This window comes from Enterobacter sp. Res13-Sevr-PEC09-46 (genome assembly GCF_015672585.1).
Lineage (GTDB): Bacteria > Pseudomonadota > Gammaproteobacteria > Enterobacterales > Enterobacteriaceae > Enterobacter > Enterobacter hormaechei_C.
The window spans coordinates 56578-113914 of the sequence record NZ_JADABR010000012.1 but is presented as its reverse complement, the minus strand read 5'-3'; the positions used below and the strand labels follow the sequence as shown (position 1 = coordinate 113914).

The following is a 57337-nucleotide window of genomic DNA, read 5'->3' as shown; positions in this document are numbered from 1 at the left end:
GCATGTCGGGAAGCCTGCGCATCCTCACCGAAGAGTTGCCTGCGGAAAAGCACGACCACGTTGATCTGGTGATGAGTAACGGCAAAGTACTGCGTTACACCGACCCGCGTCGCTTTGGCGCATGGCTGTGGACCAAAGAGCTGGAAGGACACAACGTGCTGGCGCATCTCGGACCTGAGCCGCTGTCAGAGGCGTTTAACGCGGATTATCTCAAAGAGAAGTGCGCGAAAAAGAAAACCCCGATTAAACCCTGGCTGATGGATAACAAGCTGGTGGTGGGCGTGGGAAATATCTATGCCAGCGAATCGTTGTTTGCCGCCGGGATCCATCCCGATCGGCTGGCCTCCTCGCTGTCGGCGCAGGAGTGCGAGCTGCTGGTCAGAGTAATTAAAGCGGTACTGCTGCGCTCAATTGAGCAGGGCGGGACGACGCTGAAGGATTTCCTGCAAAGCGACGGGAAGCCGGGCTATTTTGCGCAGGAGTTGCAGGTTTATGGCCGTAAGGGTGAGCCGTGCAGAGCCTGCGGGACGCCGATTATTGCCACGAAGCACGCTCAGCGCGCCACGTTTTACTGCCGTCAGTGCCAGAAGTAGGGTTACTTTAGCTTTTCCATCAACGCCTGGTGGACGTTAACCGGCAGGAAGTGGGTAACGTCCCCGTGATGGCGCGCCACCTCTTTCACCAGTGAGGAAGAGATGAAGGACCACTCTTTGGAGGGCATCAGGAATACGCTCTCCAGCTCCGGCATCAGATGGCGGTTCATGTGTGCCAGCTGCATCTCATATTCGAAGTCTGCTACCGCGCGAAGACCGCGGATCAGGATATTGGCCTGCCGGTCACGGGCAAAATTTGCCATCAAGTCGCTGAATCCGACGACCTCAACATTCGACAGATGCGAAATCGCATCGGTGGCAAGCTGCACGCGTTCGTTCAGGTCGAACATCGGCTTTTTGCTCGGGCTGGCGGCAATGGCCAGAATCACCTTGTCGAACATACACGCCGCACGGGTGATGATATCAAGATGACCGTTAGTGATCGGATCGAAGGTACCCGGATAAATCGCTTTTGTGCTCATGGCTCACGTTTTCTCTGAGTAGCCGCGGTTCAGCGCCCACAGCTCGGTGTATTTGTTGAAAGTATACTGGGCATTCACTACGGCCAGTAACCAGCCCTGTTTGCCGTCCAGCACGCCGCCACGCAGCAGCAGCGTTTTCAGAAACGCGCCCAGCGTGTGGGTGAAGATGCCGGTCAGCGTGGCCTTCTTGCCGCGCGTATGCCGCTCCTGTGCCCAGGCGGTGGCATAGTTCAGCTGTTTGAGCTGGAAGCTGGCGAAATCGCGGCAGGTCAGATGAAGCAGATCGCCCGTCAGAGGGATGACCTGAGCGCTATCGCAGGCCAGAGATTCATGGACCAGGTTGTCGTTGTACTGATAACGCTCGCGCGCATAGAGGCGCATCACGCGGTCGGGGTACCAGCCGCTGTGGCGCATAAAGCGGCCCAGGAAATAGTTACGACGCGCGATACTGTAGACCGCGCCGGGCTGTGGCGCGGCAAGCACCGTTTGAATGGCCTGTCGGAGTTCCGGGGTGACGCGCTCATCGGTATCGATCATCAACACGTAATCACCCGTGGCGTAACCCTGCGCACGCTGGCGCTGAATACCGTAGCCCTGCCAGTCGGTGTCGGTAAAGACTTTTGCCCCGGCTGCACGGGCAACGTCCGCCGTATTGTCCGTACTTCCGGAGTCGAGAATGACGATTTCGTCAGCCCAGGCAACAGAGGCCAGGCAATCCGGAAGCAGGTCGGCGGCGTTTTTGGCGATCATCACGACCGACAGACGCGTTGACATTAGTGGCTCCGCTGCGGCAGGTAAGGTTGCAGAAGTTGCAGCAGACGGGTCAGTGCGCCCTGGTTCTGATGCAGGACTTCAACGGCGTGACGACCGTACCACAGGCGGTAATCTTCGTCAGTCAGAAGGGTTGAGACCTCTTTGACCACCGAATCCGCGTCGGTCACGGTGATTAAGCCATCGGCTTGCTGCAATTTCGCGCAGATATCTTTGAAGTTAAACGTGTGTGGCCCCATCAGTACGGGGATGGCGTGGGCTGCTGGCTCCAGCGGGTTATGACCACCGCGCTCCACCAGGCTTCCGCCAACGAAAGCAAGATCGGCGATCCCGTACAGCAGCATCAGTTCGCCCATCGTATCGCCAATCACCACCTGCGTGCTGCCAGAGGGGATTTCGCCGCTGCTGCGCAGGGTGAAGCTGAAACCGCCTTTTTGCACCATCTCGCGGGCATCTTTAAAACGCTCAGGATGGCGAGGAACCAGAATCAGCAGTAAATCAGGGAATTTTTCCAGCAGCTGGCGGTGAGCCTGAAGAATAATGGCTTCTTCGCCATCATGGGTGCTGGTGGCAATCCAGACCTGGCGACGCGGCGCCCACTGACGACGCAGTGTTACCGCACGGGCGGCGAGTTCAGGGGTGACGGAAATATCGAACTTCAGGCTACCCGTGACCGCAAGCTGGTTGCGCTTCAGGCCGAGGGCGATAAAGCGCGCGGCATCTTCTTCGTTCTGCGCGGCGATCAGCGTGATTTTGCTGAGCAGGCGACGCATAAATTTACCCAGCTTGCCGTACCCTTTCGCCGAGCGTTCCGACAGACGCGCGTTGGCGATAACCAAAGGAATTTTACGGGCATGCAGGGCGGAAATCATATTCGGCCAGAGTTCGGTTTCCATGACGATCACCAGTTTAGGGCGCACGGTATTCAGGAAACGGTTCATGGCGCAGGGGAGATCGTACGGCAGGTAGACGTGATGCACGTCTTTACCGAAGGCAGACATCACGCGCTCTGAGCCGGTTGGCGTCATCGTGGTGACGGTGATGGGCAGTGACGGATAACGGTGGCGCAGGGCACGCACCAGTGGAATGGCGGCCAGCGTTTCCCCGACTGACACGGAATGCAGCAGAATACCGTCCGGCGCCACTTTATTGCGGCAGTAGCCATAACGTTCGGCCCAGCGTTTACGGTACGCAGGCGCTTTACGGCTACGAAGCAACAGTCGCAGCCACACCAGTGGCTGAATGATGTAGAGCAGGGCGGTATACAACAATTCCAAGCGATTATCCGTTTTTTTAGTTTCGGCCGGGAAATTCTAAGCATTTAAGCGTGCTAAAGCTATCTCTTATGCCAGATACCGTTTTAAACGGAAGTAGCGCCGGCCCAGGCGCCAGCGCAAACGCGGGCTTTTGGCACTTTTCCAGATGAGCTTCCAGATCCCGGTGTCGAAGAACTCTTTGATTATCATTGATTTCTTCGCCTCATCCTTCATGTTGTCGAAGGTATGAATAATTCCCAGACCCTCTTTAGCGATTTGCCAGTAACAGGCCGGGATATTTTTCACTTTATCCGGGTAGCGCTGGTTAATGGCATCAAGCATCTTCAGGATCTTCATATAATGGCGCGCAGAGCGAATCAGCGTGTCGTCATTATCCGGGGTGTGCGATACCGAGGCGGAGTGAATGTAGTAGTCGTAAAAGCGTTCGCTGGTGTACTGAACGCGTTCCGCGGCAAGCAGTACCTCAGTCGTCCACGGGATATCCTGATGGCGCAGGCCTGGCTCGAAACGAAAGCCGTGCTGACGAATAAAATCGTGACGATAGATATTCAGCCAGGTCACATGCAGGAACTTACGTGAATCCAGCGCCTTTTTTAACCATGCCGCGCCATTCATGACGCCCGTTGAGGCGAGCTTATCTTCAGGGAAGATAGGGCGAGACGGTTTTTTGTTATTTTCCCAGACGTAGTTGCCATTGCAGGTGGCGACATCCAGGTTCTGCGTGACGGCCATATCCAGCAGACGCTGGTACATGCCGGGTTTGAAGACATCATCAATATCCGGGAAAGAGAGATACTGCCCGGTCGCAACGGCCAGGCCAGTATTACGCGCGATGGACACGCCCTGATTAGGTTGTTCAATAACCTGCATCTGTGGCAGCTTTTCGCGCCATTTTTCGACAATCTGCATCGAGCGGTCAGTGGAACCGTCATTCACGATGATGACTTCCATACTGTCGATGTGTTGATTTACAAGGCAGGTAAAGAACTGATCGAGAAAAGCTTCACCGTTATAAACGGCCACCACCACGCTTAATAAAGGCGCTGAATTTTGCATATGAAACCTGATTATTTTTGGTTGTCGACCAAAGCAATGTATTGCTGGCAAATGGCGTTGATACCGAACGATGCGATCGTTTCGCGATCAACAACCGGCGGAGAGGCATACAGTTCTGCCAGTGTTTTCGCCAGTGATTCGTCGGTTAACGCTGTCAGACCACGCGCCAGGGGGCCAGTAAGGATCTCAGCAGGGCCGCCAGGGCAGTTTGTACTCACCGGTGGGGTCTGACAGATAATGGACTCTACCAGTACATTACCAAAACCTTCGCAGTCGGAACTTAACACTAAAAGGCGTGCCCCTTTGATCCACGGGTAGGGGTTGGTTTCGAACGGGCGGAAGACGATCTTGTTTTCAATTCCCAGCTTAGCGGCAAGCTGTTTGAGCTGATTTATTTTCGCGTCAGAACCTTTGCCCATCAACACCAGCGATGCGTCGATCTTGCTCAGCGCGAACGCCCGCAGCAGCCTGTCGTGACGTTTGTGTTCATGAAAACGGCCAACGTGGATAATGTAATCCTGCCCCTGCATCTCAAAGGACGCTTCCGCCAGACGCTGAATTTCAGGGATATCAAAGGGGTTATGGATAACTGCTTTGCGCCGCAGGGGGATCGCGAGTACTTCAGACAGATCGTGCAGCACGGCGCCGGATACCGCCACCACGTTGCGGTTTTCATAGGTATGACGGATTTTATAATGCTTAAACCAGCGAGAAAGCCCGCTGCGATGGCGCAAATAGGAGAAGGAGAACATCCCGTGTACGCAGAACCAGACCTTATCCCGATCCAGCACGCGGCTGTGCGCCACGATACGGTCGGTTTTATGCAGATGTGAGAACACGACGTCAAATTTACCGCTGCGTTCTGCCTGCTCGATGGCGCGATCCAGCAAACGGGCGCGACGCGGGATCTCGGTCAGCTTCCGCCAAGGTTTTTTACAGGTATCCTGCACAACCTGAAAATCGATGCCTTCCGGAATGGCGTAGTCGCACACCTTCCGTAAGGAGAAAAGGGTGACCTGATGCCCCAGTTCTGTCAGTCCGCTGGAGAGGGTGAGAACCGTTTTTTCGGCTCCTCCACCGGGTAAACCATCAATAATCATTAGGATGCGCATTATTAATCCAGTAATTTTTGATAAAGCGAAATAAGCTGACTTGATAGTTTTTCAGGGGTTGCTTCTCTGACGCGTTCACGCGCCGCAAGCCCCATATTGTTATTTTTTTCCAGTGAAGGGATGGACATGACGGCCTCCTTCAATGTGTGGATATCAAGTGCATCACAGTAAAACCCGTTCTGGCCTTGCTCAATAAATTCTGAACCACCGCAACTCTCTGACGTAATGACGGGCAATCCACAGGCCATTGCTTCAAGTATGACGTTAGGGAAAGGATCATACAGCGTCGGCAGCAGTAAACCATCAGAAAGCTGATAAAACGGCAGCGTCTCTTTTTGCATCCCCAGGAAACGGATTTGCCCCTCACAGCCTAATGAACGGGCGAGGTCGCGATAACGGCTTTCCGCTTTATCCTGACCGACCACAACCAGCCACGCCGAGGTTCCTGCTATAGCCCGAATAGCGCTTGCCAGCCCCTTGCGTTCAAACCCTGAACCCACGAAGCAGAAAATGACGGCATCAGCGGGTAAGCCAAATTGCTGACGCAGTACAGCGCGTTGCCTCTCTTCTGCCGGAACGAAGCGGCTGGAATCTATTGAATTATAAATCACATGTATCTTTTTTGCGTCAATATCAAAGTCTTCGACGATTTCGCGCTTGATCATCTCCGCATTACAGATAACGGCTTTCAACTCGGGAGCCTGGTACATTTCACGTTCTGCGTGCATCACGTAGCGGTGATAGCGATCGTGCATAAGCAGCTTCGCGCGCCAGGCGGGGAGAATACGCGTACGCTGTAGCAGCCAGCGTCGATGTACACCATCCCCGGCGCGGTAAATATCGCAGCCCGGAATACGTTCGTGGCTCTGGACAATATCAAACTGCTGTTGCTGCCACAGCGCGCGCGCGGCGTGTGCAAAGCCGCGCTCACGGCTGATGCGGCCCCACTTTCGTGGATCGCAAATATGAATATGCCAGTCGTCCTGCTTTTCGCCCTGCCACTCGCGGGTGATGACGTTGAGCTCAAGATTTTGATTGCTCAGCGCGGTAAGTGCCCTGGAGACAAAACGTTCTGCTCCTCCATCCGGACGATATTTTTGGCGCACAATGGCCAGACGATGAAGCTTCATTGCAGGTATCTCCTTGCGGCGGAGACGACAGCATCAACGGGGATGGCGTCGAGATAACGTTCCGTCGTTTTTGTATCAATGGCGTCAGGGTTGGGAAGCGGGCCGTAGTTACCTGCCCAGATGACCTCTCCGTTAACCTGCCATGGCGACCAGAACGTCAATTTTGACGGGCCAAACAGCGCCACGCAGGGCGTCTGAAGGGCGGCGGCCATGTGCATGGGTACGGAGTCAACGCCAATGAACAGGATCGCGTGATCGATTAGCGAGGCCAGCTGGCGCAGGGTTAACTGCCCTGCCAGCGATACAACACCCGTCTGCGGGGAGGCTGCAAGAATGCGGTCAATCATCGCCAGCTCTTTCTTGTCCGGTCCCGCCGTAAGGACGATAGTGTGGCCGTCCTGCTGCAACGCGGCGATAGTTTGCGCCATTTTGCCTTCGTCCCAGCACTTAAAGAACCAGCGTGAAGTGGGTTGAATAACGATGTAGCGGTCTCCCACGCCCTTTTGCGACAGCTTTTGGTGAGCATGGCGCCAGTCATCCGCGCTGTAAGCCATGGTCACGGTAGGGTTGGCCATTACCGGCAGCGCTGACAGTATGGAGAGATTTTGTTCAACGGTGTGCAACGACTGATGGCTGGCGACCGAGACCAGTTCACTGTGACAAAAACGCCAGAAGGCATTATTGCGCTTGTTAAAAGCGAACCCGAGCCGAACCGGTGCACCGGTGAAGCGGGTAACAATCGCGCTGCGCCACTGATCGGCAAGATTGATCACCAGATGATAATGCTGAGCGCGTAAAGCACGAAGCAACTGCCACTCTTTTTGCAGGTGCTTCAGCGTCCCCAGCTGCTTCCATTTACGATCGATACCATAGATCGTCCCGATTGCCGGATGCGCGGCGAGCATGTCTCGCGTCTCTTCATAGAGAAGCACGTCGATTTGGGCGTCAGGCCATTTCTGGCGTAATGAATTGATGACGGGGGTGGTGAGTAACATGTCACCATGATGGCGAAGTTTGATCAGTAAAATGCGCAAATCAGGCGTGTCAGGTAAGTTATTCATCATCATCTTATCGGCGTTGTACTATTGGCAATTCTAATAGACCTGGTAACGACTTGCACTCTTTCTCCATAATGTCAGGAATTTCCCTGGAAGGGTTTACTCCTGCTTTCGGGCGTGCGTAACATAGCGCTAACTACTTTGTCTTGCGGGCTCATTATGAAAAAACCAGCGTTTATCATCACGATCGATACCGAAGGGGATAATCTCTGGCAGAACCACCGGGTGATCAAAACGGAAAACGCGCGCTACCTGGCGCGGTTTCAGGCGCTTTGTGAACGTTTCGGCTTTAAGCCCGTCTGGCTGACCAACTACGAGATGGCAGTCGAACCGGTATTCATTGAGTTCGCGAAAGAGGTCATAGCCCGCGGCCAGGGTGAGGTGGGAATGCATCTCCATGCCTGGAATAGCCCTCCGGAACACGATCTGACCGGTGATGACTGGCGCTGGCAGCCTTATCTGATTGAGTTTTCAGACGAGGTCATGCGTGAGAAAGTGCTCTTCATGACCCGCTTACTGGAAGAGACTTTCCAGACAAAAATGCTCAGCCATCGCGCCGGGCGCTGGGCATTCGACAGCCGTTACGCCCAGTTGCTGATTGAGCTGGGGTATCAGGTAGATTGTTCCGTTACGCCGCGCGTGAACTGGCGCAACGCGAAAGGTGCCCCGCAGGGTAATGGCGGAACGAATTACCAGCATTTTCCCGATCGTGCCTACTTTTTGGACGTAGACGACATTTCCCGGCCGGGAAACAGCCCTCTCCTCGAAGTGCCGATGAGCATCCAGTATAAATACCCGGCATGGCTGAATTCCCTGAAGCAGGGTTATGATCGTCTGCGCGGTAAATACCGTTCTCCGTCAGTTAACTGGTTACGTCCGTCCGGAGGAAATGCGGCGGAGATGATTAAGGTTGCGCAGCAGTGCCTGGCTCAGGGGAATGACTACGTGGAATTCATGCTGCATTCGTCGGAATTTATGCCTGGCGGGAGCCCTACTTTTAAAGACGAGGCCGCGATTGAGGGGCTGTATCAGGATCTGGAGCAGCTCTTTACTTGGTTATCAGATAAGACCGTGGGGATGACGCTGGCGGAGTTTTACCAGTACAAAAAATAGTTATGCCCGCCAGGCGGGCATATTTGTTATTGCTGTTTTGTTTGTGAGAAAGGTGTACTTAGCGCAAACAAAATCATAAAGAAGATTAAGGCTTCTGAACTGAGCAGTATGACATCTGTCAGTCCATACAAAAGCAAAAGAAGCATCGACGTCAGCAGCAGTGCGTTTCTGTTTCGTAGGGCATACACAATCATCGAAACGAAGAAAAAGAGCATTACCGCTACGCCGGGGATCCCCTGCAAAGAGTATTTCTCAATAAATTCATTATGCAGGTGGACTTTGATGTATTCGAGTGCACTGCCAAGGTGAGGATGGCCGTCTTTAATGTAGTGTCGGGTCCACGCTTCACGCTCTTCCAGCGATTGCCCTAACGGATGGGCAAGACCATTCTCGATCCCGATAGTCCACATCGAAAAACGTGCGCCGAGTGAGGTGCGGTCAAAACCTTGTTGATAACGTTCAACCTCACGTTGGGTTTGTTGTATTTTTGGCGAAATCAATGGTTTGTAGCTAACGATTACAACGCCTGCAACAATGCATAAAAAGATGAGGGCTGATTTAAGATGAATCTTTCTGAAATGATAAAGCGTGAGCACAATTGCCAGAAGCAGATATAAACCCATCGCAGCGCGGGTCCCCGTCAACAGTATGACGAAGTAAGAGATTAATATAGTGAAGCCCGCAACAACATACAGCTTCACGTTCTGTTGAAGGTAAAGACTGTATACGAAAGCCAGTGACAGGACAGAATAAACATAGGCTGAAACGGTGGCACGGTTAATTGCCATCTCAACGCGAGTCATACCTTGCGAGGCCTGCCACAAGCCATACCCTGTGGCGAGCACAAACCCCAGGGCCGTTGCGAAGAAGAAGAATTTCCTGAAGGTATCCTTATCGATATAAAACTTAAAGCGGTCGATATAGAAAATCAGGACACTCGCTAAAATTAACTTTTTGCTGGCACCGAGGTAGTCGCTGTAAAGGTTGAGGCCCTCGTTATGATACTCATAGAGTAAGTACCAGCCGAGGTTAAGTAACCCAATCAGCAGAATGGGCAGCGCTATAGTAAAAGGTCGCAAAGTGATTTTTTTATATTCGAAAGCCAGGCCAATAATACTGACGTAAATAGCGATATAGAAAAACTCTCTTTGCTTCCCAGAACTGACTAAAGCCAGTATCAAGGAGATGAGGCTTAAAGCGATCGTCAGTTGATATAGCCGTGGTTTTATTTTTTCCATAACGCCTCAATAACCCTTTTTTTGTAGCTAAAACGAACATCGGTGGACATGAAAAAAGACAATGTATACATGGTCTTTACGCGTTGTTTCACGAGCTGCAATTGTTGGTCTGTCAGACAGGACCGATGGTTGCTGTAAATATCAAACCAGTGGCAATTGACGAGATGTTTGTAGCGTGACGGAAATGTTCTTTCCATCTGTAACGTGCATTCGACAAGCGTTGAAATTTTGCTGGCGTCCAGACTGCTCGACAAACTGTCGCGACGCTTGATGTAATAATAATGCCCCTGGCGTTGATAGGCTATTTTGCTCGATTGCATCAACATTCCCGGGAAGACAGCGAAATCCTCATAACATAACATCGGAGGTATGGGATTTTTCTCGTAAAGACTACGATGAATAAACTGGCCAATGAGATGTGCCTGAAAGTCTTTATGACGTAAGAAACGAGCAATTGCTTCATGTTGTGACAATGGCACAGGATTAAATCCCTGCCAGTCTGAAGTCATTCTCCGGGGATCGCGAATCTCAAGCAAACGTGTCAGTAACATATCCGGACGTTGCGCTTTCAGGTAGGCCATTGCGTCCCTGAGGCTGCCCGGCTTTAAGCAATCGTCACTGTCGAGCATCGTAATATACTCACCCGATGCCAGCGCGACAGCGCTGTTTCTTACCCGGCCTACGTTACGAAAGTTCACGGTGCGCGTTATGATCTGAGGAAATTTCGGCGACCACTCTTCAATTATTGCCTGCGTGGCATCCTCAGAACTGTCATTGAAAATAATGACTTCAGTATCCTGATCGGTTGCTGCCAGCAGGCTTGAAAGCGTGGCGTGCAGCGTAGCTTCAGCGTTATGCGCAGCAATAATGACGCTTAAAAAAGCCATAAAAATTAGTTTCCTTGAGCGTCGGTAGCGCTAGCCAGTGAGCGGGCTTTTGGTAATGTACGGATAAACTGCTGAAGATCGTGTAACGCGGAGTCAGTGACAGAGAATAGCGCTTCCCGTTCTTGCGGGAAGTAATAGCGCGTTTCAAACACATAAGAACAAATGTTATCGTCATTCCCGATCAGCATCACATTGCCAAGCGGACGCTGTTCATAGTGACAACACGGTCCAAACAGCAGGACCACCGGCACGCCGACGGCGTCTGCGATGTAGACATTCCCCGAGTCAGACGCGATATAGCAGTCCATCTTAGAAATGGCCCAGGGAAGCTCTTCCAGCGAAATTTTGCCAATAAGATTGATAAAATTGGGGATGTCACCGTAAAGACGGGTGATATCGTCCATCCACGACTGTTCGTTTGGCGCGCCGAAGACATAAAACTCGCAGGGTAAATCAGCAAGTTGATCAACAATCCGCTTCCAGATAACCGGAGGGACGGTTTTGGCTTTATTGCCCGCCGCAATACTGATGCCGATGCGGATAACGCCAGGTTTATCAAGAATGGCCGGCCAGGTCGTCGGCTTGAAGAGTGGCTTTGTGGCGTGCTTGGGAGAGTCTTGCCACGTGAGCGAGCGGTCGGCCAGTTTCAGGTAGTTCGTCACCGAAAGCGTTTTTTTGCCATGCTCAACGGTGCCGTCGGCTGCGAGATAGAAAATCCCGTGATACCACCTGCGCGTGTAAATGCTTAAAAATTGTTTGTTTTTGGCATTGCAGACGGCGGCAAAAAAGAGGTTCACGCTGTTGGGCTGTAGCAGGTAGACGTTGTCGTAGCGGTTCATGATCCTGCACGCGAAGCACAGTTTACGCCACAGGTTGCGCTTATGCTGCTCAATAAAATAGATCTGCTCAATAGTCTCATCATGCTTCGCCAGCGCGCCAACGCTGCGACTGATCAACACATCGCTTTTTTGCAGATATGCCAGAAGAGGCGTCGCATTAATAAAGTCACCGATTTTGGCTGTCTGAATGACAAGGTTCTTGCCCGTGTCTTTTCGAAACAGCTTCCGGATGAGTTTCACCGGAAAGAGTAAAATCAGCAGAAATACATAACTCATGGGTTAAATATCCCTGTTGGAAAGCCGATGGCTGCCCTGTAAAAATGAAAAAATAGCATCTGCGCTAATATCCTTCGTTTGTTGCGTAGGGCTAACCATCTGATGCTGGTTTTTACCGTAACCCCCGATCAACCCCGGATCGGTCGGGCCGAAAATCGTGATATTAGGACGATCCAGTGCGGCGGTTAAATGGCTTAACCCTGTATCCACAGAAACGACGGCGTTAGCGCCCGCCAGCTGTGCGGCAACCTGCGCCAGCGTGAGTTTGGGTAACACCTCGACGTGGGAAAAACCTGCTGCCAGACGTTCCGCTCGCTGCCGCTCATGTTCAGCGCCCCACGGGAGTTTAATATGGATACCGCAAGGTTGCATTAGTTCAATCAGCCTTCTCCAGTGCGTTTCCGGCCAGTGCTTATCGTCGCGCGTTGTGGCATGCAGGAAGACCAGATAGGGCACGCTATCCTTGTCCGTTTCGCGCAGAAAATGCTGTGCGATGGCGTAGTCACCCTGGAGGTCGGGTTTTGCATAGCCGAGACTCTTAGCGAACAGCTCGCGGGTACGTTCCACGGCGTGCTGCTGCTTCGCAATATGGTGGCGACGATTATAGAACAGGCTCGCCAGCGGTTCGCGGGCGGTTTGCCAGTCCATGCCGTGCTTTACGCCGTGCGCCAGACGCGTGACCAGCGCGGCGCTTTTCACCAGCCCCTGGGCGTCGACGATCGCGTCGTAACGCCGGACCTGCACCGCTTCGCGGAAGGCTTTGCGTTCGGCTTTAATCGGTGCGGAGAACCACGCTTTGCGCCAGCGGCGAATGGCCACCGGGATCACGCGATCAACCGCTTCATGCCAGGTGGGGATCTGCGCGAAGCCTTCTTCCACCACCCAGTCAAAACGGATGCCGGGAATGGCCCGCATGGCGTCCGTCAGCGACGGCAGCGTATGCAGAACATCACCCATTGAGGAGGTTTTAACGATCAATACCCGCATCCGTTATCCTTCTTCACTCAACAGCAGTGCGTTGAGTTCTTCGAGAACACGCTGCGGGGTAATGTCGATCAGGCTCTGATGGTAACCTTCTGCGGCATCGCCTTTGCGCACCTTGTGGTAGCCGGTGATCAAACGGATCACGCGCGCCTTGTGCGACAGCGGCGGCGTGAAGTCCGGGCTGCTTGGGCCATACAGCGCGACCAGCGGGCGGTCCAGCGCGGCGGCGACGTGCATCAGGCCAGAGTCGTTACTGACCACGGCCTTACAGGCGGCAATGAGGATAACCGCCTGCTCGAGCTGCGTTTCCCCGGCCAGGTTGCGGCACCATGCCTGTTGCTCGGTGCTCAGCGTGGCGAGAATTTCATTGCCCGCCTCATGATCTTTCGCCGAGCCAAACAGCACAATCTGATAGCCTTCATCGATAAGCTGTTTCGCCAGCTCTGCATAGTGATAGTGCGGCCAGCGTTTTGCCGGACCGAATTCTGCGCCAGGGCAGAACCCAATCATCGGGCGTTCGGACGAAATGCCAAATGCGTTGCAGGTGTGGGATTTCTCCCCATCGCTTACCTGGAGTTGCGGCCACAGCAGCGGCTGCGGCAGATCTTTCGCGCTGCGCATTACGCCTTTGTCGTAGGCCAGCGCCACGTAGCGCTCCACCATCAGCGGCCAGGCCTCTTTATCCAGCACCCGGGCGTCGTTCAGCAGGCCGTAGCGCATTTCACCGCGCCAGCCGGTACGGTGCGGGATGCCCGCAAAGAAGGGCACAAGGGCGGATTTGAAGGAGTTAGGCAGCACGTACGCGCGGTCATAGCGTTTCTCGCGCAGGCTGTGGCCGAGTTTGCGGCGTTCACCGATTTCCAGCGCGCCGTGTCCGAGCGGCATCGGGATCGCCTCGTTCACTTCCGGCATACGCGATAACAGCGGACGGCACCATGCGGGTGCCATCACGTCGATTATCGCCTGGGGATAACGCGCCTTGAGCGTGCGATAGAGACTTTGCGACATCATCATGTCGCCCACCCATGACGGGCCGATCACCAGAATTTTCATGCTTATGCGTCGCGGTTCAGCCAGGCCATATATTCCGTTACGCCTTCGGCAACGGTCTTGAACGGCTTGTCGTAGCCTGCGGCGCGCAGGTTAGTCAGGTCCGCCTGGGTGAATGCCTGGTAGCGGCCTTTCAGCTTATCCGGGAACGGAATGTACTCGATGCTGCCTTTCTTATGGTACGCCAGCGTCGCGTCTGCCACCGCCTGGAAGGATTCCGCGCGGCCAGTGCCCAGGTTGAAAATGCCGGACACGCCATTTTCCAGGAACCACAGGTTTACTGCCGCCACATCGCCCACGTAGACGAAGTCACGCTTGAAGCCGTCGCTGCCTTCGAACAGTTTCGGGCTTTCGCCGTTATTTAATTGGGTGTTCAGGTGGAACGCCACGCTCGCCATGCTGCCTTTGTGGCCTTCGCGCGGCCCGTAGACGTTGAAGTAGCGGAAGCCGACAATCTGCGAGTTCGCTTCTGGCAGGATCTGACGTACGTACTCATCAAACAGGAATTTGGAGTAACCGTAAACGTTCAGCGGCTGCTCATATTCGCGGGATTCGATGAAATCTGAAGTGCGCCCACCGTAAGTTGCCGCGGAAGAGGCGTACAGGAACGGAATTTCACGCTCCAGGCAGTAGTGCAGGAGCTCTTTGGAGTACTGATAGTTGTTATCCATCATGTACTTGCCGTCCCACTCGGTGGTGGAGGAGCAAGCACCTTCGTGGAAGATGGCTTCGATCTCGCCGAACTCTTCACCCGCCATAATCTGGATAAGGAAGTCTTCTTTATCCATGTAGTCAGCGATGTTCAGATCCACCAGGTTCACGAACTTGGTGCCGTCTTTCAGGTTGTCCACCACCAGAATGTCGGTGATGCCTTTGTCATTGAGGGCCTTAACAATATTGCTGCCGATAAAGCCCGCGCCGCCAGTAACGATGATCATAACTGTAACCTTTGAAGTATGAGTCGGGGAATATCCCGAACGCTAATCTCTTTATCATATCATCACAATGCTCAGGCTTCAGCCATTCACCGATATGCAGCAGGGGTACGCGTGATTTATGCTGCAAAAACGAGAAGAGATACTGCGTCATCTCGTCATGAACTATTGGTTTGGGTAATATGTGCCAAAATTTGCCGAGTCTGGAGAATTGCAATGCGTGGTGATTTTTACAAACAGTTAAACAGCGACCTCGACACCGCACGTGCGGAAGGGTTGTTCAAAGAAGAGCGTATTATCACGTCTGCCCAGCAGGCGGACATCACCGTTGCCGACGGCAGCCATGTGATCAACTTTTGCGCGAACAACTATTTAGGTCTTGCGAATCACCCTGAGCTAATTGCCGCGGCGAAAAACGGCATGGACACCCACGGTTTCGGTATGGCCTCCGTTCGCTTTATCTGCGGTACGCAGGACAGCCACAAGCAGCTTGAGCAAAAGCTGGCGAACTTCCTCGGAATGGAAGACGCGATTCTGTACTCCTCCTGCTTCGACGCCAACGGCGGTCTGTTTGAGACCTTGCTCGGCGCAGAAGACGCGATTATCTCCGACGCCCTGAACCACGCCTCCATCATCGACGGCGTACGCCTGTGCAAAGCGAAGCGTTTCCGCTACGCCAACAACGACATGGTGGAGCTGGAAGCGCGCCTGAAAGAGGCCCGTGAAGCGGGGGCTCGCCACGTCCTGATCGCCACCGACGGCGTGTTCTCCATGGACGGTGTGATCGCCAACCTGAAGGGCGTGTGCGATCTGGCGGATAAATACGACGCGCTGGTGATGGTGGATGACTCTCACGCGGTCGGTTTTGTCGGCGAAAACGGTCGTGGCTCCCACGAATACTGCGACGTAATGGGCCGCGTGGATATCATCACCGGTACGCTGGGCAAAGCGCTCGGCGGCGCGTCTGGCGGCTACACTGCCGCGCGTAAAGAGGTGGTCGAGTGGCTGCGCCAGCGCTCCCGCCCGTATTTGTTCTCCAACTCCCTGGCGCCGGCGATTGTGGCTGCCTCCATTAAAGTGCTGGAGATGGTGGAATCCGGGGCTGAGCTGCGCGACCGCCTGTGGGCTAACGCCCGCCTGTTCCGTGAAAAAATGAGTGCCGCAGGATTCACCCTGGCCGGTGCCGATCACGCGATCATTCCGGTGATGCTGGGCGACGCGGTTGTCGCGCAGAAATTTGCTCGTGAGCTTCAGAAAGAAGGGATTTACGTGACCGGGTTCTTCTTCCCGGTGGTACCAAAAGGTCAGGCGCGTATCCGCACCCAGATGTCTGCGGCGCACTCGCCTGAACAAATTGAACGTGCGGTGGAAGCCTTTACCCGCATCGGCAAACAGCTGGGCGTCATTGCCTGAGGACGTATGATGAAAGCGTTATCCAAACTGAAAGCGGAAGAAGGGATTTGGATGACCGACGTGCCGGAGCCGGAAGTCGGTCATAACGATCTGCTGATCAAAATTCGTAAAACCGCCATCTGCGGTACTGACGTTCACATCTACAACTGGGACCAGTGGTCACAGAAAACCATTCCGGTACCGATGGTTGTCGGTCACGAATATGTCGGCGAAGTGGTGGGTATCGGCCAGGAAGTAAAAGGCTTCAACATTGGCGATCGCGTCTCCGGTGAAGGCCACATTACCTGCGGTCACTGCCGTAACTGTCGCGGTGGGCGTACCCACCTGTGCCGCAACACCGTCGGCGTGGGCGTGAACCGTCCGGGCTGTTTCGCGGAATATCTGGTGATCCCGGCGTTTAACGCCTTCAAAATCCCGGACAATATCTCTGACGATCTGGCCTCCATTTTCGACCCGTTCGGCAACGCGGTACACACGGCGCTCTCCTTCGACCTGGTGGGTGAAGACGTGCTGGTTTCCGGCGCGGGCCCCATCGGCATTATGGCGGCAGCCGTGGCGAAGCATGTGGGTGCGCGCAACGTGGTGATCACCGACGTGAACGAATACCGCCTGTCGTTGGCGCGCAAAATGGGCGTCACCCGCGCGGTGGATGTCTCGAAAGAGAGCCTGACCGATGTGATGGAAGAGCTGGGCATGACCGAAGGCTTTGACGTGGGTCTGGAGATGTCCGGCGCGCCACCGGCGTTCCGCACCATGCTCGACACCATGAACCACGGTGGCCGTATCGCGATGCTGGGTATTCCACCGTCAGATATGTCCATTGACTGGAACAAAGTCATCTTCAAGGGGCTGTTCATTAAGGGCATCTATGGCCGTGAGATGTTCGAAACCTGGTACAAGATGGCCGCGCTGATCCAGTCCGGTCTGGATCTGTCCCCGATTATCACTCACCGTTTCTCCATCGATGAGTTCCAGCAGGGCTTTGACGCAATGCGGTCCGGCCAGTCAGGGAAAGTGATCCTGAGCTGGGATAAGTAATTAAAAAGGGGCCAGCGGCCCCTTTTTTTACTGATTCTTTTTCTCTTCGTCCGTCAGGTAACGCACCTTGCGGGTGTAATCCTGGCCTTTGAACAGCAGCCTGTTATCCGGCGATTCCAGATACTTCTGCCATTCGGAAAGCGGGAAACCACCGTGCGCGCCAATCACCTCTTTCGGCACAACGGCTTCCTGACCGCCGATCTTCTTGGAGACCGGCCAGTTCATCCAGTCGCCCAGGTTAACCGTTTTTACATCCAGCATGTCCAGCAGCGCAGCGAGCGGCAGCTGATCGGTCGGCGGCTGCGTGTCGTCCATCAGCTCCCAGGTATCCTGGAACAGCGTCAGCCACAGCGGGCAGATACGGCGCCAGGTCTTTTTGGTGGCGGCAAGAAACGCGCCGTTAACGTGATCGACCAGATACGGACGCACCGTTTCTTTGTAATATGCCGGCACTTTCTCCGCTGGCGCGCCGTCCAGCTTGGCAATCATTTTGCCCTGACGGAAGCTGGAGTAGATGTGCATATCCGCCATGTTGATCTCTGGCATTTTAAGCAGGTTGAGATCGGAGTCGATCATCAGCACACCTTCACCGCGCGCCTGCAACGGAGCGTTAAGCTTCACCAGACGACTGAGGTAGATCTGCTTATAGCGGTAACCTTCTTCACGTTTTGGAAGCGTGAGGGTAACAACGCGGGTTTTTGGCGGCAGCTCGCCGAAAGCGGATTCAGGCTGATCGCTGACGATAACAATCTCGCTGACGTCGGTGGCATAACGCTCTGCAAAGGTCGCTGACAATAACGCCTCTTCGACGAAATCCGCGCCCGTACACGGGATCACAATGGAATCCACCGCAACGAGATCGCGCGTGACCGGAAGGGAAGCGTAAGGAATGTTATGACGCCCGGTAATGTGGCGGTAGCGAGCATTCAGGAATTTAAACATGTTCTTCTCGTTTGGTTATTGCGCGCCAAGAACGGCCTCGACACCGTTAACATAGCTTTCAATGGCATACATGTTGCAGACATTCTGGTGTGCGGCAGCGGCGAGCCGGGCGCGCAGAGCAGGATCCTGCCAGATATTATCCAGATGTTGAGCAAGTTGCGACACGTCGCTCCAGGGAAACAGCAGGCCGGTCGACTCATGATCGATCAATTCTGCCGTGCCGGTCACCTTTGAACCAATCACGGGAATATTCAGCAGCATTGCCTCCAGCACGACGCGCGGCAGGCCTTCGCTCTTCGAGGCCAGAATAAATGCGTCAAAGGTGGCGAGATAGTCAAAAGGCGTGTTCTGGAAACCGGTAAAAATGACGTGCTCAGCAATACCCAGCGCGTCAGCCTGTGCCGCCAGTGCGCCGCGCTCCGCCCCTTCACCGACCAGCACCATCTTCCATTTTGCCTGCGGGTGCCTCTGGCTGAACTGTGCCAGCGCCTCCAGCGTATGGTGGTTGGCTTTGCGAGGGATTAGCGAGCCAATGCTGCCGAACACAAACGTGTCGTCATCAATGTTCAGGCGCTGGCGCATCGCGCGTCGGTCGGGCAAAGGCTGGTGGATGTCGATAGCATTGTTGACCGTGGTACACAGCGCTGGCCGGACGCCATGCTGAAGTAACACGCGTTCAACGCCGTGCGAGACGGCGATGATTTTTGTGGCATGCGCATTGACCAACTTCACCAGCGGCGGGGTCAGCACCGGTTCAATCCGGCAGTGCTGGATTATCCGCGCATGCAGGTTTGCGCCCGCCAGATACCCTTCTTCGTTAGAGCCTGGCTGGTTGTTCATATACAGCGTATCGAATCCACCTTCCCTGAAAATGGTCTCGATCTTGCTGACGTTGGGGCGAATGCGCCACAGGGTATCGATATGCCGCGTAAAAGCTTTGCGCGCTGAACGCGAGAAAAACAGCAGACCACGTCCCGCTTCTTTCAGTAGTTTTGCCCATGCCGGTTGCTTACGTTGAGGGATAACGAGTAGCGGGATCCCAATGCTATTGAGCACCTGGCCAATCGTTTGACCTTCAGCACGACTATAATCCCTGTAAAAACAACAGGTAATGTCGAATTTGTCGCGGTTGATTCGCTTCAGAAGCTCAAGCATACTGTTGGTACCTCCCCCCCATTCTTTGCCCGTGTCCAGGAGGAGGATTTTACGTTTTTGCGGCATGTCTGAATCCGTATGCTACCCTTCATCTAACCGCATTATAAAGAATTTACTGAAATAAAATAGATTTTTTGTATTCATTTGCCTTTTTATAAGCAAAGGTTTTAAACACGCTTATTTTAAAAGTGCGTTTTAAGACTTTAATCGCCTCTTCTCAATTCGATAGTATGAGTGCAAAAATTTTATGTTGTTATTGAGAGAGTGAAAATATGTTTAAAATAACGGTCTGCTTATTAACGTTTAACTCCGAAAGAACGTTGCACGATGTTATTCCTCCTCTTTTAAAAATAGCAGATGAATTCGTTATAGTGGATTCCGGAAGTACAGACTCGACGATATATATTTGCCAGAGTTATGGATTGTCGCCCATATTCAAAAAATATAGCTGGCACGGCGAGCAGATGAACCATGCCGTATCCCATGCGCACAACGACTGGGTGCTGTGCATGGACAGTGACGAAATACTCGATCAAGAAACCGTTGATGCTATTTTAAAATTAAAAAGGGGCGATGAACCCGAACCGGATATGGCGTGGCGGATATGTCGTCACTGGTTTGTTTTGGGAGAAAATGTCCGAACGATTTATCCCGTCTCATCACCGGATTATCCGGTGCGTCTTTTTAACCGTACGCAGTCGCGATTTAATAACCGGCCAGTAGACGATCAGGTTGAAGGTTTTCTCCGTTCTGAACGTATTCCAGGTTATGTCAGACATGATACGTTTTATTCGCTGCATGAACTTTTTAATAAATTAAACGGATATACCACTCGCCTGGTTCAATATCAGACGATACGTCCCTCTCTTGGTCGCGGCGCGATCAGCGCTATTGGCGCATTTTTCAAATGGTATCTGTTTAGCGGTGCGTGGCGTCAGGGCAAAGTAGGTGTGGTGACAGGGTTTTATGCCACGGCGTACAGTTTTTTGAAGTATTTCAAGGCCTGGTATCAGGATCGGGAAAAGAGAGAGTCCGTTGCAAAAGAGCAGTCGGACTCTTATCTGGCAGAATAGGCGTTAGCCGATCAGGCTTTTTTTCCCCAACCCTGCCACTGTTGCTGGACGTATTTAACCAGTGTACTGCTGCTGATGCTTTCGCCAATCACCGAGAAGAAGCGGGTTGCATAGACCGGTTCAGGCGGCTGTTTCAGCGTGCAGTTCTTCACGCCGCGGAATGGATTACGCGGCTGCGTTGCGGGTGGTTGCGCGCTACCCGGACGAGAAGTATCCACCTGAGGTTCATTGAGCAGATCGCTCGGACGCACCAGCGTAATATCGGCGGGTAAGCCCGGCAACATTTGCTGCAAAACGCGAACAGTAGACGGATGCGGATGCCCAATGGCAATCGCCGAACCGTTACGGCGCGCCAGCTGTACCGCGCGGTTGAACTGCACGCGGATATCCGCTTCGTTCTGGGAGTCGTCCAGGAATACTTTGCGCTTGATGACTTTTACACCCGTCCCCTGAGCGGCACGCATCGCCTGGCTGTTGCCGATGGTCATGCTGTCGAGGAAATAGAGATTGTAACGCTCCAGCGCCTGCATCACTTTCAGCATACCGTACAGGCTGGAGGTCATCGCGCTGCCCATATGGTTATTCAGACCCACGGCATACGGCACTTTATTGTACGCATCGCGGATGATGCGATCGATCTCGTCGCTGCTCATGTCCGGGCGCAGGGTATCTTTTTCCAACGGCTGCTTGCTGAGGGGGGCCATCGGCAGATGGATGAGGACCTGATGGCCGCCATTGTGCGCTTTGGTCGCCATTTCATGCGCGTGAGGCGCATTAGGCAGGACGGCGACAGAGATGGCTGGCGGCATCGCCAGCACCTGATTTTCATAGTGTGGTCGATAACCGAAGTCATCAATCACAATCGCGAGTTTGCCTGCATAAACCGGTGCAGCCAGCGCCAGTGCGCTGACTACGGAAACAACAATTCGACGAAATTGAAGCAAAACCTATCTTCCCAACCACGGCTGTGGATTGACCGCCTGACCCTGACGACGAATTTCGAAATAGAGTGACGGGCGGCCCTGACCGCCACTGCTGCCCACAAGGGCAATGGGTTGACCCGCGCGCACCTGGGTGCCAACGCTGACCAGCGCGCTCTGGTTGTAGCCGTAAAGACTCATGTCGCCTTTACCGTGTTCAACCACCACCACGAGCCCATAACCCTGTAGCCAGTCGGCCAGGATCACGCGGCCATCGGCGATGGCTTTCACTTCGCTACCTTCAGACGCACCGATAACGATCCCCTTCCAACGTAGCTCACCCTGCAACTGTTCGCCATAGCGATGCAGGATCGTACCGCGAACGGGCCAGTAAGCCTGACCACGCGGGGAGCCGAGGCCGCCGGTACGCGACATCAGGGAACGTTCATTTTCAGTCGGTTTGTAGGTGGTGCCTTTCCGGGAGGCTTCCTGCTGCTTATTACGCACCGCCTGCGCTTCACGCGCTTCTTTTTCGGCGCGCGCTTTGGCCGCGGCTTCTGCCCGGGCAATGCTGTTACGCAGTCTGGATTCGTTGGCGCGCATTTCGCTCAGCTGGCTTTGTCCTGCCTGGATAGAGGACTCCAGCCCGGCGAGCGTCTTCTTACGCTCATTGCGCGCCTGCTCAAGCTTCTCCTGCTGCGCCTGCTGATCGTAGAGCAGCGTTTGCTGCTGGCTCTGCTTCTCTTCCAGCTCGGCTTTTTGCGTGGTGACTTCTTCGCGCGTCTGTTTCAGCTGCGCAATGGTCTCCTGACGCGCCTGGTTTAGATAGCCGAAATAGGCCTGTAAACGCTGACCACGCTGGCTCTCTTCACCGCTGAGGATCAGCTGAAGGCCTGTGTGCTCACCCTGACGGAAAGCAGCATCAAGCTGTGCAGCAAGGTTCCGCTCCTGGGCATCGCGCTGACGCTCCAGTTTCGCAATCGACGCGTTCATTTCATCGATTTGCTTATTGAGCTGGGCAAGGGTGTTTTGTGTTTCACGCAGCTTACGCGCGGCGGCGGAAATGGCCTCTTCCTGCTTTTTAAGCTGGGCGAGCAGGGTGGCGCGCTGCTGTTGCTGCTGACGTACCGCACGCTCTTTGGCGGCGATATCGGCCTGAATGGATTTAAGCTGATCGCGGTCATCCGCGTGGGCGGATGCGGCGCACAGCAATACGCCAGCGCTGAGTGCGCTGGCGCAAAGCAGAGGTCTGACTGATAACCGAAGCGGCTTCACGACCCATGTGATTGAAAAAATCGCCTTTCCCCTCATGGGGAGCGATTATTCCACGATGAACAGCGGCTTGCCAGTCATCTCTTCAGGGATTTCCATACCCATCAGCGACAACATGGTTGGCGCGATGTCGGAAAGCTTGCCGCCTTCCACAGCTTTCACTGATTTATCACCTACATAAATCAGTGGAACAGGCAGGTTGGTATGGGCGGTATGCGCCTGACCGGTTGCCGGATCACGCATCTGTTCTGCGTTACCGTGGTCAGCGGTGATCAGCAGCTGGCCGCCCACGGATTCAACCGCTTTTGCGACCTGCTCAACGCAGTGGTCCAGCGCTTCAACAGCTTTAACGGCTGCTTCCATCACGCCGGTGTGGCCCACCATGTCGCCATTCGGATAGTTACAGATGATGGTGTCGTATTTACCGCTTTCGATCGCGGCCACCAGTTTTTCGGTCAGCTCCGCAGAGCTCATTTCTGGCTGGAGATCGTAAGTGGCGACTTTCGGCGAGTTAATCAGGATGCGGTCTTCGCCTTTAAACGGCTCTTCTACGCCGCCGTTAAAGAAGAAGGTCACGTGCGCATACTTCTCAGTTTCGGAGATGCGCAACTGCGTTTTATCGTTTTTCGCCATCCACTCGCCGAAGGTATTTTCCAGGGAAGCGGGTGGATACGCGCATGGGGCTTTGATATCCGCTGCATACTCAGTCAACTGGATGAAATCGATCTTCGCCACTTTCTTACGGGCGAAACCGTCGAAATCGCTGTTGACGAAGGCGCGGGTGATTTCGCGCGCGCGGTCAGCACGGAAGTTCATGAAGATCAGCGCATCGCCATCTTCCATGGCGGCATCGGCCTGGCCTTCAGCGCGGATCACGGTTGCCTTCACAAATTCGTCGTTTTCATCACGCGCGTAAGCCGCTTCCAGGCCTTCAACGGCGGTCGGGAACTGGAACTCACCTTTTGCCAGGGTCAGCAGATCATAGGCTTGCTCAACGCGGTCCCAGCGGTTGTCACGGTCCATGGCATAGTAACGGCCAACGATGGACGCCACGCGGCCTTTGCCCAGTGCGGCAAATTTATTTTCAAACGCTTTAAGAGAACCTTTTGCGCTGCGTGGCGGCGTATCGCGACCATCCAGGAAGGCGTGCAGATAGATTTTTTCCGCACCGCGCTCGGCGGCCAGTTCTACCATCGCCATGATGTGATCTTCGTGGCTGTGAACGCCGCCCGCAGAGAGCAGACCCATAATGTGAACGGCCTTGCCTGCGGCAACGGCTTTATCAACCGCTCCGGTGAGCGTTGGGTTGGCAAAGAATGTACGTTCTTTGATTTCAACGTCCAGGCGCGTCAGGTCCTGATAAACGATACGGCCCGCACCCAGGTTAACGTGACCCACTTCAGAGTTGCCCATCTGACGATCCGGCAGACCCACTTCCAGGCCAGACGCATCAATCAGGGTGTGGGGACGTTTTGCCCATAGCGCATCCATAACCGGGGTTTTGGCGTTGAAAATGGCGTTATCCTGTTGATCTTCACGGTAGCCATAGCCATCCAGAATCACCAGTACCATAGGTTTTTTAGAAACCGACATTGCGACAACCTCATGCTCAAGAGACAAAAAATTTGCGTAATTTTACTACAGCTGAATCGATAAAATAGCCGCAGAAGATCAAAGAAAGCGCGGGGGCAAGGCTGTTCTCAGGCCATTTTGAGGCTTTTTTTACGTGGCATGCCGCAGAAAATAGATTAGCTTTATGTCGCTGGCTGTATTTGCCACAGCGCACAGGTATACTCCTGTCCTGGTTTTTTTAATCACTTAGTCGGGAGTTGTTACCCCCCATGCAAGAAATTATGCAATTCGTTAGCCGCCACCCGGTTCTGAGCATCGCGTGGATTGGCCTGCTGGTCGCTGTACTGTTCACCACATTTAAGGGACTGACGTCTAAAATTAAGGTGATCACCCGCGGTGAAGCGACACGTCTGATCAACAAAGAGGACGCCGTGGTTGTCGATCTGCGTCAGCGCGACGATTTCCGCAAGGGCCACATCGCAGGTGCTATCAACCTGCTGCCCGCGGAAATTAAAGCGAACAACATTGGTGAGCTGGAGAAGCATAAAGCCCAGCCGATTATTGTTGTTGACGGCACTGGCATGCAGGCGCAGGAATCTGCCAGCGCACTGCATAAAGCAGGCTTTGAAAACGTAACGGTGCTGAAAGAAGGCATCTCCGGCTGGAGCGGGGAGAATCTTCCTTTAGTGCGCGGTAAATAAGGAGTTAAGTGATGGCCAATATTGAGATCTACACCAAAGCAACGTGCCCGTTCTGCCACCGAGCGAAAGCGCTGCTGTCCAGCAAAGGCGTAACGTTCAAGGAACTGCCGATCGATGGTGACGCGATTAAACGCGAAGAGATGATCCAACGCAGTGGTCGCACAACGGTTCCACAGATTTTTATTGATGCGCAGCACATTGGCGGCTGTGATGACTTGTATGCGCTCGACGCCCGTGGTGGACTCGATCCGCTGCTGAGCTAGAGACTTTAGGACAATTAAAAAGGGTTTTTCCATGTCAGAACAAAACAACACCGAGATGACTTTCCAGATCCAGCGCATCTACACCAAGGATGTCTCTTTCGAAGCGCCAAATGCGCCGCACGTTTTCCAGAAAGACTGGCAGCCAGAGGTTAAACTTGATCTGGATACCGCATCCACCCAGCTGGCGGATGATGTGTATGAAGTCGTATTGCGTGTCACCGTGACCGCCTCTCTGGGCGAAGAAACCGCATTCCTGTGCGAAGTTCAGCAGGGCGGTATCTTCTCCATCGGCGGCATCGAAGGCAACCAGATGGCGCATTGCCTGGGTGCATACTGCCCGAACATCCTGTTCCCGTATGCCCGTGAATGCATCACCAGCCTGGTTTCTCGCGGTACATTCCCGCAACTGAACCTTGCGCCAGTAAACTTTGATGCGCTGTTCATGAACTATCTACAGCAGCAGGCTGGCGAAGGTACCGAACAACATCAGGATGCCTGATGAGCACTGTTAATGCGTCAATGACTGTGATCGGTGCCGGCTCTTACGGCACCGCTCTTGCCATCACCCTGGCAAGAAATGGTCACGACGTGGTCCTGTGGGGCCACGATCCAAAACATATCGCGACGTTGCAACACGACCGCTGCAATGTGGCGTTTCTCCCGGACGTTCCGTTCCCTGACTCCCTGTATCTGGAAAGCGACCTCGCGACCGCGCTGGCGGCCAGCCGCAATATTTTGATTGTGGTGCCAAGCCATGTGTTTGGCGAAGTCCTGCGTCAGATTAAGCCGCTGATGCGTGCGGATGCGCGTATTGTGTGGGCGACGAAGGGGCTGGAAGCGGAAACCGGACGTCTGTTGCAGGACGTTGCCCGCGAAGCGCTGGGAACAGCGATCCCGCTGGCGGTGATCTCCGGGCCGACGTTTGCCAAAGAGCTGGCTGCGGGCTTGCCGACGGCGATTTCGCTGGCGTCCACCGACCAGGCATTTTCCGACGATCTTCAGCAACTGCTGCACTGCGGCAAAAGCTTCCGCGTGTACAGCAACCCCGATTTTATCGGCGTGCAGCTGGGCGGCGCGGTGAAGAACGTCATTGCCATCGGGGCCGGGATGTCTGACGGCATCGGTTTCGGCGCGAATGCGCGTACTGCGCTGATCACCCGTGGCCTGACCGAAATGTCCCGCCTGGGCGAAGCGCTGGGTGCCGATCCGGCCACCTTTATGGGAATGGCAGGGCTGGGCGACCTGGTGCTGACCTGCACCGATAACCAGTCGCGTAACCGCCGCTTTGGCATGATGCTCGGACAGGGCAGCGATGTAAAAAGCGCGCAGGAGAAGATTGGTCAGGTGGTTGAAGGCTATCGCAATACCAAGGAAGTTCGCGAACTGGCGCACCGTTTCGGTGTTGAAATGCCAATAACCGAGGAAATTTATCAGGTATTGTATTGCGGAAAAAATGCGCGCGAGGCAGCATTGACCTTATTAGGTCGTGCGCGCAAGGAGGAGCGCAGCAGCAATTAGCCGGGAAGTATCGTCACCTGAATGACCCAGCCAGCGCAGAACTGGCTGGTCATTAACTATCGTCTGGAGCAAGCAATGCCGTGTGAAGAACTGGATATCGTCTGGAATAATATTAAAGCCGAAGCCCGAGCGTTGGCCGACTGTGAGCCCATGCTGGCCAGTTTCTATCACGCGACGCTACTTAAGCACGAAAATCTCGGCAGCGCCCTGAGCTATATGCTCGCCAATAAACTGGCTTCCCCTATCATGCCTGCTATTGCGATTCGCGAGGTGGTGGAAGAGGCCTACGCCGCAGATCCGGAGATGATTGCTTCTGCCGCCTGCGACATCCAGGCTGTGCGCACGCGAGACCCGGCGGTGGATAAATACTCCACGCCGCTGCTGTATCTCAAAGGCTTCCACGCCTTACAGGCGTACCGCATCGGCCACTGGTTATGGAATGAGGGACGCCGCGCGCTGGCCATCTTCCTGCAAAACCAGGTTTCCGTGACCTTCCAGGTCGATATTCACCCGGCGGCGAAAATTGGCCGCGGGATCATGCTCGATCACGCCACCGGCATTGTTGTTGGTGAAACGGCGGTGATCGAAGATGACGTGTCGATCCTGCAATCCGTTACGCTGGGCGGTACCGGTAAAACCAGCGGCGATCGCCATCCGAAAATTCGTGAAGGGGTGATGATTGGCGCGGGCGCTAAAATCCTCGGCAATATTGAAGTCGGACGCGGCGCGAAGATTGGCGCGGGGTCGGTTGTGCTCCAGCCTGTACCGCCGCACACCACCGCCGCTGGCGTCCCGGCGCGCATCGTCGGTAAGCCAGACAGCGATAAGCCGTCGATGGATATGGATCAGCACTTCAACGGTATTCATCACACCTTCGAATACGGCGACGGTATCTGAACGCCGGAACACCTAAATAAAAAAGCCCGGTGAGTCAATGCACCGGGCTTTTGATTAGTTGCGGTATAACACTTTGATAATGTGATAGCCGAATTGTGTGTGCAGAGGGCCAGTTGGCTCCAGCACCGGGCAGGAGAAGACCACTTTATCAAACGCCGGGACCATCTGGCCCTGGCGGAACTCGCCTAAGTCACCACCGCGTTTGCCTGACGGGCAAATCGAGTGTTTCTTCGCCAGTTTGCCGAAGTCGGCGCCGTTTTTAATCTGTTCGAGCAGATCCTGTGCCAGTTTCTCTTCTTTAACAAGGATATGCAGTGCTGCTGCTGTTTTTGCCATGATCGTGCCTTGAGTCGACTAGTTTACGGTCGGTATACTACCACGCGTTTTTCCTCCTCTCCCGACTTTCATTGAGTGACCATTTATGCGTTTAAACCCCGGACAACAACATGCTGTCGAATTCGTCACCGGACCCTGCCTGGTGCTGGCAGGAGCGGGATCCGGTAAAACACGCGTGATCACCAACAAAATCGCCCACTTAATTCGGGGTTGTGGATACCAGGCGCGCCATATCGCGGCGGTCACCTTTACCAACAAAGCGGCGCGTGAGATGAAAGAGCGCGTCGGCCAGACGCTGGGCCGTAAAGAGGCGCGCGGGCTGATGATCTCCACCTTCCACACGCTGGGTCTGGATATTATCAAGCGCGAATACGCGGCGCTGGGCATGAAGTCCAACTTTTCTCTCTTCGATGACACCGACCAGGTGGCGCTGCTTAAAGAGCTGACGGAAGGGCTGATCGAAGATGACAAAGTGCTGTTGCAACAGCTGATCTCGACGATCTCGAACTGGAAAAACGATCTGATGACGCCGGCCCAGGCAGCGGCAAGCGCCAAAGGCGAGCGCGACCGCATCTTTGCCCACTGCTACGGTCTGTACGACGCGCATATGAAAGCCTGTAACGTCCTGGATTTCGACGATCTGATCCTGCTGCCGACGCTGCTGCTTCAGCGGAATGAAGAGGTACGCGAGCGCTGGCAGAACAAAATCCGTTACCTGCTGGTGGATGAATACCAGGATACCAACACCAGCCAGTACGAGCTGGTGAAGCTGCTGGTAGGGCAGCGTGCACGCTTTACCGTCGTAGGCGATGACGATCAGTCGATTTATTCATGGCGTGGCGCGCGTCCGCAAAACCTGGTGCTACTGAGCAAAGACTTCCCGACGTTGCAGGTGATTAAACTGGAGCAGAACTACCGTTCTTCCGGGCGTATCCTGAAGGCGGCGAACATCCTGATTGCCAATAACCCGCACGTCTTTGAGAAGCGCCTGTTCTCCGAACTGGGTTACGGCACCGAGCTGAAAGTGCTAAGCGCCAACAACGAAGAGCACGAAGCGGAGCGCGTAACGGGCGAGCTGATTGCCCATCACTTCGTCAACAAAACTGAATACAAGGATTACGCGATCCTCTATCGCGGAAACCACCAGTCGCGCGTCTTTGAAAAGATGCTGATGCAGAACCGCATTCCCTACAAAATCTCCGGCGGTACGTCGTTCTTTTCGCGTCCCGAAATCAAGGATCTGCTGGCCTATCTGCGCGTGCTGACCAACCCGGATGACGACAGCGCTTTCCTGCGCATCGTGAACACGCCGAAACGCGAGATTGGCTCTGCGACGCTGCAAAAACTGGGTGAATGGGCGATGACCCGCAACAAAAGCCTGTTCACCGCCAGCTTCGATATGGGGCTGAGCCAGACCCTGACCGGGCGCGGCTATGACGCCTTAACCCGCTTTACCCACTGGCTGGGTGAGGTGCAGCGTCTGGCAGAGCGCGAGCCTGTGGCGGCAGTACGCGATCTGATCCACGGCATTGATTACGAATCCTGGTTGTATGAAACCTCTGCCAGCCCGAAAGCAGCCGAGATGCGGATGAAAAACGTTAACCAGCTCTTCAGCTGGATGACCGAAATGCTTGAAGGATCTGAGATTGACGAGCCCATGACCCTGACGCAGGTGGTCACCCGCTTCACGCTGCGCGATATGATGGAGCGCGGCGAAAGCGAAGAAGAGGCCGATCAGGTTCAGCTGATGACGTTACATGCCTCGAAAGGGCTGGAGTTCCCCTATGTCTATCTGGTGGGGATGGAAGAGGGCCTATTGCCGCACCAGAGCAGCATTGATGAAGATAACGTCGACGAAGAGCGCCGTCTGGCCTACGTGGGGATCACTCGTGCGCAGAAAGAGCTGACGTTTACGCTGTGCAAAGAGCGCCGCCAGTATGGTGAGCTGGTGCGCCCGGAGCCGAGCCGTTTTCTGCTGGAGTTGCCTCAGGACGATCTTATCTGGGAGCAGGAGCGTAAAGTCATTACCGCTGAAGAGCGTATGCACAAAGGGCAGGCAAACGTGGCAAACATTCGCGCGATGCTGGCAAAAGCCAAAGAGAAGGGATAACTATTTGCAGGCCGGGTAAGGCGAAGCCGCCACCCGGCACGCTTCAAAGGGTCACTTCACATCAAGCGCCCAGTGCACATAGCTCTGCCACTGGTACTCCTGCTCAATCAGTTCCGCCCCAAGCGGATGATCCTCAAGCCAGTTTTCCGGTAGCGTCAGCGTCAGTTTCTCATCGTCTGCCGCCAGCGTAATGGCTGGCAGCAAATCATCACGACGCCGACTGGCAAACAGGATCGCCAGGCGAAGCAGACGACACAGATGCTCCGCCACGCGCGGCGGTACAGCGTTCTGCTGGTGAAGGGAAGAGAGATCGACGGCGTTAGTCTGATTTAGCAGCAGGGTGGCCAGCAGCTTCTTCTGGGCGGGCGTATAGCCCGGTAAATCGAGATTACGCACCAGCCAGGCCGCGTGCAGCGGTGCCTGCTTGTACTCCACGCTGAGACCAATTTCATGTAGCGCACAGGCGCTTAGCAGCAGATCGCGGCTTAACGGTTCAATATCCCAGCTTTTTTTCACCTGATCGGCAAACAGTGACGCCAGTTGACTCACTCTGTGTGCCTGGTCGATATCAACAATAAAGCGGCGCTGAACGTTACGCAGCGTACGGCTACGGATGTCCTGATCGACCGACTGGTGCAGCATTCCGTAGACCAGACCTTCGCGCAGCGCACCGCCTGCCAGGGTCATACACTGGATATTGAGTTCAGTAAAAATGGCGATCAGAATGGCGAGCCCACTGGGGAAAACCAGCGCGCGTTCGAGCGTCAGCCCTTCTATTTCAAGCTCTTCCAGACGACCACACTGGATGGCGCGCTGTTTAAGCTGCTGGAGTTTGGCAAGCGTGATCCGCTCGTCCATTCCCTGTGCCATCATGATTTCCTGCAACGCCTGAACGGTTCCGGACGCGCCGACACACACTTTCCAGCCGTGATAGCGCAGTTCGTCCATGACCGGGCGCAGGACCGCACGCGCCGCGTTTTCCGCCTCGTCAAAATTCTCTTTGGCAAGGTTTCGATCGGTAAAGTAGCGTTCCAGCCAGGTCACACAGCCCATCGACAGGCTGAACAGTGACGTCGCCTGCGCGCCTGTGCCCGTGACCAGTTCAGTACTGGCACCACCGATATCGACCACCAGACGACGATCGTCGCCGCCGGTCGTATGCGCCACACCCTGATAAATCAGACGCGCTTCTTCTTCACCGCTGATGACCTGCACCGGGCAGCCCAGAATTTCCTGTGCTCTGGCAATGAAATCGCCAGCGTTAACCGCCAGACGAAGGGTCGCCGTGGCAACAACGCGAATTTGACTGAGCGGGATATCCTGCAAACGTTCTGCAAACAGACGCAGACACTGCCAGCCACGTTCCATGGCTTCCGGGGAGAGGTGATTATCGCTGCTCAGGCCCGCCGCGAGGCGGACCTTGCGCTTAATGCGCGTCAGCGTTTGTATGCTTCCCGCCACCTCGCGCACAACCAGCATATGAAAACTATTCGAACCGAGATCAATTGCCGCATAAAGCGAGGTGGAGCTGAGCATATTTTTTAACCTGAACGACGACGATTACGCGGTGCACCGCCGGAACGACGCGGACCATTGCCGGAGCGTGGACGGGTAAGGCGCTTAGGTGGCGGCAGCTCGCTCAACAGCGCGTCCGGATTGTATTTGCTCTGTGGAATAGAGTGACCGATGTAGGTCTCAATGGCCGGAAGATTCAGCGCATACTCTTCACACGCAAGGCTGATGGAGTGACCGCTTGCGCCGGCACGACCGGTACGTCCGATACGGTGTACATAGTCTTCACAGTCATCTGGCAGGTCATAGTTAAAGACGTGCGTCACGGCTGGAATGTGCAGGCCACGGGCCGCCACGTCGGTCGCGACCAGAATATCAAGGTCGCCACGAGTAAATTCGTCGAGAATGCGCAGGCGTTTTTTCTGCGCCACGTCGCCGGTCAGCAGGCCCACACGGTGCCCATCTGCCGCCAGGTGACCCCAGATATCTTCACAGCGGTGTTTGGTGTTCGCGAAGATAATCGCGCGATCCGGCCACTCTTCTTCGATCAGGGTTTGCAGCAGGCGCATTTTCTCTTCATTAGAAGGATAGAAGAGCTCTTCTTTAATGCGGTGCCCGGTTTTCTGCTCCGGTTCTACTTCCACATATTCCGCATTGTTCATCTGCTCGAATGCGAGTTCACGTACGCGGTATGACAGGGTAGCGGAGAACAGCATGTTCAGACGCTGGTTTGCCGCAGGCATACGGCGGAACAGCCAGCGGATGTCTTTAATGAAGCCCAGATCGTACATGCGGTCTGCTTCATCCAGCACCACGACCTGGATTGAGCCGAGGTTGATATGGTTCTGTTTGGCGTAGTCGATAAGACGGCCGGTGGTCCCAATCAGGATATCGACGCCGCTTTCCAGCACTTTCAGCTGTTTATCGTAGCCGTCGCCGCCATAGGCCAGGCCAAGTTTCAGGCCGGTGGCTTGCGCCAGGGGCTCAGCGTCTGCGTGGATCTGTACCGCCAGTTCTCGCGTCGGGGCCATAATTAGCGCGCGCGGCTGGTTAACTTTGCGGTCTGCAATCGCCGGGTGAGAAAGTAAATAATGAAACGTTGACGTTAAAAACGCCATCGTTTTGCCAGTACCGGTTTGCGCCTGCCCTGCAACGTCGCGACCGGCCAGCGTCAGCGGCAGGGCGAGAGCCTGAATGGGCGTGCAGTTATGAAACCCTTTAGTTTCAAGGGCTTCGATAACCTTTGGGTGCAGGGCGAAGTCGGAAAACTTCTGTTCTGTTAAATGTGTTTTGCTCATAGTGTGGTAGAATATCAGCTTACTATTGCTTTACGAAAGCGTATCCGGTGAAATAAAGTCAACCTTTAGTTGGTTAATGCGACATCAACACGTCGTTGGTGGAGACAAAACCAACGTACCAGGCTTATTCCTGTGGAGTTATATATGAGCGATAAAATTATTCACCTGACTGACGACAGTTTTGACACGGACGTACTTAAAGCTGACGGGCTGATCCTCGTTGATTTCTGGGCTGAATGGTGTGGTCCTTGCAAAATGATCGCTCCGATTCTGGATGAAATCGCTGACGAATATCAGGGCAAACTGACCGTTGCCAAGCTGAACATCGACCAGAACCCGGGCACCGCGCCAAAATACGGTATCCGTGGCATCCCGACCCTGCTGCTGTTCAAGAACGGTGACGTGGCGGCGACCAAAGTGGGCGCACTGTCCAAAGGTCAACTGAAAGAGTTCCTGGACGCTAACCTGGCGTAAGGTTTCTCAGCTGAGCGTCCAGAACGCCTAATTAACGGCGAGCTCTGGACGCCCGGCTTTAGTCGTGCTAAGTTAGCTATGACTACGTTTTAAACATATCTTGTTGTTTGAATCTTGTTTTACCCGATACTTCCCGTTGTTAACTTAAACAGTGCGTGAAGTTGCTAGATTCCGGGCTTGTCACTCAATCCGTCTTGTCGTTTCAGTTCTGCGTTCTTTCCCTGTGACCAGACAGCGAACAGACATGAGGTGATGGCCGCTAAACAGGCATGGATGACCCTGCCATACCATTCACAACATTAAGTTCGAGAATCACCCCGAGTTTAAGAACCCACACCATTATGAATCTTACCGAATTAAAGAATACGCCGGTTTCTGAGCTGATCACTCTCGGCGAAAATATGGGACTGGAAAACCAGGCTCGTATGCGCAAGCAGGACATCATTTTCGCCATCCTGAAGCAGCACGCTAAGAGTGGCGAAGATATCTTTGGCGACGGTGTGCTGGAGATACTGCAAGACGGATTTGGTTTCCTCCGCTCCGCAGACAGCTCCTACCTCGCCGGCCCTGACGACATCTACGTATCCCCTAGCCAAATCCGCCGTTTCAACCTCCGCACTGGTGACACCATTTCAGGTAAGATTCGTCCTCCAAAAGAGGGTGAACGCTACTTTGCGCTGTTGAAGGTTAACGAAGTTAACTACGACAAACCGGAAAACTCCCGCAATAAGATCCTGTTCGAGAACTTAACGCCGCTGCACGCTAACTCTCGTCTGCGCATGGAGCGTGGTAACGGGTCTACTGAAGACTTAACCGCTCGTGTGCTGGATCTGGCATCGCCAATTGGTCGTGGCCAGCGTGGTCTGATTGTGGCGCCGCCAAAAGCCGGTAAAACCATGCTGCTGCAAAACATCGCGCAGAGCATTGCTTACAACCATCCAGACTGTGTGCTGATGGTGCTGCTGATTGACGAACGTCCGGAAGAAGTGACCGAGATGCAGCGTCTGGTGAAAGGGGAAGTGGTTGCGTCTACCTTCGACGAGCCTGCTTCTCGCCACGTTCAGGTTGCGGAAATGGTTATCGAGAAGGCGAAACGCCTGGTTGAGCACAAGAAAGACGTGATCATCCTGCTCGACTCCATTACCCGTCTGGCGCGTGCCTACAACACCGTGGTGCCGGCTTCCGGTAAAGTACTGACCGGTGGTGTGGATGCTAACGCCCTGCATCGTCCGAAGCGTTTCTTCGGTGCGGCGCGTAACGTGGAAGAGGGCGGTAGCCTGACCATTATCGCGACGGCGCTGATCGATACCGGCTCCAAAATGGACGAGGTTATCTACGAAGAGTTCAAAGGTACAGGCAACATGGAACTGCACCTTTCTCGTAAAATCGCAGAAAAACGCGTCTTCCCGGCGATCGACTACAACCGTTCCGGTACCCGTAAAGAAGAGCTGCTTACCACTCAGGAAGAGCTTCAGAAAATGTGGATCCTGCGTAAAATCATCCATCCAATGGGCGAAATCGACGCAATGGAATTCCTCATTAACAAACTGGCGATGACCAAAACGAACGACGATTTCTTCGACATGATGAAACGCTCGTAACGCAAATAATCCCAGTAAACGCCACGTTTTTACGTGGCGTTTTTTATTTATGGACTATACGCTATTACCACACACTCCCAATTTAGACCTGTCGGTGCGACAATAAGAAGGTTTGCACAGTCAAAGAAATAATTGATTGAAAAACATACAAAGGGAGTTGTGATGAGCCATCTTTAATCCTTCTGAGGCAGAGGCTTCATGGTTATACTTCCGGGACTAACATTTGTTGAGAGCAATCCATTGTGAATCTACTCACTGCTGTAACTGAGCTGATCAGTATTTTTTTATTCACAACCTGTTTTTTGTTCATTGCGCGCAAGGTAGCAAAAAGAATTGGGTTAGTGGACAAACCGAACTTCCGTAAACGTCATCAGGGGCTTATTCCACTGGTGGGCGGCATTTCGGTATACGCAGGCATCTGTTTCACATTCGGGATCGCGGATTACTATATCCCCCATGCCGCACTCTACCTGGCATGTGCCGGTGTGCTGGTACTGGTCGGCGCCCTTGATGATCGTTTTGATATCAGCGTGAAGTTCCGCGCGACGGTACAGGCGGCCATTGGCATCATTATGATGGTGGTAGGCGGCCTCTATCTCAGAAGCCTGGGCTACGTGTTTGGTCCCTGGGAGCTGGTGCTTGGGCCATTCGGCTTCTTCCTGACGCTGTTTGCCGTGTGGGCGGCTATCAACGCCTTTAACATGGTTGACGGTATAGACGGTCTGCTCGGTGGGCTGTCCTCTGTTTCGTTTGGCGCTATCGGCATCATCTTATGGTTTGACGGCCAGTACAGCCTGTCAATGTGGTGCTTTGCCATGATTGCCGCCATCCTGCCTTACATCTGCCTGAATCTGGGTGTGTTAGGGCGTCGCTATAAAGTCTTTATGGGCGATGCGGGCAGTACCCTGATTGGCTTTACGGTTATCTGGGTCCTGCTGGAAACCACGCAGGGTAAAACGCACCCTATCAGCCCGGTAACGGCTCTCTGGATTATCGCCATCCCGCTGATGGACATGGTCGCTATAATGTACCGCCGTCTGCGTAAAGGGATGAGCCCGTTTTCTCCCGATCGGCAGCATATTCATCACCTGATTATGCGCGCCGGCTTCACGTCTCGTCAGGCATTTGTGTTGATTACGCTTGCGGCTGCTATTCTGGCTGCGATTGGCGTAGCCGCGGAATACGCACATTTCATTCCTGAATGGGTAATGTTGGTATTATTCTTGCTAGCATTTTTCATGTACGGTTACTGCATCAAGCGTGCATGGAAAGTCGCGCGTTTTATTAAACGTTTAAAACGCAGGATGCGTCGGAACAGTGGCAAAAACACAACATTAACTAAGTAAAACCGGGACTATGATGACTCAACCGTTGGCGGGAGCGAAATCAGTGGGCACTGAGAACGAGCTGGATATTCGTGGTTTGTTTCGCGTGTTATGGCAGGGCAAACTGTGGATTGTGGGGATTGCCCTGGGGTTCGCGCTGTTAGCGCTTGCCTACACCTTCTTTGCAAAACAAGAGTGGAGCGCCACGGCGATCACAGACCGACCAACGGTGAATATGCTTGGAGGCTACTACTCCCAGCAGCAATTCCTGCGTAATCTTGATATCAAGGCCAATCTGGCGACCCCGGATCAGGCCTCGGTGATGGATGAATCCTACAAAGAGTTTGTGATGCAGCTGGCGTCGTGGGATACACGTCGCGATTTCTGGTCCCAGACGGACTACTACAAGCAGCGCATGGTCGGTAACAGCAAAGCGGATGCCGCGCTGCTGGATGACCTGATTAATAACATTCAGTTTATGCCTGGCGATGTGCTCCGTAACGTTAGCGACAGCGTGAAGCTGATTGCGGAAACGGCGCCGGACGCCAATAACCTGTTGCGTCAGTACGTTGCTTTTGCCAGCCAGCGCGCGGCCAGTCATCTGAATGACGAGCTGAAAGGCGCCTGGGCTGCGCGTACTATTCAGATGAAAGCGCAGGTCAAACGTCAGGAAGAGGTCGCTAAGGCTATCTTCGCCCGTCGCGTACATAATATTGAGCAGGCACTGAAGATTGCGGAACAGCACAATATTTCCCGTAGCGAAACGGATGTTCCGGCTGACGAACTCCCGGATTCAGAAATGTTCCTTCTTGGTCGCCCAATGCTTCAGGCACGTCTGGAAAATATCCAGGCCGTTGGCCCTGACTTTGACCTTGATTACGACCAAAACCGCGCCATGCTCAATACGCTCAACGTCGGTCCAACGCTGGACCCGCGTTTTCAGACCTATCGTTATTTAAGAACGCCTGAAGAGCCTGTAAAACGCGATAGTCCGCGTCGCGCATTCCTGATGATTATGTGGGGGATTGTGGGCGCACTGACTGGCGCTGGCGTAGCGTTATTGCGTCGCCGCACAAACTAAGAACGCCGTCTACGATGAAGGCTGCGGCCTTCATCGTCTAATCGAAGAGAATCGATGTGAAAGTACTAACCGTATTTGGCACCAGGCCGGAGGCCATCAAGATGGCGCCTCTGGTTCATGCGCTGGCCAGAGATCCTGATATTGAAGCGAAAGTGTGCGTGACTGCCCAGCACCGTGAGATGCTCGATCAGGTCTTAACCCTCTTTTCTATCGTCCCGGATTACGATCTCAATATAATGAAACCGGGACAGGGACTGACGGAAATCACCTGCCGTATTCTGCAAGAATTAAAGCCTATTCTGGAGTCGTTCAAGCCGGATGTGGTGCTGGTGCACGGCGACACCACCACCACCGTGGCGACCAGCCTGGCCGCGTTCTATCAGCGTATCCCCGTTGGTCATATTGAAGCGGGTCTGCGTACCGGCAATCTCTATTCCCCGTGGCCGGAAGAGGCCAACCGTACGCTCACCGGTCACCTGGCGATGTACCATTTTGCGCCAACCGAGAACTCACGTCAGAACCTGCTGCGCGAAAATATCAGCGACAGCAAGATCTTCGTCACCGGCAATACGGTCATTGATGCGCTGATTTGGGTGCGTGACCGCGTGCTGGCTAACAGCGAGCTTCAGGCAGAACTTGCTGCACGCTATCCGTTCCTGAACAACGGCAAGAAAACGATTCTGGTGACGGGCCACCGCCGCGAAAGCTTTGGCCGTGGCTTTGAGCAAATATGCCACGCGCTGGCTGAAATCGCCGCGCAGAACGAGGATGTGCAGATTGTCTATCCGGTGCACCTCAACCCGAACGTCAGCGAACCGGTCAACCGTATCCTGGGCCACGTTGAAAACGTGCTCCTGATCGAGCCGCAGGACTATTTGCCATTTGTCTGGCTGATGAACCACGCCTGGCTGATCCTGACCGATTCTGGCGGCATTCAGGAAGAGGCGCCCTCCCTCGGTAAGCCGGTACTGGTGATGCGTGAAACCACCGAACGCCCGGAAGCGGTTACTGCCGGTACTGTGCGTCTGGTGGGAACGGATCCGCGTCGTATTGTCGAAGAGGTCACGCGCTTACTGCATGACGATGAAGAGTATCAGGCGATGAGCCGGGCCCACAATCCGTACGGTGACGGGCAGGCTTGTGGTCGTATTTTGCACGCACTTAAACACAATCGGGTAACGCTATGAGTTTTTCTACCATCTCTGTTGTTGGTCTTGGCTATATCGGGCTGCCTACTGCGGCGGCCTTTGCCTCTCGTCAAAAGCAGGTCGTTGGCGTAGATATCAACGCGCACGCGGTGGAAACCATCAACCGTGGCGAAATTCATATCGTGGAGCCCGATCTCGATCGTGTGGTGAAAAAGGCGGTGGACGGTGGCTTCCTGCGCGCCAGCACCACGCCGGTAGAAGCCGATGCGTACCTGATTGCGGTTCCAACGCCCTTTAAAGGCGATCATGAGCCTGACATGGTTTACGTCGAGGCGGCGGCAAAATCCATTGCGCCTGTGCTGAAGAAAGGGGCGCTGGTTATCCTTGAGTCCACTTCACCTGTTGGGGCTACCGAGCAGATGGCGCAGTGGCTGGCCGAGGCGCGTCCCGATCTCAGCTTCCCGCAGCAGGCGGGCGACCAGGCCGATATCAATATCGCCTACTGCCCTGAGCGCGTACTGCCAGGCCAGGTGATGGTGGAACTGATTAAAAACGACCGCGTGATTGGCGGCATGACGCCAGTCTGCTCCGCGCGCGCCAGCGAGCTGTATAAAATTTTCCTTGAAGGCGAATGTGTGGTGACCAACTCCCGCACCGCCGAGATGTGCAAACTGACCGAAAATAGCTTCCGCGACGTTAACATCGCGTTTGCGAATGAACTGTCGTTGATTTGCGCCGATCAGGGGATTAACGTCTGGGAACTTATTCGTCTTGCCAACCGTCACCCCCGCGTGAACATCCTTCAGCCGGGGCCGGGCGTGGGTGGGCACTGCATCGCGGTCGATCCGTGGTTTATCGTGGCGCAGAACCCGGAACAGGCACGCCTGATTCGCACCGCGCGCGAAGTAAACGACCACAAACCGCACTGGGTTATCAACCAGGTCAAAGCCACGGTCGCGGATTGCCTGGCCGACAGCGGCAAACGCGCCAGTGAGCTGAAAATTGCCTGCTTTGGTCTGGCATTCAAACCGAATATTGACGATCTGCGCGAAAGCCCGGCGATGGAAATTGCCGAAATGATCGCTGCCTGGCACAGCGGTGAAACGCTGGTGGTTGAGCCGAATATTCATGCGCTGCCGGCAAAACTTGCCGGTCACTGCACCCTTACCGCCCTGGATGACGCGCTGGCGACGGCGGATGTGCTGGTGCTGCTGGTGGATCACAATGCGTTCAAAGCGGTTTCCGGTGATGCCGTACGTCAGCAGTATGTTGTTGATACCAAAGGCGTGTGGCGTTGAGTATCCTCAACGGCGTGCTGGAGGCCCTTGAGTGGGAAAGCGCATTCTTTGCGCGTCCCTCAGCGATAGTGCGTCTGCGCGACAATGCCCCTGCGTTGCAGGAAGCAGACTTCAGCGCCTGGCAGCGCGTACAGGCTAAGATCCCGGCGGACCGCGCCGATCTGCTGGACGCCCTCCAGCAGCACGGATTCCGGCTGGTCGAGGGTGAGGTTGATCTCTCTGTTACCGTGGCTCTCCACGCCTCACCGGGCGCGGAAATTGCAACGGAGCAGGATATCCCCGCGCTGCGCAAGATGGCGGCGCTGGCCTTCGCTCAGAGCCGTTTCCGGGCGCCCTGGTATGCGCCCGATGACAGCGGCCGCTTTTATGCCCAGTGGATAGAGAATGCGGTCAAAGGCACGTTTGACCACGTCTGTCTGGTGTTCCGTACTGCCGGGGGGCAGATTCAGGGTTTTGTTTCGCTTCGCAGGCTCAACGAGCACGAGGCGCGCATCGGTTTGTTAGCCGGGCGCGGCATGGGCGAGAAACTCATGCAGGCGGCGCTGCACTGGGCGGAGCAACAACAGGTATCGACGCTGCGGGTCGCAACCCAGATGGGCAACACCGCTGCGCTTAAACGTTATATTGCGAGTGGTGCCAGCATCGACGCCACCGCCTACTGGTTATACAGGTGACAAGATGATTCCATTTAACGCGCCTCCCGTTGTGGGCACTGAACTTGATTACATGCAGTCTGCTATGGGCAGCGGCAAGCTCTGTGGCGATGGCGGTTTTACCCGCCGCTGCCAGCAGTGGATGGAGCAACGTTTTCACAGTGCCAAGGTACTGCTGACGCCGTCCTGTACCGCATCGCTTGAGATGGCGGCGCTGTTGCTGGATATCCAGCCCGGCGATGAAGTGATCATGCCGAGCTACACCTTCGTCTCCACGGCGAACGCGTTTGTCCTGCGCAGGGCGAAAATCGTGTTTGTGGATATCCGTCCGGATACTATGAACATCGACGAAACGCTGATTGAAGCGGCGGTCACCGATAAAACGCGGGCGATTGTGCCGGTGCATTACGCGGGCGTGGCCTGTGAGATGGACACCATCATGGCCATCGCTAAAAAGCACAACCTGTTTGTGGTGGAAGACGCAGCGCAGGGCGTGATGTCCACCTACAAAGGGCGCGCGCTGGGCACCATTGGTCATATCGGCTGCTTTAGCTTCCACGAAACCAAAAACTACACCGCAGGCGGCGAAGGCGGCGCGACGCTGATTAACGATCGTGCCCTGGTGGAGCGTGCGGAAGTGATCCGTGAAAAAGGGACCAACCGCAGCCAGTTCTTCCGCGGTCAGGTGGATAAGTACACCTGGCGCGATATCGGCTCAAGCTACCTGATGGCGGATTTGCAGGCCGCGTATCTCTGGGCGCAGCTGGAAGCGGCAGAGCGAATCAATCTGCAACGCCTCTCCCTGTGGCAAACCTACTACGACGCGCTGGAGCCGCTGGCAAAAGCCGGACGTATTGAACTGCCGACTATTCCGGCAGACTGTATCCACAACGCTCACATGTTCTACATCAAGCTGCGCGATAACGACGATCGCAGCAAGCTGATTGCCTGGCTGAAAGAGGCGGAAATTATGGCGGTATTCCACTATATTCCGCTGCACTCCAGCCCGGCTGGCGAAGCCTTCGGGATGTTTGCCGGTGAAGACCGCTACACCACCAAAGAGAGCGAACGTCTGCTCCGCCTGCCCCTGTTCTACAACCTCGCGCCGGTGAACCAGCGTACGGTGATCAATTCGCTTCTGAGTTATTTCGCCTGATATGTCTCTGGCAAAAGCGTCGGTGTGGACGGCAGCGTCCACGCTTGTAAAAATTGGCGCCGGGTTACTGGTCGTCAAGCTGCTGGCCGTCTCATTTGGTCCGTCAGGCGTTGGGCTGGCAGGGAATTTCCGCCAGCTGGTCACGGTGCTTGGCGTGCTGGCGGGTGCCGGGATATTCAATGGCGTCACCAAATACGTCGCGCAGCATCATGACGATGCCGAAAAGCTCCGCACGGTGGTGGGCACCTCCTCTGCTATGGTGCTGGGCTTTTCTACGTTGCTGGCCGTCGTCTTTTTGCTGGCGGCGGCACCCATCAGCCAGGGACTGTTCGGACACACGCACTATCAGGGGCTGGTGCGCCTGGTGGCGCTCGTTCAGATGGGGATCGCCTGGGCAAACCTGCTGCTGGCGCTGATGAAAGGCTTCCGTGATGCCGCCGGGAATGCGCTGGCGCTGATCCTCGGCAGCATCATCGGCGTTATCGCCTACTACTTTTGCTATCGGCTGGGCGGCTATGAAGGCGCGCTGCTGGGGCTGGCGCTGGTGCCTGCGCTCGTTGTCATTCCGGCAGCGTTTATGCTGATGCGCAGAGGCAATGTCCCGCTGAATTACCTGAAACCGCAGTGGGACAAGATGCTGGCGGGGCAGCTAGGAAAGTTTACCCTGATGGCGCTCATCACTTCAGTAACGCTTCCCGTTGCCTACGTGATGATGCGAAACCTGCTGGCAGCGCATTACAGCTGGGATGAAGTGGGGATCTGGCAGGGCGTGAGCAGCATTTCAGATGCTTACCTCCAATTTATTACGGCTTCCTTTAGCGTCTATTTACTGCCAACCTTATCGCGCCTGACTTCCAGGCAGGATATTACCCGCGAGATTTTTCGCTCCCTGCGTTTTGTATTGCCGGCGGTTGCGATCGCCAGCTTTACCGTCTGGTTACTGCGTGATTTCGCCATCTGGCTGCTGTTTTCGGCGAAGTTTACCGCCATGCGCGATCTGTTTGCCTGGCAACTGGTCGGCGATGTGCTGAAAGTGGGGGCATACGTTTTCGGCTATCTGGTGATTGCGAAGGCTTCGCTGCGGTTGTATATCCTGGCAGAGATCGGCCAGTTTGCGCTGCTGACGGCATTTTCTCACTGGCTGATCCCCACCCACGGTGCGCTGGGGGCGGCTCAGGCCTATATGGCAACTTATATCGTTTATTTCGCTGCCTGTTGCGGCGTATTTTTACTTTGGCGTAAACGCGCATGACTGCACTGATACACATACTGGGATCGGATATCCCGCATCATAACCAGACCGTTCTGCGGTTCTTCAACGATGAACTGGCATCCGGCACGCCCGATGCGCGCGAGTTTATGGTCGTTGGACGCGATAACGGCCTGAGCGCGGCGTGTCCGGCATTGCACATCACCTTCTGGCCAGACAAAGCGGCCCTGACCAAAGCCGTTGTCGCGAAAGCCAAAGCGGACCGAAGCCAGCGTTTCTTCTTCCACGGACAATTCAATACCGGGCTGTGGCTGGCGCTGTTAAGCGGCGGGATAAAACCTTCCCAGTTCAGCTGGCATATCTGGGGAGCGGATCTCTACGAAGTCTCCCACGGCTGGAAGTTCCGTCTTTTCTATCCGCTGCGTCGTCTGGCGCAGGCGCGCGTGGGCTGCGTTTTTGCTACCCGTGGCGACCTCAACTATTTTGCTAAACAGCACCCGAAGGTTCGCGGGGAACTGCTCTATTTTCCGACCCGTATGGATCCGGCACTGAATACCATGGCGAATGACGCGGTTCGTGAGGGCAAACTGACTATCCTGGTGGGAAATTCCGGCGATCGCAGTAACGAGCATGTCGCGGCGCTGCGGGCGGTGCATCAGCAGTTTGGCGATACGGTGAACGTGGTGGTGCCGATGGGCTATCCCGCCAATAACGACGCCTACATCGATGACGTTCGCCAGCAGGGGCTTGGGCTGTTTAGCGCGGAAAATCTGCACATTCTCAGCGATAAGCTGGAATTTGATGACTATCTCGCGCTGCTGCGAAAATGCGATCTGGGCTATTTCATCTTTGCCCGTCAGCAGGGGATTGGTACGCTGTGTCTGCTGATTCAGGCGGGCGTACCGTGCGTGCTCAACCGCGAAAACCCGTTCTGGCAGGACATGGCCGAACAGCATATTCCGGTGCTGTTTACCTCTGACACGCTTAATGTCGAGGTGGTACGGGAAGCGCAGCGTCAGCTCACGCTGGTGGATAAAAATAGCATCGACTTTTTCAGCCCGAACTATCTCACGCCGTGGCACCGCGCGCTGCGTATTGCTTCAGGAGACAACGCATGAGCCAATTGCAATTTAGCGGCTTGCTGGTGGTCTGGCTGCTGAGCACGCTGTTTATCGCCACGCTCACATGGTTTGAATTCCGGCGCGTACGTTTTAACTTCAACGTATTCTTCTCGCTGCTGTTTTTGCTGACCTTTTTCTTTGGCTTCCCGCTGACCAGCATCCTCGTGTTCCGCTTTGATGTTGGCGTCGCTCCGCCGGAAATTTTGTTGCAGGCGCTGCTCTCTGCGACCTGCTTCTACGCGGTGTATTACGTCACCTATAAAACGCGCCTGCGCGCGGCGAAAGACACCACACCCCGTCGTCCGCTGTTTACAATGAACCGGGTAGAAACCCATCTGACGTGGGTTATGCTGATGACCATCGCCCTCGTCAGCGTGGCGATTTTCTTCATGCATAACGGCTTTTTACTGTTTAAGTTGCAGTCCTATAGCCAGATTTTCTCCGCCGAAGTCTCCGGCGTCGCGCTCAAGCGTTTCTTCTATTTCTTCATTCCGGCGATGCTGGTGGTCTTTTTCCTGCGTCAGGACAGTAAAGCCTGGCTGTTCTTCCTGGTCAGCACCGTCGCATTTGGCATTCTGACCTACATGATCGTCGGCGGCACCCGCGCCAACATCATTATCGCCTTCGCGATTTTCCTGTTTATAGGCATTATTCGCGGCTGGATCTCGCTGTGGATGCTGGCGGCGGCAGGCGTCTTTGGCATTGTGGGGATGTTCTGGCTGGCGCTGAAGCGCTACGGACTGAACGTGGCCGGCGACGAAGCGTTTTATACCTTCCTGTATCTGACGCGCGATACCTTCTCTCCGTGGGAAAACCTGGCTTTACTGCTGCAAAACTACGACAAAATCGAATTCCAGGGGCTGGCGCCGATTGTTCGCGATTTCTATGTCTTTATACCGACGTGGCTGTGGCCCGACCGTCCCGGTATTGTCCTGAATACGGCGAACTACTTTACCTGGGAAGTGCTGAACAACCATTCGGGCCTGGCGATTTCCCCAACCCTGATTGGCTCGCTGGTAGTGATGGGCGGAACGTGGTTTATCCTGCCGGGCGCGATCGCGGTCGGGTTGATAATAAAATGGTTCGACTGGCTATATACGCTGGGTAACGAAGAGACCAACCGCTACAAAGCCGCTGTTTTGCACAGTTTCTGTTTCGGTGCCATTTTCAATATGATCGTTCTGGCGCGCGAGGGGCTGGATTCGTTCGTCTCACGCGTGGTGTTCTTTATGGTCGTTTTCGGTCTCTGTCTGCTGCTGGCAAAACTGCTGTACTGGTTGTTTGACAGTGTAGGGCTTGTGCACAGACGTGAGCCACAGGGCAGCACAACGCTGTCGCAAGTCTGAGTAGGGATTATCATGACGGATACAACTTCAGCCCCGCGTTATGCGCTGCGTGGGCTACAGCTTATTGGCTGGCGTGACATGCAACACGCGCTGGATTTCCTGTTCGCGGACGGGCAGATGAAATCGGGCACGCTGGTGGCCATCAACGCAGAAAAAATGCTGGCGGTTGAAGATAATGCGGAAGTGAAAAGCCTGATTGAAGCCGCGGAGTTTAAATACGCCGACGGTATTAGCGTGGTGCGTTCAATTCGTAAAAAGTTTCCTGACGCTAATGTGTCTCGCGTGGCGGGTGCTGACCTTTGGGAGCGGCTTATGGAACGCGCAGGCGCTGAAGGCACGCCGGTATTTTTGATTGGCGGCAAACCAGAGGTGCTGGCGCAGACCGAACAAAAGCTGCGTAGCCAGTGGAATGTTAACATCGTGGGCAGCCAGGATGGCTATTTCAGGCCGGAAGATCGCCAGGCGTTATATGAGCGCGTGCGCGACAGCGGGGCGAAAATTGTCACTGTCGCCATGGGGTCGCCGCGGCAGGAAATTCTGATGCGCGATTGCCGTCTGGTCAGCCCGGATGCGCTCTATATGGGCGTCGGCGGCACCTACGACGTCTTTACTGGCCACGTTAAGCGGGCGCCCAAAGTCTGGCAAAACCTGGGGCTGGAGTGGCTCTACCGCCTGCTCTCTCAACCGACGCGTATCAAACGACAGATTCGTCTGCTGCGCTACCTCGCCTGGCACTACACCGGGAAAATGTAATCAATATGCAGCGCGATCTGCTGTTCGCGCTGCAATCCCCCCTGTAAAACTGCTGGATTTCTGTACAATGCATTCATTTTTTTAATGCATTGTTTGCCATTTGCCAGAATTTAAGAAACCATTCGCTCCGTATTTCAGTACCCCTCAAAACAATACCCGGCAATAAGTCGGGAAACAGCAAACACAACCGAGGATTTATGGCAGAGAAAAAACCGGAGCTTCAGCGTGGGCTGGAAGCTCGACATATTGAATTGATCGCGCTGGGCGGGACTATCGGCGTTGGCCTGTTTATGGGCTCGGCAAGCACGCTGAAATGGGCGGGGCCTTCCGTCCTGCTGGCGTATATTATTGCCGGGCTGTTCGTCTTCTTCATCATGCGCTCAATGGGCGAAATGTTGTTTCTGGAGCCGGTAACGGGCTCTTTCGCCGTTTACGCCCACCGTTATATGAGCCCGTTCTTTGGCTATCTCACGGCCTGGTCGTACTGGTTTATGTGGATGGCCGTCGGGATTTCGGAGATTACCGCCATCGGGGTCTACGTGCAGTTCTGGTTCCCGGAGATGGCCCAGTGGATACCCGCGCTCATCGCCGTAGGGCTTGTGGCGCTGGCGAACCTTGCCGCCGTTCGCCTTTACGGTGAAATCGAGTTCTGGTTTGCGATGATCAAAGTCACCACCATTATCGTGATGATTGTTGTGGGTCTGGGTGTCATCTTCTTTGGTTTCGGTAACGGCGGGCACGCGATTGGTTTCGGTAACCTGACCGGACACGGCGGCTTCTTTGCCGGCGGCTGGAAAGGCTTCCTGACCGCACTCTGTATCGTTGTCGCCTCTTATCAGGGCGTTGAGCTGATCGGCATTACCGCAGGTGAGGCGAAAAACCCGCAGGTCACGCTGCGTAGCGCGGTAGGCAAGGTGCTGTGGCGTATCCTGATTTTCTATGTGGGCGCGATCTTCGTTATCGTGACCATTTTCCCATGGAACGAGATCGGCACCACCGGCAGCCCGTTTGTTTTAACCTTCGCTAAGATTGGCATCACGGCGGCGGCCGCCATTATCAACTTTGTGGTACTGACGGCGGCGCTCTCCGGCTGTAACAGCGGGATGTACAGCTGCGGGCGTATGCTTTACGCGCTCTCGCAAAACAAACAGCTGCCGGCGGTGATGGGTAAAGTCTCCCGCGTGGGTGTACCGGTGGCGGGCGTCGCGGTGTCGATTGTGATTCTGCTGATTGGCTCTTGCCTGAACTACATCATCCCGAATCCGCAGCGCGTGTTTGTTTACGTCTATAGCGCCAGCGTGCTGCCGGGAATGGTACCGTGGTTTGTTATTTTGATTAGCCAGCTGCGTTTCCGACAGGCGCACAAAAAAGCGATCGCCAGCCATCCGTTCCGCTCCATTCTGTTCCCGTATGCGAACTATTTGACGATGGCGTTCCTGATTTGCGTATTAATTGGAATGTACTTTAATGAAGATACCCGCATGTCGCTGTTTGTCGGGATGATCTTCCTGGCTGCCGTCACAGCTGCATATAAACTTTTTGGCCTGGGCCGCCGTGGCTCCGCCCATAAAGTGGAGGAATAAGCGGCAAAATGTGCAAACCATAACCAAACGCGCATTTTTTTCAAAAAAGCACTAGACAGCGGGGACGGAGGTACGTAATATCCAGCCCCGCAACGGCGCTAAGCGCCCGTAGCTCAGCTGGATAGAGCGCTGCCCTCCGGAGGCAGAGGTCTCAGGTTCGAATCCTGTCGGGCGCGCCATTTTAGTCCCGGCGCTAGAGCTGCGGTGGTCTGAGAAGTAGTCAGAACCGCGTGAAAGAATACAGTGGTGGCTATAGCTCAGTTGGTAGAGCCCTGGATTGTGATTCCAGTTGTCGTGGGTTCGAATCCCATTAGCCACCCCATTATTGAAAGAGTTGTGAATTGCGAAGGTGGCGGAATTGGTAGACGCGCTAGCTTCAGGTGTTAGTGTTCTTACGGACGTGGGGGTTCAAGTCCCCCCCCTCGCACCACGACTTTTAATGAGTTGAACTAAAAATTCAAAAAAGCAGTACATCGGCGAGTAGCGCAGCTTGGTAGCGCAACTGGTTTGGGACCAGTGGGTCGGAGGTTCGAATCCTCTCTCGCCGACCAATTTTGAACCCCGCTTCGGCGGGGTTTTTTGTTTTCTGCGTTTTTTATCCTGTAGTCCTTCCCCGACAACACTCTATATCCTTGTCGCGATTCAGCGACATATAACCCGTTAATATTTAAGAATTTATTATTTTACCTCTTAACCTGTCTCCTGGTGACGACATATCGCCGCCTTCAGCGCGATGTTGTATGGCTTCAGGCGGTTCTTAACAGCATAATTTCCTTTTATCTTAAAATGTTGCGCGATGTAAAAGTTCTGCGTGTAAACCTGGCACATTACATGCAATAATATGCGTGTAGATGCTCATTCCATCTCTTATGTTCGCCTTAAGGCCTCATAAACTCAGGAATGACGCAGAGCCGTTTACGGTGCTTATCGTCCACTGACAGATGTCGCTTCGGCCTCATCAGACACCATGGACACAACGTTGAGTGAAGCACCAAATATGTTGTCTTACAGACCTGTTTTAACGCCTGCTTTTATAGCAGGCGTTTTTTTATGGGCGTAAAAAAGGAGGCCATCTGGCCTCCTGTTAATTACTGCTGCGTTCCGTTATTTTGCAACGTCAATAACAGCCCATCACGGCGCATAGCTGCGGCCTCTTCCGGCTTATGCTGCTTGTCCAGCGAATCAGCAAGCCAGGCGTAATCAAATGCGTCCGGACGTTGCTTCAGCGCGGCGCGGAAGGCGAGACTCGCCTCCTGCCACTCGCCGTGTTTCATCAGAGACTGGCCCAGCGTACTCCACAGCAGCGGACGATCGCCCACGGTTTTGATCTGCTGGCGCAGTGCTTTTTCAATTTGTTCCGGATTGTTGGTTTTCAGACGCGGGATGACCATCACCAGGCGGTCATCATACTGTCGCTTGAGACCGTCGAGGAGGATCTCCTGCGCGGTGTCATGGTCATCACACTCAATCAGATGTTCTGCCATCGCCACCTGAAGAGGAACCTGCTGGCGCGTTTTGCGGCTCTGGTTTTTCCACCAGGTTTTCAGGCCGTCGCTGCCGAGATCGGCGCGCGCCTGATCCATCAGGCCAATCCAGGCCAGACGCTGAAGTTCATCACGATGTTCATCATCGCCCACGTCGGCTTTCGCCATGGAAGGGATAATGTCCAGCAGCGAGCCCCAGGCACCGGTCCGAATATATGCCTGCTCAGCCAGACGCAGCACTTCCGGGTGACGAGGGGTAATTTCCAGCAGACGGTCAACGCCGTGACGGGCGGCATGGTTTTCATTGCGCGCCAGTTGCAGACGAACGCGGGTGATCTCAACCGGAATCGGATCTTTAGTAGAGAGCTCAGACGCGCGTTCAAGATGCTGATTGGCGCGGGCCTCATCGCCTCGCTGTTGCGCCGCCTCAGCGGCCAGCAGATAGTTAACAACCGGCTGTTCTGCATGGTCGGCATTTTTCGACATCAGCTTTTCAACCTGCTGATAGTCGCCTTCGGCCAGCTTCAGCAACGCTTGCTCGGTCTGCTTGCGGGCGCGACGGCGCTTACGGCCAACGAACCAGCCGCGCGTATGTACGCCGGTACGGAAAATACGACGCAGGAGCCACTCCACTGCCAGCAGAACGACCACACCCAGGATCAGGATAATCACCAGCCCTGTTACGCTGGTTTCGATATTGTAGTTATCGGTCTGGATCAATACATAACCCTGGTGACCCGCGAGCATCGGCCCCAGTACAATCCCGGCGATCAGCAGGATGAAGAGTAAGAAGACTTTTAGCATCATTACTCTCCTTGCGGCGCGCTTTCAGGCGCTGGCGCGGCGGCAGGTGCTTCAGCCGGACGCTCTGCCGGAACGCCCGGCTGGGCCAGCAGGTTACGCACGCGCGTCTGCATGAGCTTCTCCAGAATCGGCTGGCTTTCCAGCTTGTCCGGCACGTTCATGGTGATGTTTTGCTGGCTCAGCTTGTCGATATCCTCAAGGAACGCGGTCGTGGTTGCGTCATTGGTATCGTAGTAAGCACGTACCCAGGTTGAAACGTTATCCAGCGCCTGTTTGTAGGTCTCTTCCTGGTGACGCGGTACGGCCTGGGCAGCCACCAGCAGGCGGGAACGAATGTTTTCGCGCAGATAGACGTCCTGGTTCGGCGCCAGCAGCGGCACGGCAGTTTCATCGCGGCGGCGAATGGTAATAAAGCTGTCCATAAAGTTCTGCCAGCTCTTTTGCAGGTTGATACGCCATTCGCTCAGGGAGCTGGACAGCTCGGTGCCGTCAGAATCCATCGGGGAGTCATCGTCGTTGTTATCGGCCAGCTGAAGGTTATCAATCTGGTTGGAGAGCTGATTTACCTTAAGGATGATACCATCGTAATCGACCTGAGAAACCGCGGACAGGCTGGCGATATCTTCCGTAATAGCGCGGCGAGCGTTGATGAGGCTCGGATCGTTCATGTCCGCCAGGCTTGCGTCGGCGCTTTTCAGCAGCGCGGCGGCGGTGGTGACATCCTGATCGCTCCAGAGCTTGCGCCCGGCCAGTTTCACCAGAAAATCGGCCTGTGAAAGTAGCCAGGTTTTGGCATCGGTTCCCGAAATTGTGGCGACTTTTTCCTGCACTTCGCTCAGCTGTTTGGTCAACTCTTCACGTTTGCTGTTCGCGTCGGCGAGGGCGGCAGCCTGCTGTTTGATCACGCCTTCCAGCTCAGCTTTTTGCGTCTCCTGCGCTTTCTGTAGGGCAGTGATTTGGTTAACCAGCGCGTCGCTGGTGGCCGTCTGGTTGGTGCCTTGTTTCTTCACCAGTCCGTAGAGTCCCACGCCTGCGGCCAGCGCAATCGCGATGGCAATCACGCTCAGCGTGAGGCTGGCTTTGTTGCTGCCGTTTTTCTTCTCAACGGTTGTGTCTGTCGTCTCTGGCTGTGACGTGGTGTCCACAGTCTCCCTGGTCTCTTCAACCACGGCGGAGGATTTTTCGTGTTCCGTCATTATGGCTTCCCATTTGAGAGTTATTGTAATGCGCGCAGCAGCGCATCGTTGTCGGCGTTTTCAGCGATCCGAATATCCTGCCAGCCCAGTTCCCGGGCGTGGTTCGCCAGACGCTCACTGACGACCAGAAGCCGACAGCGGAGTAACCAGTTTTCGCGATACCAAAGCGGAATCAGCGACCAAAGCTGTTGTAACATTTCACCGCTGGTGACCACCAGCGTATTAATACCGCGGGCGTGCCAGCGCATTGCTTCTTCCGCGCCATCATAGTGTTTCGCACAGCGCTGATAGCACTCCACAAACGTCACGTCTGCGCCGCGTTCGCGCAGCGTTTCGCCCAGCAGTTCGCGACCACCGTTGCCGCGCAAAATGAGCGCGCGCTTTCCGGCAATGGTTTGTAATTCAGGTAATTGTAGCAAGACTTCGCTGATTTCCCGATCTAACGGGTAACGAACATCGATTCCGCTCGCGGTATGTAAGGCCAGCGCCGTGGTGCGCCCGATGGCGAAATAGCGGGGGGCGTGAGGCCAGCTAACGGCATGCTGTTGCAGCTGCGCATGGGCAAACTCCACGGCATGCTGCGACAGCGCAAAGAGCAGATCGCCTTCCTGCAAGAGACGCATCTGGTCAGCGAGCTCAGGCAGCTCGCGACCGGGGGAGAATTCAATCAGCGGAAAACTCCAGGCCACCTGCCCCAGTGCGCGCAGACGGCTCACTAACTGCTCTCCTGCGGGAGAAGGGCGGGTGACAAGTATGCTCATGCAGGGGGCTCTCCGTTATAGACCTCAGCCAGAATTTCACGCGCGCCGTTATTCAGCAGCTCTTCCGCCAGCGATACGCCAAGTGCCTCGGCATCTTGCGGCTTGCCGCGACGTTCACCGCGAACCATCTGTGAGCCGTCCGGCGCGCCAACCAGCGCACGCAACCACAGCTCACCGTCAGTTAATTCAGCATAGCTGCCAATTGGCACCTGACAGCCTCCTTCGAGGCGAGTATTCATCGCGCGCTCGGCTTTTACGCGAACGGCGGTATCGTCATGATTCAGCGGCGCGAGCAGTGCCTGAGTGCGCGCATCAACCAGACGACACTCAATGCCGACGGCACCCTGGCCGACGGCGGGCAGCGACAGCTCCGGCGGCAACGCGACGCGAATGCGTTCTTCCAGCCCCAGGCGTTTCAGGCCCGCAACCGCAAGAATAATGGCATCGTAGTCGCCGTTATCCAGCTTGCCAAGGCGTGTGCCGACGTTCCCGCGCAGCGAACGGATCACCAGATCCGGGCGACGTTCAGCCAGCTGACACTGGCGGCGTAAACTTGACGTGCCGACCACGCTGCCTGCTGGCAACGCATCGAGCGAGTCATAGCGATTAGAGACAAACGCATCGCGCGGATCCTCGCGCTCGCAGATGGTCACCAGCCCCAGCCCTTCCGGGAACTCAACGGGCACATCCTTCATCGAATGCACGGCGATATCGGCGCGGTTCTCAAGCAATGCCAGCTCCAGCTCTTTGACAAACAGACCCTTTCCACCCACTTTGGCCAGCGGCGTATCCAGAATGACATCGCCACGCGTGACCATTGGCACCAGTTCAACGCGTAATCCGGTGTGGCAGGCTTCCAGGCGCTGCTTAACATAATGTGCCTGCCAGAGTGCAAGAGGACTTTGGCGTGTGGCAATTCTCAAAACATTGTCTAACATGCTTGTTACCGTCATTATCAATCGCTAACCATCCTAACATTGTTGACACTCGGATGGCAGTTTTACGGTTGATGAAGAGTGAGAGGGACAGGGCGGCGTACTCGTCAGCCATCGCCGTATTCAGGAATTTACACGTCAAGAACGGTGCTACACTTGTATGTAGCGCATCTTTCTTTACGGTCAACCGGCAAGGTGTTAAATTGATCACGTTTTAGACCATTTTTTCGTCTGTACCACCAGAAAAGCAAAAGGCGAAAAAAGGGTAACGGTTATTTTTTGAAATACTGCGGGTCCGCTGCTTTTTGTGTTCTGACTGGCGTGCGACACCCGGAAACATCAGGCGATACGTCTTGTACCTCTATATTGAGACTCTGAAACAGAGACTGGATGCCATCAATCAATTGCGTGTGGATCGCGCGCTTGCTGCCATGGGCCCTGCTTTCCAGCAGGTATACAGTCTACTGCCAACATTGTTGCACTATCACCATCCGCTGATGCCGGGTTACCTTGATGGTAACGTTCCCCAGGGCATTTGCCTCTTCACGCCTGATGAAACCCAACAGCATTACCTGACTGAACTTGAACTCTACCGTGGTATGCCGCCGCAGGATTCGCCGAAAGGCGAGCTGCCGATTACCGGGGTTTACTCCATGGGCAGCACGTCATCGGTTGGGCAAAGTTGCTCTTCTGACCTGGATATCTGGGTCTGCCATCAGTCCTGGCTCGACAATGAAGAGCGCCAGCTGTTGCAGCGTAAATGCAGCCTGCTGGAGAGCTGGGCGGCGTCGCTCGGCGTGGAAGTGAGCTTCTTCCTGATTGATGAAAACCGTTTCCGCCATAACGAAAGCGGCAGTCTGGGTGGTGAAGACTGCGGCTCGACTCAGCACATCCTGTTGCTGGATGAGTTTTACCGTACTGCCGTTCGCCTGGCCGGGAAACGTATTCTGTGGAATATGGTGCCGTGCGATGAAGAAGAGAATTATGACGACTACGTCATGTCGCTTTACTCGCAGGGCGTTCTGACGCCAAACGAGTGGCTGGATCTGGGCGGCCTGAGCTCCCTGTCCGCCGAAGAGTACTTTGGCGCAAGCCTCTGGCAGCTTTATAAGAGCATTGATTCACCGTACAAAGCGGTGCTGAAAACCCTGCTGCTGGAAGCCTACTCCTGGGAATACCCCACGCCGCGCCTGCTGGCGAAAGATATTAAACAGCGTCTGCACGACGGGGAGATCGTCTCCTACGGGCTTGATGCCTACTGCATGATGCTGGAACGCGTCACCGAATACCTGACAGCCATTGAGGACGCCACGCGTCTTGACCTGGTGCGTCGATGTTTCTATCTCAAAGTCTGTGAAAAACTGAGCCGCGAACGCGCCTGCGTGGGCTGGCGTCGTGAAGTCGTCAGCCAGTTAGTCAAAGAGTGGGGATGGGACGAAGAGCGTCTCGCCATGCTCGACAACCGCGCCAACTGGAAGATCGATCAGGTGCGTGAGGCGCACAACGAACTGCTTGATGCGATGATGCAGAGCTACCGCAACCTGATCCGCTTTGCCCGCCGTAACAACCTTAGCGTTTCTGCCAGCCCACAGGATATCGGGGTGCTGACCCGTAAACTGTACGCCGCGTTTGAAGCGTTGCCGGGCAAGGTAACGCTGGTTAACCCACAGATTTCGCCTGACCTGTCTGAACCGAATCTGACCTTTATCTACGTACCGCCGGGCCGCGCGAACCGCACCGGGTGGTATCTGTACAACCGTGCGCCAAGCATGGATTCGATCATCAGCCATCAGCCGCTGGAGTATAACCGCTACCTGAACAAGCTGGTGGCCTGGGCCTGGTTTAACGGCCTTCTCACCTCACGCACCCGGTTGTTTATCAAAGGCAACGAGGTGGTCGATTTAGCCAAGTTGCAGGAGATGGTGGCGGATGTCTCGCACCACTTCCCGCTGCGTCTGCCTGCGCCGACGCCAAAAGCGCTCTACAGCCCGTGTGAGATTCGCCATCTGGCGATCATCGTCAACCTGGAATACGACCCGACGGCGGCCTTCCGCAATCAGGTGGTTCACTTTGACTTCCGCAAGCTGGACGTCTTTAGCTTTGGCGAGCAGCAAAACTGCCTGGTGGGCAGCGTGGATCTGCTGTACCGCAACTCGTGGAACGAAGTGCGTACCCTGCACTTTAACGGCGAGCAGGCGATGATCGAGGCGCTGAAAACGATCCTCGGCAAGATGCACCAGGACGCCGCGCCGCCGGACAGCGTGGAGGTGTTCTGCTACAGCCAGCACCTGCGCGGCCTGATTCGTACCCGCGTTCAGCAGCTGGTGTCTGAGTGCATCGAACTGCGTCTCTCCAGCACCCGACAGGAAACCGGGCGCTTTAAAGCGCTGCGCGTCTCCGGCCAGACCTGGGGGCTGTTCTTTGAGCGCCTGAACGTGTCGGTGCAGAAGCTGGAAAACGCCATTGAATTCTACGGCGCGATTTCACACAACAAACTGCATGGCCTGTCGGTTCAGGTGGAAACCAATCACGTTAAGCTGCCGCAGGTGGTGGATGGCTTTGCGAGTGAAGGGATTATTCAGTTCTTCTTCGAAGAGTCGGGCGATAACGCCGGGTTTAACATCTACATTCTGGATGAAACCAACCGTGCCGAGGTGTATCACCACTGCGAAGGCAGCAAAGAGGAGCTGGTGCGCGACGTCAGCCGCTTCTATTCGTCCTCGCACGATCGCTTTACCTACGGCTCAAGCTTTATCAACTTCAACCTGCCGCAGTTCTACCAGATTGTGAATGTGGATGGGCGAGCGCAGGTGATCCCGTTCCGTACGCAGGCGATTACCCCTGCGGCGCCCGCTAACCAGGAAACTGCGCCGCTGTTGCAGCAGTACTTTTCCTGAGGCTTTTCGCCGGGTGGCGCTATCGCTTACCCGGCCTACGGTTTGAGCCGCTGTTGCCGGGTGGCGCTAACGCTTACCCGGCCTACGGTTTGAGCCGCTGATGCCGGGTGGCGCTATCGCTTACCCGGCCTACGGTTTGAGCCGCTGTTGCCGGGTGGCGCTATCGCTTACCCGGCCTACGGTCCGAGCCGCTGTTGCCGGGTGGCGCTGACGCTTACCCGGCCTACGGTTTGAGCCGCTGTTGCCGGGTGGCGCTGACGCTTACCCGGCCTACGGTTCGAGTCGTTGTAGGCCCGGTAAGGCGTAGCCGTCACCGGGCAACGCAACTATCTGAAACTTACGTCCTCGCCCGCCTGCGCCGTCGCCGCCTGCTCCAGCAGATCCCAGAACGTTTCGCCGCTGCGATCGCAGACCCACTCGTCACCTTTCAGATCAAAGTGATAGCCGCCCTGTTTCGCCGCCAGCCACACCTGGTGAAGCGGCTCCTGACGGTTAATAATAATCTTGCTGCCGTTTTCGAAGCTTAAGGTCAGGATCCCGCCGTTGATTTCACAATCGATATCGCTGTCGCCGTCCCAGTCGTCGATACGCTCTTCGATGGTCATCCACAGGGTATCGGCAAGGCGATGAAATTCACTGTCGTTCATGGTTTTATTCCTGTTTTTCGTGATGGCGGCAGTATAACGCTAAATAATTCCCGTTGCAGGAAAGCGGCAAACTCTTGCTTTTGTGTCTTCTCCTGCGATGATAGAAACAGATTTGAACTTACGGGCAACCTCTACATGAAAAACGTCTTCCGAACGCTTGTCGTTCTTGTCACTCTGTTTAGCCTGACCGGCTGTGGACTGAAGGGACCACTGTACTTCCCGCCAGAGGATAAAAACGCACCACCGCCGACAAAACCGGTGCAAAGTGGTATCGAGTCATCTACGCCGGATACCAACGATCGCGGCAATAACGGCGGCCCGACTCAGGTCAATCTCTGACAATTACGTTCTGTACCCGCGCAATGGAGCAAATGATGCAGTTCTCTAAAATGCATGGCCTTGGCAACGACTTTATGGTCGTCGACGCGGTAACGCAGAATGTCTTTTTCTCCCCGGAATTGATCCGTCGCCTGGCGGATCGACACGTGGGCGTGGGGTTTGACCAGCTGCTGGTGGTGGAGCCGCCTTACGATCCTGACCTGGATTTTCACTACCGCATTTTTAACGCCGACGGCAGCGAAGTTTCCCAGTGCGGCAACGGCGCGCGCTGTTTTGCCCGCTTTGTTCGGCTGAAAGGGCTGACCAACAAGCGCGATATCCGCGTCAGCACCGCCAACGGCCGGATGGTGCTCAGCGTCACCGACGACGAACTGGTGCGCGTGAACATGGGCGAGCCGAACTTCGACCCCTCTGCCGTGCCGTTTCGCGCCAACAAAGCGGAAAAGACCTATATTATGCGTGCCGCCGAGCAGACAGTATTGTGCGGCGTCGTCTCAATGGGTAACCCGCACTGCGTGATTCAGGTGGATGATGTGCAAACCGCGGCGGTTGAAACGCTCGGCCCGGTGCTGGAAAGCCATGAGCGCTTCCCGGAGCGGGCGAACATCGGTTTCATGCAGGTGGTGAAGCGTGAACACATTCGCCTGCGGGTTTACGAGCGCGGCGCGGGCGAAACCCAGGCCTGCGGAAGCGGTGCCTGTGCG

Annotated in this window: 53 protein-coding genes and 4 tRNA genes (2 of these 57 running past the window's edge); 31 read left to right on the top strand and 26 right to left on the bottom strand. The window is 55.0% G+C overall.

What is annotated here, in order from left to right; translation table 11 throughout:
* A protein-coding gene (gene mutM / locus IMQ56_RS07310; RefSeq protein WP_003860879.1) for a bifunctional DNA-formamidopyrimidine glycosylase/DNA-(apurinic or apyrimidinic site) lyase crosses the window boundary here: on the top strand, positions 1-593 show its 3' portion. It extends 217 nt beyond the left edge of the window; 593 of the gene's 810 nt are visible here — the last part of the coding sequence; the start codon falls outside the window, past its left edge; its stop codon occupies positions 591-593.
* 2 nt (positions 594-595) lie between these two features.
* On the opposite strand, the gene coaD is transcribed toward mutM, so the two are convergent.
* The 7 genes from coaD to rfaQ all read right to left on the bottom strand — a co-directional run bounded on the left by coaD (position 596) and on the right by rfaQ (position 7488).
* Positions 596-1075: a pantetheine-phosphate adenylyltransferase gene (gene coaD, locus IMQ56_RS07305; RefSeq protein ID WP_015570040.1), complete on the bottom strand. Its 480-nt coding sequence runs from the start codon at positions 1073-1075 to the stop codon at positions 596-598.
* A 3-nt stretch (positions 1076-1078) separates the two neighbouring features.
* A complete protein-coding gene (locus IMQ56_RS07300) occupies positions 1079-1849 on the bottom strand; it encodes a glycosyltransferase family 2 protein (protein ID WP_196063620.1) in 771 nt (256 codons plus the stop codon).
* Complete coding sequence (gene waaA, locus IMQ56_RS07295) at positions 1849-3123, bottom strand: lipid IV(A) 3-deoxy-D-manno-octulosonic acid transferase (protein WP_003860874.1); 1275 nt, start codon at positions 3121-3123, stop codon at positions 1849-1851. Before waaA ends, IMQ56_RS07300 begins: the two co-directional genes overlap by 1 nt.
* A gap of 66 nt (positions 3124-3189) precedes the next feature.
* The gene (locus tag IMQ56_RS07290) at positions 3190-4179 is read right to left on the bottom strand and encodes a glycosyltransferase (RefSeq protein ID WP_015570038.1); all 990 of its coding nucleotides are present in this window, start codon (positions 4177-4179) and stop codon (positions 3190-3192) included.
* A gap of 11 nt (positions 4180-4190) precedes the next feature.
* On the bottom strand, positions 4191-5291 hold the full coding sequence (locus tag IMQ56_RS07285; RefSeq protein WP_023295713.1) for a glycosyltransferase: 1101 nt from the start codon (positions 5289-5291) through the stop codon (positions 4191-4193).
* A 2-nt stretch (positions 5292-5293) separates the two neighbouring features.
* Positions 5294-6421, bottom strand: coding sequence for a glycosyltransferase family 4 protein (locus tag IMQ56_RS07280; RefSeq protein WP_015570036.1), 1128 nt, complete (start codon positions 6419-6421; stop codon positions 5294-5296).
* Entirely contained in the window at positions 6418-7488 is a 1071-nt protein-coding gene (gene rfaQ / locus IMQ56_RS07275; RefSeq protein ID WP_017383615.1) for a putative lipopolysaccharide heptosyltransferase III, read from the bottom strand. The genes IMQ56_RS07280 and rfaQ overlap by 4 nt, the downstream gene beginning before the upstream one ends.
* A 150-nt stretch (positions 7489-7638) precedes the next feature.
* Between rfaQ and IMQ56_RS07270 the strand changes: the two genes are divergently transcribed.
* On the top strand, positions 7639-8592 hold the full coding sequence (locus tag IMQ56_RS07270) for a polysaccharide deacetylase family protein (RefSeq protein ID WP_196063619.1): 954 nt from the start codon (positions 7639-7641) through the stop codon (positions 8590-8592).
* A 26-nt stretch (positions 8593-8618) separates the two neighbouring features.
* Here the strand turns inward: IMQ56_RS07270 and IMQ56_RS07265 are convergent, their stop codons facing one another.
* From IMQ56_RS07265 to rfaD, 6 genes are read right to left on the bottom strand one after another with little or no spacing between them, the layout of a single operon-like run.
* The gene (locus IMQ56_RS07265) at positions 8619-9830 is read right to left on the bottom strand and encodes an O-antigen ligase family protein (RefSeq protein ID WP_015570034.1); all 1212 of its coding nucleotides are present in this window, start codon (positions 9828-9830) and stop codon (positions 8619-8621) included.
* A complete protein-coding gene (locus tag IMQ56_RS07260; protein ID WP_017383613.1) occupies positions 9818-10717 on the bottom strand; it encodes a glycosyltransferase family 2 protein in 900 nt (299 codons plus the stop codon). Before IMQ56_RS07260 ends, IMQ56_RS07265 begins: the two co-directional genes overlap by 13 nt.
* Before the next feature lie 5 nt (positions 10718-10722).
* A complete protein-coding gene (locus IMQ56_RS07255) occupies positions 10723-11832 on the bottom strand; it encodes a glycosyltransferase family 9 protein (RefSeq protein ID WP_017693958.1) in 1110 nt (369 codons plus the stop codon).
* 3 nt (positions 11833-11835) lie between these two features.
* Positions 11836-12819, bottom strand: a complete 984-nt coding sequence (rfaC, locus tag IMQ56_RS07250) for a lipopolysaccharide heptosyltransferase RfaC (protein ID WP_047734944.1) — start codon at positions 12817-12819, stop codon at positions 11836-11838.
* A gap of 3 nt (positions 12820-12822) precedes the next feature.
* A complete protein-coding gene (gene rfaF, locus IMQ56_RS07245; protein WP_015570031.1) occupies positions 12823-13869 on the bottom strand; it encodes an ADP-heptose--LPS heptosyltransferase RfaF in 1047 nt (348 codons plus the stop codon).
* A 2-nt stretch (positions 13870-13871) separates the two neighbouring features.
* Positions 13872-14804 (bottom strand): ADP-glyceromanno-heptose 6-epimerase, encoded by a 933-nt coding sequence (gene rfaD / locus IMQ56_RS07240; protein WP_003860858.1) that lies wholly within the window; start codon positions 14802-14804, stop codon positions 13872-13874.
* Between the two features lie 213 nt (positions 14805-15017).
* Between rfaD and kbl the strand changes: the two genes are divergently transcribed.
* Together kbl and tdh are read left to right on the top strand one after the other, a co-directional pair.
* Entirely contained in the window at positions 15018-16214 is a 1197-nt protein-coding gene (kbl, locus tag IMQ56_RS07235; protein ID WP_015570030.1) for a glycine C-acetyltransferase, read from the top strand.
* Between the two features lie 9 nt (positions 16215-16223).
* Positions 16224-17252, top strand: a complete 1029-nt coding sequence (tdh, locus tag IMQ56_RS07230; protein WP_017383610.1) for an L-threonine 3-dehydrogenase — start codon at positions 16224-16226, stop codon at positions 17250-17252.
* Positions 17253-17279: 27 nt separating this feature from the next.
* Here tdh and IMQ56_RS07225 read toward each other — a convergent pair whose 3' ends face one another.
* A complete protein-coding gene (locus IMQ56_RS07225) occupies positions 17280-18194 on the bottom strand; it encodes a hypothetical protein (RefSeq protein WP_023302890.1) in 915 nt (304 codons plus the stop codon).
* Positions 18195-18209: 15 nt separating this feature from the next.
* Positions 18210-19415 (bottom strand): glycosyltransferase, encoded by a 1206-nt coding sequence (locus IMQ56_RS07220; RefSeq protein WP_017383609.1) that lies wholly within the window; start codon positions 19413-19415, stop codon positions 18210-18212.
* Positions 19416-19621: 206 nt separating this feature from the next.
* Between IMQ56_RS07220 and IMQ56_RS07215 the strand changes: the two genes are divergently transcribed.
* A complete protein-coding gene (locus IMQ56_RS07215) occupies positions 19622-20422 on the top strand; it encodes a glycosyltransferase family 2 protein (protein WP_196063618.1) in 801 nt (266 codons plus the stop codon).
* Positions 20423-20433: 11 nt separating this feature from the next.
* Here IMQ56_RS07215 and IMQ56_RS07210 read toward each other — a convergent pair whose 3' ends face one another.
* The 3 genes from IMQ56_RS07210 to gpmM are packed head-to-tail and all read right to left on the bottom strand — an operon-like array spanning position 20434 to position 24207.
* The gene (locus IMQ56_RS07210) at positions 20434-21366 is read right to left on the bottom strand and encodes a divergent polysaccharide deacetylase family protein (RefSeq protein WP_017693955.1); all 933 of its coding nucleotides are present in this window, start codon (positions 21364-21366) and stop codon (positions 20434-20436) included.
* Between the two features lie 3 nt (positions 21367-21369).
* Positions 21370-22629, bottom strand: coding sequence for a murein hydrolase activator EnvC (envC, locus tag IMQ56_RS07205; protein ID WP_026094345.1), 1260 nt, complete (start codon positions 22627-22629; stop codon positions 21370-21372).
* Between the two features lie 33 nt (positions 22630-22662).
* Entirely contained in the window at positions 22663-24207 is a 1545-nt protein-coding gene (gene gpmM, locus IMQ56_RS07200) for a 2,3-bisphosphoglycerate-independent phosphoglycerate mutase (RefSeq protein ID WP_040117060.1), read from the bottom strand.
* A gap of 248 nt (positions 24208-24455) precedes the next feature.
* Between gpmM and IMQ56_RS07195 the strand changes: the two genes are divergently transcribed.
* The 5 genes from IMQ56_RS07195 to cysE all read left to right on the top strand — a co-directional run bounded on the left by IMQ56_RS07195 (position 24456) and on the right by cysE (position 27565).
* Positions 24456-24887: a rhodanese-like domain-containing protein gene (locus IMQ56_RS07195; RefSeq protein ID WP_017383604.1), complete on the top strand. Its 432-nt coding sequence runs from the start codon at positions 24456-24458 to the stop codon at positions 24885-24887.
* Between the two features lie 11 nt (positions 24888-24898).
* Positions 24899-25150 carry a glutaredoxin 3 gene (gene grxC, locus IMQ56_RS07190; protein ID WP_003860837.1) on the top strand — a complete coding sequence of 84 codons (252 nt, stop codon included), beginning with the start codon at positions 24899-24901 and terminating at the stop codon, positions 25148-25150.
* 31 nt (positions 25151-25181) lie between these two features.
* A complete protein-coding gene (secB, locus tag IMQ56_RS07185; RefSeq protein WP_014168079.1) occupies positions 25182-25649 on the top strand; it encodes a protein-export chaperone SecB in 468 nt (155 codons plus the stop codon).
* On the top strand, positions 25649-26668 hold the full coding sequence (gpsA, locus tag IMQ56_RS07180; protein WP_196063617.1) for an NAD(P)H-dependent glycerol-3-phosphate dehydrogenase: 1020 nt from the start codon (positions 25649-25651) through the stop codon (positions 26666-26668). The genes secB and gpsA overlap by 1 nt, the downstream gene beginning before the upstream one ends.
* A gap of 75 nt (positions 26669-26743) precedes the next feature.
* A complete protein-coding gene (cysE, locus tag IMQ56_RS07175; protein ID WP_022646641.1) occupies positions 26744-27565 on the top strand; it encodes a serine O-acetyltransferase in 822 nt (273 codons plus the stop codon).
* Positions 27566-27619: 54 nt separating this feature from the next.
* Here the strand turns inward: cysE and ppiC are convergent, their stop codons facing one another.
* Positions 27620-27901 carry a peptidylprolyl isomerase PpiC gene (gene ppiC, locus IMQ56_RS07170; protein ID WP_006812396.1) on the bottom strand — a complete coding sequence of 94 codons (282 nt, stop codon included), beginning with the start codon at positions 27899-27901 and terminating at the stop codon, positions 27620-27622.
* Between the two features lie 85 nt (positions 27902-27986).
* Here ppiC and rep point away from each other — a divergent pair, with 85 nt between their 5' ends.
* Positions 27987-30011: a DNA helicase Rep gene (rep, locus tag IMQ56_RS07165; RefSeq protein ID WP_032620671.1), complete on the top strand. Its 2025-nt coding sequence runs from the start codon at positions 27987-27989 to the stop codon at positions 30009-30011.
* A gap of 51 nt (positions 30012-30062) precedes the next feature.
* Here the strand turns inward: rep and gppA are convergent, their stop codons facing one another.
* Both gppA and rhlB read right to left on the bottom strand, forming a co-directional pair.
* On the bottom strand, positions 30063-31547 hold the full coding sequence (gene gppA, locus IMQ56_RS07160) for a guanosine-5'-triphosphate,3'-diphosphate diphosphatase (protein WP_017383602.1): 1485 nt from the start codon (positions 31545-31547) through the stop codon (positions 30063-30065).
* A 5-nt stretch (positions 31548-31552) separates the two neighbouring features.
* Positions 31553-32821, bottom strand: a complete 1269-nt coding sequence (gene rhlB / locus IMQ56_RS07155; protein ID WP_045333514.1) for an ATP-dependent RNA helicase RhlB — start codon at positions 32819-32821, stop codon at positions 31553-31555.
* Between the two features lie 144 nt (positions 32822-32965).
* Between rhlB and trxA the strand changes: the two genes are divergently transcribed.
* The 17 genes from trxA (at position 32966) to IMQ56_RS07070 (ending at position 48121) form a co-directional block, all read left to right on the top strand.
* Complete coding sequence (trxA, locus tag IMQ56_RS07150) at positions 32966-33295, top strand: thioredoxin TrxA (RefSeq protein ID WP_006812392.1); 330 nt, start codon at positions 32966-32968, stop codon at positions 33293-33295.
* A 341-nt stretch (positions 33296-33636) separates the two neighbouring features.
* Positions 33637-34896, top strand: coding sequence for a transcription termination factor Rho (gene rho / locus IMQ56_RS07145; protein WP_001054528.1), 1260 nt, complete (start codon positions 33637-33639; stop codon positions 34894-34896).
* Between the two features lie 242 nt (positions 34897-35138).
* The gene (gene wecA / locus IMQ56_RS07140) at positions 35139-36242 is read left to right on the top strand and encodes a UDP-N-acetylglucosamine--undecaprenyl-phosphate N-acetylglucosaminephosphotransferase (RefSeq protein ID WP_001050933.1); all 1104 of its coding nucleotides are present in this window, start codon (positions 35139-35141) and stop codon (positions 36240-36242) included.
* Between the two features lie 13 nt (positions 36243-36255).
* On the top strand, positions 36256-37302 hold the full coding sequence (wzzE, locus tag IMQ56_RS07135) for an ECA polysaccharide chain length modulation protein (RefSeq protein ID WP_017693953.1): 1047 nt from the start codon (positions 36256-36258) through the stop codon (positions 37300-37302).
* Between the two features lie 56 nt (positions 37303-37358).
* Positions 37359-38489, top strand: coding sequence for a UDP-N-acetylglucosamine 2-epimerase (non-hydrolyzing) (wecB, locus tag IMQ56_RS07130; protein WP_006812390.1), 1131 nt, complete (start codon positions 37359-37361; stop codon positions 38487-38489).
* Positions 38486-39748 carry a UDP-N-acetyl-D-mannosamine dehydrogenase gene (wecC, locus tag IMQ56_RS07125; RefSeq protein WP_015570020.1) on the top strand — a complete coding sequence of 421 codons (1263 nt, stop codon included), beginning with the start codon at positions 38486-38488 and terminating at the stop codon, positions 39746-39748. Before wecB ends, wecC begins: the two co-directional genes overlap by 4 nt.
* On the top strand, positions 39745-40422 hold the full coding sequence (rffC, locus tag IMQ56_RS07120; protein ID WP_032620667.1) for a dTDP-4-amino-4,6-dideoxy-D-galactose acyltransferase: 678 nt from the start codon (positions 39745-39747) through the stop codon (positions 40420-40422). Before wecC ends, rffC begins: the two co-directional genes overlap by 4 nt.
* Positions 40423-40426: 4 nt before the next feature.
* Positions 40427-41557: a dTDP-4-amino-4,6-dideoxygalactose transaminase gene (gene rffA / locus IMQ56_RS07115; protein ID WP_032620666.1), complete on the top strand. Its 1131-nt coding sequence runs from the start codon at positions 40427-40429 to the stop codon at positions 41555-41557.
* Between the two features lies 1 nt (position 41558).
* On the top strand, positions 41559-42809 hold the full coding sequence (wzxE, locus tag IMQ56_RS07110; RefSeq protein ID WP_017383597.1) for a lipid III flippase WzxE: 1251 nt from the start codon (positions 41559-41561) through the stop codon (positions 42807-42809).
* A complete protein-coding gene (locus tag IMQ56_RS07105; RefSeq protein ID WP_032620664.1) occupies positions 42806-43885 on the top strand; it encodes a TDP-N-acetylfucosamine:lipid II N-acetylfucosaminyltransferase in 1080 nt (359 codons plus the stop codon). Before wzxE ends, IMQ56_RS07105 begins: the two co-directional genes overlap by 4 nt.
* Complete coding sequence (gene wzyE / locus IMQ56_RS07100; protein WP_196063616.1) at positions 43882-45234, top strand: ECA oligosaccharide polymerase; 1353 nt, start codon at positions 43882-43884, stop codon at positions 45232-45234. Before IMQ56_RS07105 ends, wzyE begins: the two co-directional genes overlap by 4 nt.
* Before the next feature lie 12 nt (positions 45235-45246).
* Positions 45247-45987 (top strand): lipopolysaccharide N-acetylmannosaminouronosyltransferase, encoded by a 741-nt coding sequence (wecG, locus tag IMQ56_RS07095; protein WP_015570015.1) that lies wholly within the window; start codon positions 45247-45249, stop codon positions 45985-45987.
* 197 nt (positions 45988-46184) lie between these two features.
* Positions 46185-47570 carry an amino acid permease gene (locus IMQ56_RS07090; protein WP_017693946.1) on the top strand — a complete coding sequence of 462 codons (1386 nt, stop codon included), beginning with the start codon at positions 46185-46187 and terminating at the stop codon, positions 47568-47570.
* 102 nt (positions 47571-47672) lie between these two features.
* Positions 47673-47749: transfer RNA gene (locus tag IMQ56_RS07085), tRNA-Arg, on the top strand.
* A gap of 67 nt (positions 47750-47816) precedes the next feature.
* Positions 47817-47892 (top strand) — tRNA-His (locus tag IMQ56_RS07080).
* Positions 47893-47913: 21 nt separating this feature from the next.
* Positions 47914-48000 (top strand) — tRNA-Leu (locus IMQ56_RS07075).
* A gap of 44 nt (positions 48001-48044) precedes the next feature.
* Positions 48045-48121 (top strand) — tRNA-Pro (locus IMQ56_RS07070).
* Between the two features lie 537 nt (positions 48122-48658).
* Here the strand turns inward: IMQ56_RS07070 and hemY are convergent.
* From hemY to hemC, 4 genes are read right to left on the bottom strand one after another with little or no spacing between them, the layout of a single operon-like run.
* Entirely contained in the window at positions 48659-49858 is a 1200-nt protein-coding gene (hemY, locus tag IMQ56_RS07065; RefSeq protein WP_026080629.1) for a protoheme IX biogenesis protein HemY, read from the bottom strand.
* 2 nt (positions 49859-49860) lie between these two features.
* Positions 49861-51054 (bottom strand): uroporphyrinogen-III C-methyltransferase, encoded by a 1194-nt coding sequence (hemX, locus tag IMQ56_RS07060; RefSeq protein ID WP_045614525.1) that lies wholly within the window; start codon positions 51052-51054, stop codon positions 49861-49863.
* Between the two features lie 20 nt (positions 51055-51074).
* Entirely contained in the window at positions 51075-51815 is a 741-nt protein-coding gene (gene hemD, locus IMQ56_RS07055; protein ID WP_017383593.1) for a uroporphyrinogen-III synthase, read from the bottom strand.
* Complete coding sequence (gene hemC, locus IMQ56_RS07050) at positions 51812-52753, bottom strand: hydroxymethylbilane synthase (protein WP_017383592.1); 942 nt, start codon at positions 52751-52753, stop codon at positions 51812-51814. Before hemC ends, hemD begins: the two co-directional genes overlap by 4 nt.
* 350 nt (positions 52754-53103) lie before the next feature.
* Here hemC and cyaA point away from each other — a divergent pair, with 350 nt between their 5' ends.
* Entirely contained in the window at positions 53104-55647 is a 2544-nt protein-coding gene (gene cyaA / locus IMQ56_RS07045) for a class I adenylate cyclase (RefSeq protein ID WP_017383591.1), read from the top strand.
* 326 nt (positions 55648-55973) lie between these two features.
* Here cyaA and cyaY read toward each other — a convergent pair whose 3' ends face one another.
* The gene (cyaY, locus tag IMQ56_RS07040) at positions 55974-56294 is read right to left on the bottom strand and encodes an iron donor protein CyaY (RefSeq protein WP_003860816.1); all 321 of its coding nucleotides are present in this window, start codon (positions 56292-56294) and stop codon (positions 55974-55976) included.
* Positions 56295-56429: 135 nt separating this feature from the next.
* Here cyaY and IMQ56_RS07035 point away from each other — a divergent pair, with 135 nt between their 5' ends.
* Positions 56430-56633, top strand: a complete 204-nt coding sequence (locus IMQ56_RS07035) for a lipoprotein (RefSeq protein WP_003860815.1) — start codon at positions 56430-56432, stop codon at positions 56631-56633.
* A gap of 35 nt (positions 56634-56668) precedes the next feature.
* Positions 56669-57337, top strand: the 5' portion of a protein-coding gene (gene dapF, locus IMQ56_RS07030) for a diaminopimelate epimerase (protein ID WP_017383590.1). 156 nt of this gene lie beyond the right edge of the window; 669 of the gene's 825 nt are visible here — the first part of the coding sequence; it begins with the start codon at positions 56669-56671; its stop codon lies off the right edge, out of view.

Bases quoted from the DNA above. Each gene is read 5' to 3' on its own strand.
- coaD (WP_015570040.1), bottom strand. From the start codon at position 1,075: ATGAGCACAAAAGCGATTTATCCGGGTACCTTCGATCCGATCACTAAC.
- IMQ56_RS07300 (WP_196063620.1), bottom strand. From the start codon at position 1,849: ATGTCAACGCGTCTGTCGGTCGTGATGATCGCCAAAAACGCCGCCGAC.
- IMQ56_RS07290 (WP_015570038.1), bottom strand. From the start codon at position 4,179: ATGCAAAATTCAGCGCCTTTATTAAGCGTGGTGGTGGCCGTTTATAAC.
- IMQ56_RS07285 (WP_023295713.1), bottom strand. From the start codon at position 5,291: ATGCGCATCCTAATGATTATTGATGGTTTACCCGGTGGAGGAGCCGAA.
- IMQ56_RS07280 (WP_015570036.1), bottom strand. From the start codon at position 6,421: ATGAAGCTTCATCGTCTGGCCATTGTGCGCCAAAAATATCGTCCGGAT.
- rfaQ (WP_017383615.1), bottom strand. From the start codon at position 7,488: ATGATGATGAATAACTTACCTGACACGCCTGATTTGCGCATTTTACTG.
- IMQ56_RS07270 (WP_196063619.1), top strand. From the start codon at position 7,639: ATGAAAAAACCAGCGTTTATCATCACGATCGATACCGAAGGGGATAAT.
- IMQ56_RS07265 (WP_015570034.1), bottom strand. From the start codon at position 9,830: ATGGAAAAAATAAAACCACGGCTATATCAACTGACGATCGCTTTAAGC.
- IMQ56_RS07260 (WP_017383613.1), bottom strand. From the start codon at position 10,717: ATGGCTTTTTTAAGCGTCATTATTGCTGCGCATAACGCTGAAGCTACG.
- IMQ56_RS07255 (WP_017693958.1), bottom strand. From the start codon at position 11,832: ATGAGTTATGTATTTCTGCTGATTTTACTCTTTCCGGTGAAACTCATC.
- rfaC (WP_047734944.1), bottom strand. From the start codon at position 12,819: ATGCGGGTATTGATCGTTAAAACCTCCTCAATGGGTGATGTTCTGCAT.
- rfaF (WP_015570031.1), bottom strand. From the start codon at position 13,869: ATGAAAATTCTGGTGATCGGCCCGTCATGGGTGGGCGACATGATGATG.
- rfaD (WP_003860858.1), bottom strand. From the start codon at position 14,804: ATGATCATCGTTACTGGCGGCGCGGGCTTTATCGGCAGCAATATTGTT.
- kbl (WP_015570030.1), top strand. From the start codon at position 15,018: ATGCGTGGTGATTTTTACAAACAGTTAAACAGCGACCTCGACACCGCA.
- tdh (WP_017383610.1), top strand. From the start codon at position 16,224: ATGAAAGCGTTATCCAAACTGAAAGCGGAAGAAGGGATTTGGATGACC.
- IMQ56_RS07225 (WP_023302890.1), bottom strand. From the start codon at position 18,194: ATGTTTAAATTCCTGAATGCTCGCTACCGCCACATTACCGGGCGTCAT.
- IMQ56_RS07220 (WP_017383609.1), bottom strand. From the start codon at position 19,415: ATGCCGCAAAAACGTAAAATCCTCCTCCTGGACACGGGCAAAGAATGG.
- IMQ56_RS07215 (WP_196063618.1), top strand. From the start codon at position 19,622: ATGTTTAAAATAACGGTCTGCTTATTAACGTTTAACTCCGAAAGAACG.
- gpmM (WP_040117060.1), bottom strand. From the start codon at position 24,207: ATGTCGGTTTCTAAAAAACCTATGGTACTGGTGATTCTGGATGGCTAT.
- IMQ56_RS07195 (WP_017383604.1), top strand. From the start codon at position 24,456: ATGCAAGAAATTATGCAATTCGTTAGCCGCCACCCGGTTCTGAGCATC.
- grxC (WP_003860837.1), top strand. From the start codon at position 24,899: ATGGCCAATATTGAGATCTACACCAAAGCAACGTGCCCGTTCTGCCAC.
- secB (WP_014168079.1), top strand. From the start codon at position 25,182: ATGTCAGAACAAAACAACACCGAGATGACTTTCCAGATCCAGCGCATC.
- gpsA (WP_196063617.1), top strand. From the start codon at position 25,649: ATGAGCACTGTTAATGCGTCAATGACTGTGATCGGTGCCGGCTCTTAC.
- cysE (WP_022646641.1), top strand. From the start codon at position 26,744: ATGCCGTGTGAAGAACTGGATATCGTCTGGAATAATATTAAAGCCGAA.
- ppiC (WP_006812396.1), bottom strand. From the start codon at position 27,901: ATGGCAAAAACAGCAGCAGCACTGCATATCCTTGTTAAAGAAGAGAAA.
- rep (WP_032620671.1), top strand. From the start codon at position 27,987: ATGCGTTTAAACCCCGGACAACAACATGCTGTCGAATTCGTCACCGGA.
- gppA (WP_017383602.1), bottom strand. From the start codon at position 31,547: ATGCTCAGCTCCACCTCGCTTTATGCGGCAATTGATCTCGGTTCGAAT.
- rhlB (WP_045333514.1), bottom strand. From the start codon at position 32,821: ATGAGCAAAACACATTTAACAGAACAGAAGTTTTCCGACTTCGCCCTG.
- trxA (WP_006812392.1), top strand. From the start codon at position 32,966: ATGAGCGATAAAATTATTCACCTGACTGACGACAGTTTTGACACGGAC.
- rho (WP_001054528.1), top strand. From the start codon at position 33,637: ATGAATCTTACCGAATTAAAGAATACGCCGGTTTCTGAGCTGATCACT.
- wzzE (WP_017693953.1), top strand. From the start codon at position 36,256: ATGACTCAACCGTTGGCGGGAGCGAAATCAGTGGGCACTGAGAACGAG.
- wecC (WP_015570020.1), top strand. From the start codon at position 38,486: ATGAGTTTTTCTACCATCTCTGTTGTTGGTCTTGGCTATATCGGGCTG.
- rffA (WP_032620666.1), top strand. From the start codon at position 40,427: ATGATTCCATTTAACGCGCCTCCCGTTGTGGGCACTGAACTTGATTAC.
- wzxE (WP_017383597.1), top strand. From the start codon at position 41,559: ATGTCTCTGGCAAAAGCGTCGGTGTGGACGGCAGCGTCCACGCTTGTA.
- IMQ56_RS07105 (WP_032620664.1), top strand. From the start codon at position 42,806: ATGACTGCACTGATACACATACTGGGATCGGATATCCCGCATCATAAC.
- wzyE (WP_196063616.1), top strand. From the start codon at position 43,882: ATGAGCCAATTGCAATTTAGCGGCTTGCTGGTGGTCTGGCTGCTGAGC.
- wecG (WP_015570015.1), top strand. From the start codon at position 45,247: ATGACGGATACAACTTCAGCCCCGCGTTATGCGCTGCGTGGGCTACAG.
- IMQ56_RS07090 (WP_017693946.1), top strand. From the start codon at position 46,185: ATGGCAGAGAAAAAACCGGAGCTTCAGCGTGGGCTGGAAGCTCGACAT.
- hemY (WP_026080629.1), bottom strand. From the start codon at position 49,858: ATGCTAAAAGTCTTCTTACTCTTCATCCTGCTGATCGCCGGGATTGTA.
- hemX (WP_045614525.1), bottom strand. From the start codon at position 51,054: ATGACGGAACACGAAAAATCCTCCGCCGTGGTTGAAGAGACCAGGGAG.
- hemD (WP_017383593.1), bottom strand. From the start codon at position 51,815: ATGAGCATACTTGTCACCCGCCCTTCTCCCGCAGGAGAGCAGTTAGTG.
- hemC (WP_017383592.1), bottom strand. From the start codon at position 52,753: ATGTTAGACAATGTTTTGAGAATTGCCACACGCCAAAGTCCTCTTGCA.
- cyaY (WP_003860816.1), bottom strand. From the start codon at position 56,294: ATGAACGACAGTGAATTTCATCGCCTTGCCGATACCCTGTGGATGACC.
- IMQ56_RS07035 (WP_003860815.1), top strand. From the start codon at position 56,430: ATGAAAAACGTCTTCCGAACGCTTGTCGTTCTTGTCACTCTGTTTAGC.